Genomic DNA, 57,671 nt, shown 5'->3' with positions numbered 1-57,671 from the left:
GGCGGGTCTGACGCAGTTGCGTGCGCCCGTGATGCTGCAAGAACCGCCGGCCGCGAAAGGCCAGGGTGCGTTTCGCGAAATCTGGAGTATGGCCTACCGGCGCCGCACGATCATGGTGTGGACGCTATGGTTCTTCGCGTTGCTCGGTTTCTACGGGCTGACGTCGTGGCTCGGCGCATTGATGCAGCAGGCCGGCTTCGCCGTGACGAAATCGGTGCTGTACACGGTACTGATTTCTCTCGGCGGCATTCCTGGTTTTCTGTGCGCCGCGTGGCTGGTCGAACGTTGGGGCCGTAAGCCGACGTGTATCGCGTCGCTCGCCGGCAGCGCGGTCATGGCCTATGTCTACGGGCAGACCGCGCTGCACGCGCAAACGCCTACGCTGCTGATCTGCGCGGGATTGGCCATGCAGTTCTTTTTGTTCGCGATGTGGGCCGTGCTGTACACCTACACGCCGGAGCTTTACGGCACCGGTGCACGGGCGACTGGGTCGGGGTTCGCGTCGGCGATCGGCCGCGTGGGATCGCTGATCGGCCCTTATGTGGTGGGTGTCGTGCTGCCGATGTTCGGCCAGGGCGGTGTGTTCTCGCTGGGCGCGATGTGTTTCGCGATCGCTGCGGCGGCGGTGTGGATACTCGGCATCGAGACGCGCGGGTTGGCGCTCGAGACGCTGGTGTCAGAAGCGGTCGAAGCGGATGCGCATGGCGTATTGAGTCCGGTTCGGGATTGAATTGTGGCCGGGCAAAGGTGTGAAAAAGGCCGCGAAAAACTCGCGGCCTCTGACTACTAACGAACCCCACGCTCAACGCCGTAGACTTTGTAGGGTACCCGCACGCCGGGTTCGTCCGCAGGAAAGTCCTTTGTGTTGCGTGAAACCAGCAGCAGGGAGTTCACCTGTGCTGACGCCCAGACAATCGCGTCAGGCAGGCGAATCCGTTTCTGCTTACGTATTTGGACCGCGCGATTCGCAATGGCACTGTCGAGTGGAATTACGTCAAACGAGCCAAGCCATCCACGAATCGCAGGCTCGTCCTCTGCCGTTGCTCCAACAAGAACTTCCATCCACGTGATCGTGCTGATCGCTCGATATTCATAGCGCGCCAGTTCTTTCTTCGCTGCGCCGACGCCGCTGAGATAGTCGATCAGAATGTTTGTGTCGAAGAGCGCCTTTACCATTCCGAGCGCAGTTCCTGCTGATATTCGAGGCCATCGACTTTCTTGCTCTTCCACAGCCCGAAAACATCGGTCCCAAGTGCCTGCTTGTGCTGCGAGATATACGCCTCGATCGCGTCACGGATAACTGCGGCGCGAGGGCGTTGTTCCGCCTCCACAAGCACGGCCAACTCTGCAACCTGCGAGTCGGGCAGGTCAACCAGTATTCGACTCATCACTGCCTCCGTTGCGTGATATGCATATCGTATATCAACGGTCGTGATTCCGCAAGAAAACTTGTGTTCTGCAAGCTTCTTATCAACCCAGCGGGGAGGCGTGCTTTAGTACCTCGGCGCGGACTAAACCACAGCCGCCGCCCGCTTCCTCGCAGGCGCCCCATTCGCGACGAAGTAGGGCGTATCCACCCGCGCCAGCGCTTCCCGTCCGCGAATCCGATCGGCGATCTTCTCGGCCAGCATAATGGTCGGCGCATTCAGATTGCCGGTCGTGATCTGCGGCATGATCGACGCATCGACGACGCGCAGCGCTTCGAGCCCATGCACGCGGCCCTCGTTGTCGACGACGGCCATCTCGTCATAGCCCATCTTGCACGAGCACGACGGATGAAACGCCGTCTCCGCCCGCATGCGCACGAAGGCGTCGAGCTGCTCGTCGCTCGTCAACCCTGCGCCGGGATTCAGCTCGCGGCCCCGATAACGGTCGAGCGCCGGCTGGCGCACGATCTCGCGCGTGACACGGATCGCGTCGCGGAATTCGCGCCAGTCGAGCGGATCGGACATGTAGTTGAACAGGATGCCCGGATGCGCGCCCGGATCGCGCGACTTGAGTTTCACACGGCCGCGGCTCGGCGAGCGCATCGACCCGACGTGCGCCTGGAAGCCGTGCATCCGGATCGCGTTCGAACCGTTGTAATTGATCGCGACCGGCAGGAAGTGATACTGGATGTTCGGCCACAGATCGTCGTCGCGAGTGCGGATGAAGCCGCCCGCTTCGAACTGGTTGCTCGCGCCGATACCGGTTCCTTTCAGCATCCACTCGAGTCCGATCGCAGGTTGATTCCACCACTGCAACGCGGGATAGAGCGACACCGGCTCCTTGCATTCGTACTGGATGTACATCTCCAGATGGTCCTGGAGGTTCTCGCCGACGCCGGGCAGATCGTGCACCAGCGGAATGTCGAGCTCGCGCAGCCATGTCGAGCGGCCCACGCCCGAGCGTTGCAGCAGTTGCGGCGACGCGATCGCGCCGCTGCACACCAGTACTTCGCGGCGCGCCTGCGCGGTGACTGTGTTGCCATGGCGCAGATACGCGACGCCGGTCGCCCGCTTGCCCGAGAACAGCACGCGGTCGGTCACGGCGTGCGTGACGATGCTCAGATTCGCCCGCGTTTTCGCGCGATCCAGATAGCCGCGCGCCGTGCTTGAGCGCCGGCCGTTCGCGGTGACCGTGCGATCCATCGGGCCGAAGCCTTCCTGCTGATAGCCGTTCAGATCCTCGGTGCGCGGAAAGCCTGCCTGCACGCCGGCTTCGACCATCGCGGCGAAGAGCGGATTGTTGCCGGGCTTGCTCGTCGTCACGTGCACCGGCCCGTCGCCGCCGTGATAGGCGTTCGCACCCACGTCGCGCGTTTCGGCCTTGCGGAAGTACGGCAGGCAATCCAGATAGGTCCAGTTTTCCAGACCCTGGCGCTCGGCCCATCCGTCGTAGTCGAGCGCATTGCCGCGGATGTAGCACATGCCATTGATCAGCGACGAACCGCCGAGCCCCTTGCCGCGGCCGCATTCCATGCGCCGGTTGTTCATGTGCGGTTCGGGGTCTGTTTCGTACGCCCAGTTGTAGCGGCGTCCTTGCAGCGGATACGCGAGCGCCGCGGGCATCTGCGTGCGAAAGTCGAAGCGGTAGTCGGGGCCGCCGGCTTCGAGCAGCAGCACGGTCACGTCCGCGTCTTCGGTCAGGCGCGCAGCGAGCACGTTGCCCGCTGAACCCGCGCCCACGATGATGTAGTCGTATTCGTTCGAGGCCATCGCCGCGACTCCTTAGAACACCGGTTGATACGGGCCGAGTTCGACCTGCACGGACTTGATGCGCGTGTAGTGTTCGAGCGTCGTGATGCCGTTTTCGCGGCCGACGCCCGATTGCTTGTAGCCGCCCACCGGCATTTCCGCGGGCGATTCGCCCCACGTGTTGATCCAGCAAATGCCGGCTTCGAGCTGATGAATCACGCGATGCGCTCGCGCCAGGCTCTCGGTCACGACACCGGCGGCGAGACCGTAGGCCGTGCGATTGGCGCGTTCGATCGCTTCGTCTTCGTCGTCGAACACGAGGATGCTCATGACCGGACCGAAGATTTCTTCGCGCACGATGCGCATGTCGTCATGACAGCCGGTGAAAACCGTCGGTTCGACGTATTGGCCGTTGCCGAAGTGGCCTTCGACGATACGCTTGCCGCCCGCAACCAGCCGCGCGCCTTCCTGTACGCCGCTTTCGATGTAGCCGAGCACCTTCTGCAATTGCGCGGCGCTCGCGAGCGGGCCGAAGTTGGTGTCCGCGTCGGTGGGCGCGCCTACGCGAATCCGCTTCACACGTTCCAGCACCAGCGCTTCGAATCGCGCCAGCACGCTGCGCTGCACGAACACGCGCGTGCCGTTGGTGCAGACCTGGCCGGAGCTGAAGAAGTTGGCGCTCATCGCGATGTCGGCGGCGCGTTCGAGGTTGGCGTCGTCGAACACCAGCAATGGCGACTTGCCGCCCAGTTCCATCGTCACTTCCTTCAGCGACGACGCGCCCGCGAGCGACATCACTTTCTTGCCCGTTTCGACACCGCCGGTAAACGAAATCTTCTCGATGTCCGGATGCGCGGCGAGCATCGCGCCGACGCGCCCGTCGCCCTGGACGACGTTGAACACACCCGCCGGCACGCCGGCTTCGGTATAAATCTCCGCGAGTTTCAGCGCGGACAGCGGCGTGATTTCGCTCGGCTTGAAGATCATCGCGTTGCCGGCCGCCAGCGCGGGCGCCGATTTCCAGCAGGCGATCTGGATCGGGTAATTCCATGCGCCGATGCCTGCGCATACGCCGAGCGGTTCGCGCCGCGTATAAACAAACGACGACGGCCGCAACGGAATCTGCTGCCCTTCGATAGCGGTGGCGAGCCCCGCGTAGTACTCGATCACGTCCGCACCGGTGACGATATCGACCGCTTGGGTTTCGCCGATCGGCTTACCGGTGTCGCGCGTTTCGAGCGCGGCGAGTTCGTCGTTGCGCTCGCGCAGCAACTCCACGGCGCGGCGCAGGATGCGCGAACGCTGCATCGCGGTCAACGCGGCCCATATGCGCTGACCGTCGCGCGCCGATTGCACCGCGCGATCGATGTCGGCCGCCGAAGCCTGCTGCACCGTCGCGAGCGTTTCGCCGGTGGCGGGGTCGAGCGTGTCGAAGGTTTCGCCGCCTGTCGCGTCGACGTAGGCGCCGCCTATATAGAGACGTTGCATTGCGAATACCGGCATGGCGTGCTCCTTCCGATAAGAAAAATTCAGTGGTGTGCTGAGAGAACCAGGTCGATGTAGTCGTTGGCCACGCGCAGCGCTGCTTTGGTGTCGAACGGCTCGCCGGACAGCGCGCCGCGCAGCCACAGTCCGTCGATCAGCGCCGCCAGACCGCTGGCCGCGCGACGCGCCGCGGGGCGCGGCAGCGCTTTCGAAAAATCCGCGCACAGGTTCGAGTTCAGACGGCGCGTGTTGACGTGTTGCAGGCGGCGCAGTCGCGGCTTGTGCATGCTCTCGGACCAGAACGCGAGCCACGTTTTCATCACCGGGCCGTTGGTCTGCTCCGCATCGAAATTAGCAGCGACGACGGCGCGCAGTTTCGAGCGCGGGTCCGCCTTCGCCGTGCGGCGCCGGCGCGACGTGGCCTGCCACAGATCGCGCAGCACGTGGCGCATGGTGGCTTCGAGCAAGCCGTCCTTGTCGCCGAAATAGTGGCTGACGATGCCGGTGGAAATGCTCGCGCGCCGCGCGACCGAGGCGAGCGTCGCGCCGGCGAGACCCGCCTGATCGATGGTCAGCAGTGTTGCGTCGATCAGCTGCGCGCGGCGGATTTCGCGCATTCCGAGTTTGGGCATGGCTCGATCGGTTATAGACGGGGCAATGGGTCGGACAGAGGGCGATGGCGCATGTTAGGTTTTTTATATTGAACGGTCAATCAATAAAAAACGGGTTGCATCAGCGTGCGCGAGGGTCGCGCCTCGTATGTCGGTTCCGGCCAAACCGGTGTCGCGTTCAATATATGTGGTTTGCCGCAGCGGGCGCTACGCTCGTTGAACGGTGCGCGGGAACGGATCAGGCGCGCCGCTCACAAGACATGGAGACAGACAAATGAGCAGCAATCGCGGCGTCGTGTATCTGGGGCAGGGCAAAGTGGAGGTTCAGTCGATCGACTATCCGAAGATGGTCGATCCGCGTGGCCGGGCAATCGGCCACGGCGTGATCCTGAAGGTGGTGAGCACGAATATCTGCGGCTCCGACCAGCATATGGTGCGCGGCCGCACTACTGCCGAAGTCGGCCTCGTGCTTGGCCACGAGATTACCGGCGAGGTGATCGAGATCGGCCGCGACGTCGAAACGCTGAAGATCGGCGACCTGGTGTCGGTGCCGTTCAACGTCGCCTGCGGGCGCTGCCCGACCTGCAAGGCGCAGCATACCGGCGTGTGTCTGAACGTGAATCCGGCGCGGGCGGGCGGTGCGTATGGCTATGTCGACATGGGCGGCTGGATCGGCGGCCAGGCCGAGTACGTAATGGTGCCGTACGCCGATTTCAATCTGCTGAAGTTTCCCGACCGCGAGCAGGCGATGGCCAGGATCCGCGATCTCACGTGCCTGTCCGACATTCTGCCAACCGGTTATCACGGCGCCGTGATGGCGGGCGTCAAACCCGGCGCCACGGTGTACATTGCGGGCGCCGGGCCGGTGGGGATGGCCGCTGCCGCGTCGGCGCGGCTGCTCGGCGCGGCGTGCACGATCGTCGGCGACATGAACGAGGCGCGTCTCGCGCATGCTCGCAAGATGGGTTTCCAGACCATCGACCTGTCGAAGGACGCCACGCTGGGCGAGCAGATCGAACAGATCCTGGGCAAGCCCGAGGTGGATTGCGCGGTGGACTGCGTCGGCTTCGAAGCACATGGCCACGGCAGCAGCGGCCAGCACGAGGAAGCGCCGGCCACGGTCCTCAATTCGCTGATGGAAATCACGCGGGCTGCCGGTGCGATCGGCATTCCGGGCCTCTACGTGACGGATGACCCGGGTTCCACCGATGCCGCCGCGCGCAAGGGCAGCCTGAGCATCCGCTTCGGGCTCGGCTGGGCCAAGTCACACTCGTTCCATACCGGACAGACGCCGGTGATGAAGTACAACCACAGCCTGATGCAGGCCATTTTGTGGGACCGTTTGCCGATTGCGGACATCGTGAACGTGACCGTCGTGTCGCTCGACGAAGCGCCCGAAGGTTACCGGCAGTTCGACGGCGGCGCACCGAGGAAGTTTGTTCTCGATCCGCATGGGCTGTTGAAGGCGGCCTGACGCAGCATCACTGTGCATGCGTTGAGTGGAATCGAGTCGGGTGCTTTACTGCTCGGCGCATGCACGGCGCGACTGCAACACGAAGCAGGCCGCGCCCAGCGGCCTGAATTCACGCCGCCATGACCGGCGGCGAAGCGAGGGAAGGCGCCTGCTTGCGGCGCTCGCGCGTCGGCGCGGTGCCGAACGTGTCGCGATAGCTCTTCGAGAAGTGGCAGGCCGACTGAAAGCCGCAGGCCATCGTAATGTGCATGATCGACATGTCGGTCTGCAACAGCAATTCGCGGGCGCGCCGCAGCCGCAAGGTCAGGTAGTAATGCGTCGGCGTCATGCCGAGATGCTCGCGGAAGAGGCGCTGCAATTGCCGCTGCGACATGCCCGCCAGCCGCGCGAGTTCTTCGCGTGAAAGCGGCTCCTCGATATTGTTCTCCATCAGCGAGATCACTTCGAAGAGCGACTTGTTGGCCGAGCCGAGCCGCGCCACCAGCGGCATTTTCTGTTGCGCGCTGGTATCGCGCACATGTTCGACGATGAACTGCTCCGCGATCTGCGTGACGCGCGCCGTGCCCACGCGCGGGGCGATCAGATTCAGCATCATGTCGAGCGGCGCAACGCCGCCGGTGCAGGTGACGCGATCGCGATCGATCACGAACAGTTCCTTGAGAAAGCGCGTGTCGGGAAACTCCTCCTTCAGCGCCGACATGTTCTCCCAGTGAATCGCACACGCGTAGCCGGCCAGCAACCCGGCGCGCGCGAGCGCATAAGTGCCGGTGCACAGGCTGCCGAGCACGCTGCCCATGCGGGCGAAGCGGCGCAACGCGGAAAGATGGGCGGGCGTGGTGGCGCGCTGCACGTCGATGCCGCCGACCACGAACACGATATCGGGCTGTCCGACGCATTCGACCGGGCCGGTGTCGACCGCCAGGCCGTTGCTCGCTGTCACCGGCCCGCCTTCGGGACTCACGATCGACCAGCGATAGAGCGTCTGTCCCGAGAGGTAGTTCGCCATGCGCAGCACTTCGATCGCATTGATGAACGCGATCATCGTGAAGTTCGGAACGGGCATGAACGCGAAGTGCGACAGCGACGCAGTGCGATCGGTGGGCATGGGGGAAATGATTCCTTCGAATCTGTAATGTCGCGTCGCCGTGGGGAGCGGCGAACGTTGTGATTTTGAGGACTAGCGCAACTACCGTGCCATCAGGCTAAACCCTCGGTAACCACCAGTAAGGTTGGATAGCTACACACAACCGGCACCAGAACGGAGCCGCGACGGCCCGCAGACGCACCCGAACAGCGCACCAAGTTCAGCTGCAGTGCAGCAATCTCTTCGGCGCCCTGGACGCGAACCGCCTACTTGTGGAAAAAGGTCGCGCATGGCGGAAAAGGCAAAGAACGCGTCTGAATTCATAAATTGACGCGCGGGGCGAGCGTCAAGAATAGACGCAATGCAGACCGGTACTGGCGGGCCTTCAGGGCCGCTTCCGGCACTCCGTCAACGCTCGTTTCCTGAAACCACGGACCTTCCATGCCGAACTCGAATCCTTTCTTTGAAGAATCGCTGGCCGCGCGCGACGCGTCGGTGCGCGGCGCTATTTTGAAAGAGCTGGAGCGCCAGCAGTCGCAAGTCGAATTGATCGCGTCGGAAAACATCGTGTCGCGCGCGGTGCTCGAAGCGCAGGGCTCGGTGCTGACCAACAAATACGCGGAAGGGTATCCGGGCAAACGCTATTACGGCGGCTGCGAATACGTCGACGTAGTCGAGTCGCTGGCGCTCGACCGGATCAAGCAGCTGTTCAACGCGAAGTTCGCCAACGTCCAGCCGCATTCGGGCGCGCAGGCGAACGGCGCGGTGATGCTCGCACTGGTCAAGCCCGGCGATACGGTGCTCGGCATGTCGCTCGACGCCGGCGGCCATCTGACCCACGGCGCGAAGCCGGCGCTGTCGGGCAAATGGTTCAACGCGGTGCAGTACGGCGTCAATCGCGACACGCTGCTGATCGATTACGAGCAAATCGAGGAACTCGCGCAGCAGCACAAACCGGCGCTGCTGATCGCGGGCTTTTCCGCCTATCCGCGCGCGCTGGATTTCGCACGGCTGCGCGCGATCGCCGACGGCGTAGGCGCAAAGCTGATGGTGGACATGGCGCACATCGCCGGCGTGATCGCGGCGGGGCGTCATCAGAATCCGGTCGAGCACGCGCACGTCGTCACGTCCACCACGCACAAGACGCTGCGCGGTCCGCGCGGCGGCTTTGTTCTGACGAATGACGAAGAGATCGCGAAGAAGATCAACTCGGCGGTGTTCCCCGGCTTGCAGGGCGGCCCGCTGATGCATGTGATCGCCGGCAAGGCGGTTGCGTTCGGCGAGGCGTTGCAGCCGGGTTTCAAGGCCTACATCGACAGCGTGCTTGCCAACGCGCAGGCGCTCGGTGAAGTGCTGAAGGCCGGCGGCGTCGATCTCGTGACGGGCGGTACCGACAACCATCTGCTGCTGGTCGATCTGCGCCCGAAGGGGCTGAAGGGCAATCAGGTCGAGCAGGCGCTGGAACGCGCGGGCATCACCTGCAACAAGAACGGCATTCCGTTCGACACCGAAAAGCCCACCGTCACGTCCGGCATTCGCCTCGGCACGCCGGCCGGCACCACGCGCGGCTTCGGCGTCGCCGAGTTCCGCGAAGTGGGACGCCTGATCGTCGAAGTGCTCGACGCGCTGCGCGACCATCCGGAAGGCCACGCCGCCACCGAACAACGCGTGCGCCGCGAGATTTTCGCGCTGTGCGAACGCTTCCCCATCTACTGATAACGCCCTGGAGCAAACGATGAGCAACCTGCACGATAACAGCATCATCATCGACGGTCTGAATATTTCGAAGTTCGAGCGCTCGGTGTTCGAAGACATGCGCAAGGGCGGCGTGACCGCGGTGAACTGCACGGTGTCGGTCTGGGAAAGCTTCCAGAAGACCGTCGACAACATCGCAGAGATGAAGCAGCAGATTCGCGAGTACGGCGAGATGCTCACGCTCGTGCGCACCACCGACGACATCTTCCGCGCGAAGAAAGAGAACAAGACCGGCATCATCTTCGGCTTCCAGAACGCGCACGCGTTCGAAGACAACCTCGGCTATATCGAAGCCTTCAAGGACCTCGGCGTGAACGTGGTCCAGCTTTGCTACAACACGCAGAATCTGGTCGGCACCGGCTGTTATGAACGCGACGGCGGGCTTTCGGGTTACGGGCGCGAGGTGATCCAGGAGATGAACCGCGTCGGCATCATGGTCGACCTCTCGCACGTGGGCGGCAAGACCTCGTCGGAAGCGATCGCCGCTTCGAAGAAGCCGGTGTGTTACTCGCATTGCTGCCCGTCGGGTCTGAAAGAGCATCCGCGCAACAAGACCGATGAACAACTGAAAGAGATCGCCGATGCGGGCGGTTTCGTCGGCGTGACGATGTTCGCACCGTTCCTGAAGCGCGGCCCGGACGCGACCGTCGAGGACTATCTCGAGGCGATCGAATACGTGGTCGATCTGATCGGCGAAGACCAGGTCGGCATCGGCACGGACTTCACGCAAGGCTATAGCACCGAATTTTTCGACTGGATCACGCACGACAAAGGCCGTTATCGCCAGCTGACGAACTTCGGCAAGGTTGTGAATCCGGAAGGCATCCGCACGATCGGCGAGTTTCCGAACCTGACGGCCGCGATGGAGCGTGCCGGCTGGAGCGAGACGCGCATCAGGAAGATCATGGGCGAGAACTGGGTTCGAGTGTTCGGTGAAGTGTGGAAGGTGTGACCTTCACGCGTTCGCCGAAACCACCCACCTAAAAAACGGAGTCTCCACATGCAACCCCAACTGCCTATCGACGTCGATCCGAACACCGGCGTCTGGACCACCGACGCGCTGCCGATGCTCTACGTGCCGCGTCATTTCTTCACGAACAATCACACCGCGGTCGAAGAAGCGCTTGGCCGCGAGACGTACGCCGAGATCCTCTACAAGGCCGGCTACAAGTCTGCGTATTTCTGGTGCGACAAGGAAGCGAAACAGCACGGCATTGCCGGCATGGCGGTGTTCGAGCATTACCTGAACCGCCTGTCGCAACGCGGCTGGGGTCTCTTCAGAATCACGGAAGCGGACCCGTCCAGCGCGCGGGCGCGCATCGAATTGCATCACTCGTCGTTCGTGCTCGCGCAGCCGGGCAAGGAGGGCAAGCTGTGCTACATGTTCGCCGGCTGGTTCGCGGGCGCGATGGACTGGGTCAACGACACCGCGCCGGATTCGGTGAAGAAGGGGCCGCTGTCGTATTCCACGGAAACGCAATGCGCGGCTGAAGGCCACGAGCATTGCGTGTTCGAAGTGTCGCCGCTCGCGTCGTAACCGCACACTGCAACGCAAACAGCCTATCCATTCCGAGCATTCCGAGGTCGATCGCGATGCGTTACCCGAACCTTTTCAAGCCTCTCACGCTGAACCAGTTGACCTTGCGCAACCGCATCGTCAGCACCGCGCACGCCGAGGTGTATGCGGAGCCCGGCGGTCTGCCGGGCGACCGTTATATCCGTTACTACGAGGAGAAGGCGAAGGGCGGTGTCGGCCTTGCCGTGTGCGGCGGGTCGAGCCCGGTTTCGATCGACAGCCCGCAAGGCTGGTGGAAGTCGGTGAATCTCTCGACCGACAGGATCATCGATCCGCTCGCGCGCCTCGCCGAAGCGATGCATCGGCACGGCGCGAAGATCATGATCCAGGCCACCCACATGGGGCGCCGTTCGGCATTTCACGGCGAGCATTGGCCGCATCTGATGTCGCCGTCCGGCGTGCGTGAGCCGGTGCACCGCGGCAACGCCAAGATCATCGAAGTGGAAGAGATCCGGCGCATCATCGGCGACTTTGCTGCGGCCGCGAAGCGCGTGAAGGATGCGGGCATGGACGGCATCGAAATCTCGGCGGCGCACCAGCATCTGATCGACCAGTTCTGGAGCCCACGCACGAATTTCCGTACCGACGAATGGGGCGGTTCGCTCGAAAACCGTCTGCGTTTCGGCACCGAGGTTCTGAAGGCAGTGCGCGAAGCGGTGGGCGCGGATTTCTGCGTCGGCTTGCGCATGTGCGGCGACGAATTCCATGAAGACGGCCTCGATCATGAACAACTGAAAGAGATCGCCCAAGCGATGTCGGAGACTGGGCTGATCGACTATCTCGGCGTGATCGGTTCGGGCGCGGATACGCACAACACGCTCGCCAACTGCATGCCGCCGATGGCGCTGCCGCCCGAGCCGTTCGTGCATCTCGCCGCCGGCATCAAGTCGGTGGTGAAGCTGCCGGTGATGCACGCGCAAAGCATCCGCGACGCTGGCCAGGCGGAACGGCTGCTGGCGAGCGGCATGGTCGATCTGGTCGGTATGACGCGCGCGCAGATCGCCGATCCGCATATGGTCATCAAGATCCGCGACGGGCGTGAAGACGAGATCAAGCAGTGCGTCGGCGCGAATTACTGTATCGACCGGCAGTACAACGGCCTCGACGTGCTGTGCGTGCAGAACGCGGCGACTTCGCGCGAAGCAACCATGCCGCACGTGATCGCGAAGACGCGCGGGCCGAAGCGCAAGGTGGTCGTGGTCGGTGCGGGTCCGGCCGGACTCGAAGCGGCGCGCGTGGCGAAATCGCGCGGTCACGATGTGGTGCTGTTCGAGAAGAACGACTACGTCGGCGGCCAGATCATGCTGGCTGCGAAGGCGCCGCAGCGCGAGCAGATGGCCGGCATCGTGCGCTGGTTCGACATGGAGACGAAGCGGCTTGGCGTCGATCGCCGTCTGGGCGTCGCGGCCGATGAAAAAACCATCATGGCCGAGCAGCCGGACATCGTCGTGCTGGCGACGGGCGGTTCGTCGTTCACGTCGCAAGTGGCCGCGTGGGGCGTCGAGGAAGGGCTCGCGGTGAGTTCGTGGGATGTGCTCTCGGGCAAGGTCGAGCCGGGCAAGAACGTGCTCGTCTATGACGGCGTCAGCACGCACGCCGGCGCGGGCGTCGCGGATTTCATGTCGAGCCGCGGCTCCAATGTCGAGATCGTGACGCCGGACGTGAAGGTGGCCGACGATGTCGGCGGCACTACGTTCCCGATCTTCTATCGCCGCCTTTATGCGCAGGGTGTGATCCACACCCCGAACTACTGGCTCGACAAGGTGTACGAGGAAGACGGCAAGAAGATTGCCGTGATCCGCAACGAGTACACAGAGGAGCAGGAAGAGCGCGCGGTCGATCAGGTGGTGATCGAGAACGGCAGCACGCCCAATGACGCGTTGTACTGGAAGCTCAAACCCGAATCCGTGAATCGCGGCCAGGTCGATGTGCACAAGCTCTTCGCGTCCGAGCCGCAGCCTTCCTTGAGCGAAGAACTCGGCAACGGGCGCTTCCTGCTGTTCCGCGTCGGCGATTGCATTTCAATGCACAACATTCACGGCGCAATTTACGACGCGCTGCGCCTTTGCAAGGATTTCTGACGATGAGCCCCGTGTTTGTCATCACCGTCCTGCTGTGGGTGTCAGTGGCCGGTCTGGCGTTCGCGCTCGCCAAACGCGCGGCTTACTGGCGCGAGGGCCGCGCCACGGCGGCGGGCGCGTACGGCTGGACCAACCTGCTGGCGATCCCCAAGCGCTATTTCGTCGATCTGCATCATGTGGTCGCGCGTGATCCGTACATTGCGAAGACGCACGTCGCGACCGCAGGCGGCGCGATTCTCGCGATGGCGCTGGTGTTCGTCAACTATGGCCTCGCGATCTACTCGCCGTGGCTCGATAAGCTGATCTTTCTGGCGGCGCTCGTGATGCTGGTCGGCGCGGTGTTCGTCTGGCGTCGCCGGCATGGCGCGAAGGCGGTGCCGGCGCGGCTCTCGCGCGGGCCGTGGGATCATCTGCCGCTGTTGCTGGGTTCGTTCGCACTGGGCCTGGCGCTGTTCATCGCGTTACCCGCGGCGGCGATGTCGGGTGCGCTCGCGATCATCGTCGCGTTGCTGATTGCGGCGGGTGCTTTCACGATGACGTTCGGTGCGGCCCGCGGCGGTCCGATGAAGCACGCGCTCGCCGGGCTCTTGCATCTCGCGTTTCACCCGCGTCAGGAGCGCTTCGCCGAGCGCAACGACAACGACGTCGTGCCGCCGACCGCGCTGAAGGCGCCGCTGCTCGACGCGAAGGAATACGGCGTCGGCAAGCCAGTGGAGTTCCGCTGGAACCAGTTGCTGAGCTTCGACGCCTGCGTGCAATGCGGCAAGTGCGAGGCGGCGTGTCCCGCGTTTGCCGCAGGCCAGCCGCTCAATCCGAAGAAGCTGATTCAGGATCTCGTCACCGGGATGGTGGGTGGCACCGATGCCGCTTATGCCGGCAGCCCGACGCCCGGCATTCCGGTCGGCCAGCACAGCGGTGCGCCAGGCAAGCCGCTGATCTCGACCTTGATCGAAGCGGATACGCTGTGGTCTTGCACGACTTGCCGCGCCTGCGTGCAGGAATGCCCGATGCTGATCGAGCACGTCGATGCGATCGTCGACATGCGGCGTAATCAGACGCTCGTCGAAGGCAGCGTGCCGGGCAAGGGACCGATCACGCTCGCGAATCTGCGCGAGACCGGCAGCGCGAACGGCTACGACATCGGCGCGCGTTACGACTGGGCCGTCGATCTGCAAGTTCAGGTGGCACAGCCGGGGCGGCCGGTGGACGTGCTGCTGATCGCGGGCGAAGGCGCGTTCGACATGCGTTATCAGCGCACGCTGCGCGCGCTGGTGAAGGTGCTGAACCGCGCGGGCATCGACTACGCGGTGCTCGGCGGCGTCGAGACCGATACCGGCGACACGGCGCGGCGTCTGGGCGACGAAGCGACTTTCCAGCAGCTCGCGCAAAAACTGATCGGCACGCTCTCGCAATACTCGTTCGGCAAGATCGTCACCGCCGATCCGCACGTGCTGCACAGTCTGCGCAACGAATATCGCGCGCTCGGCGGTTTCTACGAAGTGCAGCATCACACCGCGTTGATCGAAGAGCTGGTCGCGAGCGGCAAACTGTCGCCACGCGCGGTGGCCGCGTTCGCGGACCGCAAGATCACCTATCACGACCCGTGCTATCTGGGCCGCTATAACGGTGAGACGGAAGCGCCGCGCCGCCTGTTGAAAACCATCGGCATCAAGGTGGTGGAAATGGAGCGCAACGGCATGCGCGGGCGTTGCTGCGGTGGCGGCGGCGGTGCGCCGTTGACCGACATCCCCGGCAAGAAGCGCATTCCGGACATCCGCATCGACGATGCGCGCGCGGTCGGCGCCGAGATCGTCGCGGTGGGTTGCCCGAACTGCACGGCGATGCTCGAAGGTGTGGTCGGCCCGCGTCCGGAAGTGCTCGACGTCGCCGAACTGGTTGCAGCGGCGCTGGAGTAACGCGATGAACAATCTCAAACGAATCGATCCGCGCCGGCCGTTCACGATTACGGCAGAGGGACTCAAACGGATCACGCTCGGCATGATCGGTGCGGCGGGCTCGATGGAATTCGCGGCGCTTGGCGCGTCGCATCGCGAGCAGGCCAGGCCGCGCCGCACGACGGCCGTGCCGCTCCGTTCGCTGCTGGTCGCCGCGCACGCGGACCGTGGCGCACTGGACGACCACGCGCGCCAGACTCTGACCGCCGCCGCGCTAATCGCCGATGCCCAAACCGAAGTCGTGCTGCTCGTGTTCGGCGAGTTCAACGGCGATGCTGCCGCGTTCGGCGCAGACAAGCTGATCGAGTTGCCGATGTTCGACCGCCGCACCTTTGCGCCTCTGGACGAACTCAACGCGTTGGCCGCTTGCGTGGCCGCCTATGCGCCCGCGCACATCTTCATGCCCGACAACGCAACCGGCGACGGCGACCTCGGCCGCCGTTACGCCGCTACCGCGAACGCGAGCGTCGCGACGCATGTCGTCGAGATCGACGCGGCGCACGTCGCGACTTATATCCAGGCCAATACAGCGTTTGCCGCGCGCGCGCTACCCGAGGTCGTGCTGCTCGCACCGAATGCAGTCGATCCAAAACTGCCGTTTGTCGGCGCGGGTGAGCGGGTCGTGTGGCGTTTCGACGGCGCGACTGCTTCGCCCAAAGGCGCCGTTCGCGACCTCGGTATCGAGGAAATCGACGCCGCCCAACTCGCGCTCGAAGAAGCGGATTTCATCGTATCGGCGGGTAACGGCGTGAGCGACGTCGCCGCGTTCGAGCGTCTGGCGGCCACCTTGGGCGCCGCGATCGGCGCGAGCCGCGTCGCCGTGGACGACGGCAAGTTCACCCGCGACAAGCAGATCGGCGCGACCGGCAAGACTGTCGAAGCGAGTGTCTATATCGCGTTCGGCATCTCCGGCGCGGTCCAGCATTTGCAAGGCATCAAGGATTGCCGGCATGTGATCGCCGTGAACCTCGACGCGAGCGCGCCGATTGCCAGGCGCGCCAATCTGACCGTGATTGCTGACGCGCAGGAAACCATCGCGGCGCTGACCGAAGCCGCGGCCGCTGCGCGCAGCGCACGCGGCACCGGCGCGGCGCTGCAGAATTCCGCGGCCGTCGCGGAAGGAGCCATCGCATGAAAATCGCCGTACTGGTTTCCGTGGGCCGCCATCCGGTCAGCGGCACCGCGCGCTACAGCCGCAACGATGCCGCCGCGCTCACCATCGCGCTCTCGCTCGCAAAGACGCATGGCGCAACGCTCGATGTGCTGCATGCAGGCGATCCGGCCAATCCCGCCTTAAAGGAATATCTCGCGCTCGGGGCGCGCTGTGTCGAGGTGCTCGACGTGCCCTCGGCGCCTGAGTTGCAGGGCGATACAGCAGCGCCGCTTGCCGCGCGCCTGCAAGGCTACGACCTCGTGCTGACCGGCACCCGCGCGGAAGGCGCGTTCGATAGCGGCATGCTGCCGTATCGCGTCGCGAATGCGCTGGAGCTTCCGCTGGTGGGCGCGGCAGTCGATCTGACGATCCGCGACGGCTGCGCGGAAGTCCGGCAATTCATGCCGAAGGGCTTGCGCCGGCGCGTCGAAGTCAAGCTGCCGGCGCTGGTCGCCGTGCATCCGCTCGCCAACGCCGCGCCCAGCTACGCGTACGCACGGCTGCGCGAAGGCATGATCCGCCCGGTCGCGACGCAGGCCAGCGGCCCGGACACCGGAAGCGCGGATGCTGGAAGCCCGGACGCCGGGAGCCTGGCCGCCGGCCACGCCGAACACCTCGCCTGGACGACCCGCGCGGCGAGCGCCAAACCGGTGCGCCTCGCCGCCGCCGAAAAGCGTTCCGGGCATGCCCGCATGCTGTCGGCGACAACGACCGAAAGCCGCGGCGGCAGCGTCGTAATTGAAGGGAGTTCCGTCGAAAAAGCACAAGTGATTCTCGCGTATTTGCGCGAGCATCAACTCGTGGATTACTGATTTCCGGTTCGGGCCAGCATGCGACCAGGAGGGCCTGGCGCAGCGCCAGACGTGACATGCAACGGAGCACACAATGAAAATTTCGGCAGACGTTCGCGCAATGATCGAACGCCGCAAAAAGAGCTACACGCTGGAAGCGCCGTTCTACACGAGCGAGGAGATTTTCGCGCTCGACATGGACGCGATTTTCCGGCGACACTGGATTCAGGTCGCCGTCGAACCGGATGTGCCGGAACCCGGCGACTACATCACAGTGGAAATCGGCACCGACTCGATCCTGATCGTGCGCGACGACGACATGCAGGTGAGGGCGTTCCACAACGTCTGCCGCCACCGCGGATCGCGGCTGTGCAATACGGATAAAGGCTCAATCGGCAATATCGTCTGCCCGTATCACAGCTGGACCTACAACCTGAACGGCGACCTGATGTTCGCCGAGCACATGGGTGACCAGTTCGACCGCTGCAAACATAGCCTGAAGGCGGTCCACCTCGAGAGTCTGGCAGGCCTCATTTTTATCTGTCTGGCGGACACGCCGCCCGCGGACTTCGCCGTGGTGCGCGCCGCGATGGAGCCGTATCTGCTGCCGCACGATCTGGCCGGCTGCAAGGTCGCGGCTTCGATCGACATCATCGAGGAAGGCAACTGGAAGCTCACGATGGAGAACAACCGCGAGTGCTATCACTGCGTCGCGAACCATCCTGAACTGACGATTTCCCTCTATGAATACGGTTTCGGCTATCAACGCACGCCGGATAACGAAGAAGGCATGGCCGCGTTCGAAGCGACCGTCGCGCGCCGGGCTGCGCAATGGGAGGCGATGAAACTGCCGTCGGCGGAAATCGAACGGCTTGCCGATCTCGTCACTGGTTTCCGTACGCAACGCTTGCCGCTCGATCGGGACGGCGAATCGCAGACACTGGACGCACGCGTCGCGTCGAAGAAACTGCTCGGCGGATTCGAGCAGGCCGACCTCGGCGGCTTGTCGTTCTGGACGCAGCCGAATTCGTGGCATCACTTCATGAGCGACCACATCGTGAGCTTCTCGGTGATTCCGCTCTCCGCGGGCAAAACCCTGGTGCGCACCAAGTGGCTCGTGCACAAGGACGCGCGCGAAGGCATCGATTACGACGTGAACAATCTCACGGCGGTGTGGCGCGCGACGAACGATCAGGACCGTGCGCTCGTCGAGTACTCGCAACGCGGCGCGACGAGCAGCGCCTATGAGCCGGGTCCGTATTCGCCGTTCACCGAAGGGCTCGTCGAAAAGTTCTGCGAGTGGTACATCGGCCGCATGGCGGATTACAGCAATGAACCCCAAACAGAAGATGCCGGCGGTACTGCGCCGGTTGCGCACGGCGAGAAAGTCGTGTCCTTCATGCGCTGAGCGCGACGCCGCAACCAGGAGCGGGAGAAATCAATGATGCGCGATCAGGCGACGTTTCAACTCAGCCCGGAGCCGGCAGCAAACCGCGTCACCCAACCGCGGTTCTGGGAGACGCTGCCCGCGCGCTGGGACAGCGACACCGACGATACGCTGGTGTGCTGCCAGGTCCGCCAGGAAACGCACGACGTCAAGAGCTTTTTCTTCCGCGCGCCATCCGAACGGGCGTTCGTGTTCGAGCCGGGACAGTTCATTACGCTGGAACTCGATATCGACGGCGAGGCGGTGAATCGCTGCTACACGATCTCGTCGCCGCCGACGCGCCCGCACACCATCTCGATCACCGTCAAGCGTGTGCCGGGCGGCAAGGTGTCGAACTGGCTGCACGACAATCTGCACGCCGGCATGCAGGTTCGCGTGCTCGGGCCAGCCGGCGAATTCACCTGCGCGCGGCACCCGGCGCGCAAGTTCCTGTTCCTCTCGGCGGGCTCGGGCATCACGCCGCTCATGTCGATGAGCCGCGCGCATCACGAACTCGGCGAGGACAGCGATATCGTGTTCGTGCACAGCGCGCGCACGCCGGACGACATCATCTTCGCGCGCGAGCTGGATCTGATCGCGTCGAATCAGGCCAATTTCCGCACGGCGTTCGTTTGCGAACGGCTGGGTGCCCGCACCAACTGGCCGGGTGTCACGGGTTTTCTGACCTTGCCGCTCCTGAAGCTCATTGCACCGGATTTTCTCGATCGCGAGATTTTCACCTGCGGTCCCGCGCCCTATATGCAGGCGGTGCGCAACCTGCTGGACGAGGGCGGCTTCGATCGCCGCCGTTATCACGAGGAAAGCTTTTCGTTCGAGACGCTTGGTGAGGTTGCTGAGCAGTCTGAGCAGTCGACGACCGCTCGCGTCGCGGATGCGTTGCCCACTGCGGAGAGTTTCGCGGATGCAGGTGAACAGGCGCTGGGTGTCGCGCTGGCTCCCGTCGAGACGGAAATAAAATTCAAGGTGAGCTTCGCGAAGAGCCATCGCGAGATCGAATGCGGCAGCGGCCAGCACGTGCTCGACGCCGCCAAAAAAGCCGGCGTGCGGCTCCCGGCGTCGTGCACGCAAGGTATGTGCGGCACCTGCAAGGTGAAGCTGGTGTCGGGCGAGGTGGAGATGAAACACGCGGGCGGAATTCGTCAGCGCGAGATCGATCAGGGGATGGTGCTGCTGTGTTGTAGCAAGCCGCTGAGCGATCTTGTCGTGGATAAGTAAGAAGAATAAAACGAGGGAAGGGAAGTCGCGTCCTGACAAATGGATGTCGGAAATGAACGTTACCCAGCAATTCTGGCTGGCGATTCTAAATGCTCAATGGGTAGTTTGGACGGAGAACGGGAGAACGGCGATGAGACTGATCAGAAAGGTATTGGTATTGAGCGCGTTGGGCACGGCGCTGGCTGCCGCGAGCGTGGGTGTATCGGCCGATGCGAAGCCGACCATCAAGATCGGCTACGTGGAAGGCTGGGATGACAGCGTCGCGACCTCGAATGTGGCCGCGCGCGTGATCGAGAAGCGGCTCGGTTATCAGGTGCAGCTCGTGCCGGTCGCAGCCGGTGTGATGTGGCAGGGCGTGGCGCGCGGCGACCTCGACGCGACATTGTCCGCATGGCTGCCGGTGACTCATGGCGCGTACTGGAATAACTTCAAGGAGAAGGTGGTCGACCTCGGCCCGAACTTCAACGATGCGAAGATCGGCCTGATCGTGCCCGAGAATGCGGACGTGACTACCGTCGGCGATCTGGAAGCGAAGAAGGCTGAATTCGGCTCGCGCATTGTCGGTATCGATGCCGGCGCGGGCGTGATGCAGAAGACCAGCGAAGCGATCAAGGCCTACAACCTCAATTATCAGCTGATGCCGAGTTCGGGCAGCGCGATGACCGCGGAACTGGCACGCTCGGAAGCGGCGAGCAAGCCGATCATCGTGACCGGTTGGAAGCCGCACTGGATGTTCGCGAAGTACAAGCTCAAATTCCTCGACGATCCGAAGAAAGTGTTTGGCGATGCAGAGCATGTGGATAGCGTCGTGAACCCGGATCTCGAGAAGAAGGCGCCGCCGGTGGTTGCGTTCCTCAAGAAGTTTCAGTGGAAACCGGGCGAGATCGACAGCGTGATGCTGGCCACGCAAAACGGCGAGAAGCCGACGGCTGCTGCCGACGCGTGGATCGGTGCGCATGCGGATCGTGTGGATAGCTGGGTGAAGTGACCTGATGTGACCTGATTGACTGCCGCTGCGACGGTAACCCCGAAGACGCACAAAGAGGACAGCAAAGAGGCGCGATTGCTCGCGCCTCTTTTATTCGCCCTGCCTGTTACAACAAGAAGCGCCATCTATTGCACACCGCTGCCATTGCGGAGTGATCCCCAGCGGTCTCACAGAACCAAGGGCCGCGTCTGTATAGGTCTGCACGTCGCTGGCCGCGATTGACATATGCATGAAGTCGATGTCAGCGCGTACAGGCCCGGCGGCCTCAGCTGCCACATCTTGAATGTTCATCACGTAGCCCGCGCTGCGGGCCATCCACGTTTTATTGCAGCACCACCGTCCGGTCGCCGTTGATGAACACCCGCCGCTCGATGAACGCCTTCACGGCCCGCGCAAGCGTGATGCACTCCACGTCGCGTCCCGTCGCGAGCAACCGCTCCGGGCTGTATGAGTGATCGACGCGTTCCACGACCTGCTCGATGATCGGGCCTTCGTCGAGATCGTCGGTGACGAAATGCGCGGTCGCGCCGATCAGCTTCACGCCGCGCGCGTGCGCCTGATGATAAGGTTTCGCGCCCTTGAAGCCGGGCAGAAACGAATGATGGATATTGATCGCGCGCGCCGCGAGCGCGCGGCTCGTCTCGCCGGACAGAATCTGCATGTAGCGTGCGAGGATCATCAATTCGGCGCCCGACGTCTCGAACAGATCGAGCAGACGGGCCTCCTGTTGCGGCTTGGTGCCGGCGCTGATCGGCAGATGATGGAACGGCAAACCGTGCTGTTGCGCGAGCGCTTCGAGGTCCCGGTGATTCGAGCCGATGCCGACGATATCCATTTTCAGCTCGCCCATGCGCCAGCGGAACAGCAGATCGGCGAGGCAGTGCTCCAGCTTCGACACCATGATCAGCACCTTCGGCCGTGTGCCGACGTCGTGCATCGCCCACGTCATCTGAAAACGCTCGGCGATCGGTTCGAATTCGCTCCGTAACGCGCCCGCGTGCAGCGTCTCGTTGCGCTCGACGCCATGAAACACGCACCGCACGAAGAAGCGCTCGCTGAGATCGTCGTCGAACACGGTCAGTTCGTCGATATAGCAATGATGCCGGTCGAGAAAGCCGACGACGGCGGCGACCTGGCCCGCTGCGCTCGGACACGCGACGGTGAGAACCAGTTGATCGGGACGGGAATCGGCGGACATGCGGTCTCCACTTAGGCGATGGGGTTGCGCCGCGGGACGCGGCATGCATCGTCGAAGTAGAGCAAATCAGCGGTTCACGCGGATAGAAGCTAACCGCCGTCGCGCTGGAATGGGAGCGTCAGCGGCTATTTGGCGTCGAGCCCGCATTGGCCGGGCAGAGACGCCATCACGGTCATCAAATGCCGCTTGCCGAAAGCTGTTTGTTTGCAAGGCAACGACGTTGGCCGTACGCCCCGATGGGCATGTCGCATTTGCTCAAGGAAGCGTCGCAAACGGGCAGCATGCGGATTTTTAGCGAGACAAATATGTCATCACGGGTGCCGCTTCCCGCTTCCCGATTTCTGCTTCCCCGTTTCTCCGCTTGTCTGTCCGATGGTCCGTTGACGCCGCTTACTGTGCGCTGTGAAGCGTGGCGTCGTAGGGTAAAAAATATTCGCAGCTGTCTGGAAGGAGATTAACAATGAAGGTTCGTCAAGCAGTCATTGCCCTCGCCACACTGGGCTTCATTTCCACCGCTGCGTGGCCGCTGACGCCGGACGACGTAGCCAAGCTTGGCCAGGATCTGACGCCGACCGGCGCGGAGAAAGCCGGCAGCAAGGACGGTGCGATTCCCGCATTCTCGGGTGACGCCAAACCCGCAGCCGGTTGGGCCTATGGCAAGCTGCGTGAAGACTACTGGAAGTACAAAAGCGAGAAGCCCGTCGTCGTGATCGACGCGTCAAACGTAGACAAGTATGCGGACAAACTGACCCCCGGCCAGGTCCAGATGCTCAAGCAGGTCAAGGGATACACGATGCCGGTGTATCCGACGCATCGCGAATGCGGACTGCCGGACTTCGTCGCCGACAACACCCGCAACGGTGCACTGAAGTCGTCGATTGCGAAGGACGGCTGGTCCCTGGAGAACGCGACGCTGCCGAGCGTGCCATTCCCGATTCCGCAGACCGGGATTCAAGTCATGTGGAACTGGCTAATGCGCTACCAGGGTGTGGCCGCGGAGTGGCCGGACGGGTACACGGTTGTTTCGCCGCGTCCGGGCACAAGTCAATCGATCGTCACACGCTGGAACCAGCTGGTCTACTATCCGTGGGCGAAGAAGGGGCAGCACTCGCCGCAAGACGAGCAAGGTCTGCAGAATGGCTTCTATTACCTTTACACCGAACCGGCGGCGTTGGCGGGCCAAGGTACGATGCAGCGGTATTACTTCAGCAAGGATACGGACACCTACTACTATTTCACCGGCCAGCGCCGCGTGCGCCGCCTGCCGGCCTACGCATACGATGCGCCGCTAATCGGATACGAGAACCAGTATCCAGCGGACATCTCGTTCGTGTTCTATGGCAACCCGGACCGTTTCGACTGGAAGCTCATCGGCAAGAAGGAAGTTTATGTGCCGTATGACGGTTTCGCAATGCAGCGCTTCGGCACGAAACTGACTGCCGCAATGGGTCAGAGCTTTGTCAATGCGGACATGCGCCGCTACGAACTGCACCGCGTGTGGGAAATCGAAGGCACGGTCAAAGCGGGCGTTCGCCATTCGACGCCGAAGAAGACGCTCTACGTCGACGAGGACAGCTGGCTCGTGGCGGTGGGCGACGACTACGATGCGCAGGGCAAGATCTGGAAGGCGAAAGAGAACTACATCACGCCGGAATGGGAGATCGGTGCCTGCGCGTCGTCCGCGTCCGTCTATAACGACTTGATCAGCGGACGCTACGTGTTCGACGAAACCATCGTCGGCACAGGCAAGGATCTGAAATTCTATTCGCCTGGCGCTAGCGACCCTCGTCTGACCAACCAATACTTCACCGGCGAAAATCTAAGCGCAATCAGCGATCGCTGAGCGAAAATCGGCCGTCAAAACGATTTGCATCACGCTTAACGACTATGGCGTGATGCACCTCGAGTTTTCAATAATATAAGCATATCTAATCAACGCCAGCAGGGGCATCTGAGATGAAAAATAGGCTAAGCCGTTTATTCTGGCCCACCGTGTGCGGAGCATTGGTTTCCGGACCAGCTGGCGCATATACGTTCGACACAGGCATTGGTGACATGCAGGCGTCGTGGGTATCGAACCTCACAGGTGGCATGGCCACCCGTACCAAGAACCCGAGCTGTTCGCTAACGGGCGATCCGAATGCGAACGGCTGCGGCGCTGCGGCGAACACGGCGCAATGGGCAAACGGCGACGACGGCGACCTCAACTATCGCAAGGGCCGTCCGTACAGCACGTATCTAAGCGCGACGAGCGAACTGCTGTTGACGATGCCAAGCGAAGGCTACAAGTTCCTGATTCGCGGCACCGCAATGTACGACTTCGCTGCGGCGCACACCGAACGCACCGAACTGTCGCCGGGGGCCTACAACCAGGTCGTGCGGGATGCCCAGTTGCTCGACCTGTGGCTGCAAAAGGACTTCAGCATTGGCGATCAGCGTGCTCATGTCCGCGTCGGTAATCAGGTGATCAACTGGGGTGAGAGCTATTTTGCGTCAGGCGGGATCAATGCGACGAACTCACTCGATATCCAGAAGCTTTACATTCCGGGCACCCAGTTAAAGCAAGCGCTGTTGCCCGCGCCGATGATCAGCTTTGTGAGCGGATTGCCCGCCGGCTTTTCGACTGAAGCGTATTTGCAAGCCCAATGGAACGGCAACCGCTATCCACCTGTCGGCAGCTACTGGTCGGCGTCCGACGTATTTGGCCGAGGCTCACAGCCAGGCTCGTTCAATTCGAACAACTTCAACGTCGGCGCAATCGATGCGGGCACGATTGCCGGCGCGAACAGCAAGAACAACGGGTTGCTCAATACGACCAATCAGAACCTCGTGAACGGCGCGTACACCGGCTTGCCAACGAGTCCGATTGGTGTGCCGTATAGCACGGTGCTGCCCGGCAACCGGCCGCAGTACGGTGTAAAGATCGGCTACAAGCCGTCGGGCGCCGACATCAACTTCGGCTTCTACTACGAGAACTACACCGACAAGGCGCCTGTGCTGTCGTACCTCGCCAATGGCACATCGCGCTGGTCCTATCTGAAGAACCGTCAGTTGTTCGGCGTCAGCACGAATTTCCCGTTGGGCGATTGGGCGATCGGCGCGGAACTGTCATACCGCCCACACGATGCGGTCGCGATGTCCGCGTGCTTTGCACCGGGCGGTCCGACCGATGCGCAGACGAATGCGGTGGCCGGCATCGATTGTCCCGCGTACAAGGATATGAAAAAGTTTCAGCTCGATGCGAACGCGCAGTTGAACTTGACGCAGACAACCTATCCGTTCCTGAAGCTCATCGGCGCGGACCTGGCGGTGTTCACGGCCGAGTTGACCCTGATCGACTATCCGGGCGTCAGCGCAAATTCGCAATACTTCAGCTCGATCGGCGGGAAGAGCGTATATCAGGTAGCCGACGCCGGCTACGGTGCATGGCTTAACAACAATGCGTCGCTCGGCTATCAGATCGCGGCGGCGCAGGGATCGTCGCGATCGGTCGGCTTGACGGTCGACTTCAACTGGACGTATGACGGAACGGTGATTCCGGGGTGGCAATTGACGCCGGGCGTCACCTTCTACGATGCGGTATCGGGCTATACGCCGACCTTCTCGGCCAACTATGAGAAGGGTGCGAAGTCGGTCAACCTCTACTTGCTGTTCAACCAGAACCCGCAGGTGTGGCAAGCCGGTCTCAACTACACGATGTACTTCGGCGGCAACGCGATATCGCAGCCGTTTGCCGATCGTAACTTCGTCGGACTGTTCGTGACGCGCAACTTTTAATCAGACGGCATCAGGTGAATCATGTCAGGTCACCTGATGCCTGCGGGACGTGCGCACAACGTCCCCGCTTGCGGTAATCAGGAGACTGCACGTGTTAACTAACAGCATCAGACACCTGGAAGAGTGGTTGTTCTCCCGTCGGCTCTTCGTATTGGGCGCGTTCGTGGCGTTCACGGCGGTGATGGCTTTCTTCGCGGTGCAATTGCGCATGGACGCAGGCTTCGAGAAGCAGATCCCGATCGGCCATGAATACGTACAGACGTTTAACAAATATCGTGCCGATCTGTTCGGTGCGAACCGCCTGACCGTCGTGGTCAAGGCGAAGCACGGCACGATCTGGACCAAGGACGGTCTGGCGAGACTTGCCGCGGTGACCCAGGCGGTCACCTACTTGCCGAACGTCGATCGGCTCGGTGTTCAATCGCTTTGGACGCCAAACAGTTTCGTCAATGAAATCACAGAAGAAGGTTTTCGCTCGCAGCCGATCATTCCCGGCACGGTGACGGCGAATAGTTTGACGCCTGACGTCATCGCGCAGATTCAGCGTTCGACTGTCGAGGGCAACTTCATCGGCTCGCTCGTGTCGCGCGACGAAACCGCCGCGATGATCACGGCGGAAATCGGCGAAGTCGGCACGGACGGCAAGAAGATCGATTACGTCCAGTACAACCATCTGCTGGAACAGAAGCTTCGTGAGCCATACGAAGACGCGAACTACGACGTTCAGATCATCGGCTTCGCAAAGCAGATCGGCGATATCGCGGACGGTGCGAAAGCGGTACTCGTCTTCTGTGCGATCGCATTGCTTCTGACCGCACTTGCTGTGTACTGGTACTGCCATTCGATCCGCTTCACCGTCCTGCCGATCGTGTGTTCTCTGACGTCGCTGGTGTGGCAGTTCGGCACGCTGCGCCTGCTCGGCTTCGGTCTCGATCCGCTAGGTGTGCTGGTGCCGTTCCTCGTATTCGCGATCGGCGTATCGCACGGCGTGCAGCAGATCAACTTCATTACTCGCGAACTCGCCCACGGCAAGTCGTCGGTGCAAGCTGCTCGTCACAGCTTCACGGGCTTGCTGATTCCCGGGACGCTGGCGCTTGTGACGGCACTGGTCTCGTTCGTTACGTTGCTGATGATTCCGATTCCCATGATTCGTGAGCTTGCGATCACCGCGTCGCTGGGGGTCGGCTACAAGATCGCGACGAACCTCGTGATGCTTCCGGTCGCCGCATCGTGCTTCAATTTCACCAAGGCATATGCCGACAAGGCGATGAAGAAGCGCGAGCAGCGCGCCGCGTGGCTGCGCAAACTCGCGCGCGTGGCCGAGCCGCGTAATGCGGTGATCGTTCTGCTGGTGGTGGCCGGCGTGTTTGCGACGGCTGTGTGGCAAAGCCGCGATCGGGTCGTCGGCACGCTGCAGCCCGGTGCGCCGGAATTGCGACCCGAAGCGCGCTTCAACCGGGATGCGGTTGCGATTGCAAGCAGCTTCGATGTCGGACTCGACTGGCTGTCGGTGGTGATTGAGGCACCGCCCGAATCATGCGTGAGTCCCGCAGTCGGAACGTTCGACGACAAGTTGACGTATGCGCTAAAGGATGTTCCAGGCGTCGTATCGATCAGCTCGTACCCGGACATGTTGCGTACCTATAACGAGGGCTACAACGAAGGCAACCCGAAGATGAACGTCGTGCCGATCGACTCGGGTAACTACGCAGGCTTGAGTACCGAGATCGGACGCGTGCGCGGCTACCTGAACAAGGACTGCAGCATGACCGCCGTCCACTTGTATCTGTCCGACCATAAGGCAAGTACGATCAACGGCGTGATCGCCGCGGTGAAGAAGTTCCGCGACAGCCACCCGACACCCGGTGTCCAGATTCGGCTAGCAGCTGGCAATGCGGGTGTGCTTGCAGCGATCAACGACGAGGTCGCGAAGAGCGAAGTACCGATGATGCTGTATGTCTATGCGGCCATCGTGCTGCTGGTGTTCGTCGTATATCGCGATTTGCGTGCGGTACTCGCGTGCTGCCTGCCGCTGACGGTGGGCACCTTCATCGGCTACTGGTTCATGAAGGCGTTCGACATCGGGCTGACTGTCGCGACCTTACCGGTGATGGTGCTCGCGGTTGGCATTGGTGTCGACTATGCGTTCTATATCTACAACCGGCTGCAGGGCCATCTCGCCGCGGGTGAGCCGATCGTCAAGGCTCTCGAACATTCGATGCTCGAAGTTGGCATGGCGACGATCTTTACGGCGATTACGCTCGCGATCGGTGTCGCGACATGGAGTTTCTCCGCGCTGAAGTTCCAGGCCGACATGGGCAAGCTACTCGCATTCATGTTCATCGTGAACCTGGTGATGGCGATGACTGCGCTGCCGGCGCTGGCCGTCGTACTCGAGCGGGTATTTCCGCGCCGCAAGCCGGTCCGTGCGCCTGGCGTGTTCAGTCATTAAGGAAGGCACGATCATGAACGGAATCTTTCGACGGAATATGTGTGCGGGCCTGTTGGCGGTTTGCGGCGCGATGCCGTTCGATTACGCTGCGGCGCAGGCACCGGTCGATAAGCCGCAGTTGCAGCTTCATGCGGCAGAAAAGGCCAGCGCGGCGACCGAAGTGCAATTGCTCGGAGCGACCCGCGCCGGCAAGAGACTGGTTGCGGTCGGCGATCACGGCGTCGTGCTGCTGTCCGACGACGATGGCAAGAGCTTCAGACAGGCGAGTTCGGTGGCGGCAGACGTGACGCTGAACTCCGTATCGTTTGCCGATTCCCGCAATGGCTGGGCGGTCGGACATTGGGGCGTGATCCTGCGAACGAAGGACGGCGGCGAAACGTGGACGCTGCAACGCAGCGACATCGAGGTCGACCAGCCGCTGTTTTCCGTCTACTTCAAGGACTCGCACGAAGGATGGACGGTGGGCCTGTGGTCGCTGATGCTGCATACCACCGACGGCGGTACGACGTGGACGGCGGTCAAGCTGCCGCCCCCGCCGGGCTCGAAGAAAGCGGATCGGAACCTCTATGCGATCTTCTCCGATACCAAAGGTGCGCTATACGTCGCGTGCGAACAAGGGCGCGTGATGCGTTCGACGGATGCCGGGGCCAGCTGGACGTATGCGGAAACGGGTTATGCCGGCTCGTTCTGGACCGGCGTCGCGTTGCAGGACGGCACGCTTCTCGTCGGCGGACTTCGGGGCACGATATACCGCAGCGCGGACAGCGGCGCGACCTGGCAGGCGGCGAAGACGCCGTTCAAGAGTTCGATCACCGACCTGATGCAATCAGAAGATAAGAACATCGTCGCGTCATCGCTCGACGGCATCACATTGACGAGTAACGATGGCGGCATGAACTTTACCGGCGCGCAGCGCGCGGATCGTACCGCGCTGACCGCGATTGTCGACACGCCGGCGGGACGGCCGATATTCTTCTCGACCAACGGTGTCGCCAAACCATAAAGGCTTTGCGCCAATTCGTACCGCTTTTCAACTATCGGTCAGGGAATTCGTGTGGAGCGGCAGCATGAGCGAACCCATGACAACGGGATCTGCGCAGCATACAAAAGGCAAGCGGAACTACACGATCGGTGACATGCGTCGGATGGCCGCTGCGCACGGCGGCCGCTGCCTGTCGGATGAATACCGCAACCAGCGGATGCCGCTGACCTGGGTTTGTGCGCTCGGTCATGTGTGGAAGTCCACTGCAAACAACATTCTGCGACGATCGTGGTGTCCAGAATGCCACCGCGCCCACCTGAATTGCCGGACAATCTTGATCGTATTTGCCGAGGGCGGACACCGACGCGGCGCTGGCCGCCGAGATCGAGCGCCTGAAGGTGGCGTTTCCGAAGACCCGCGAGCTGTATCGCGAGGTGTGCGCGCTGATGTTTTTCCGGCACGGCATCACGCCAACCGCGAACCGGCTCTATCAGCTTGTCAGGTGCGGCAGCATGGGCACGCCGACCGCCGTGCTCGGCGAGTTCTGGACGGACCTGCGCGAGAAGAGCCGCGTGCGCATCGAGCATCCCGACCTGCCCGCCGATCTCGGTGCCGCCGCCGGCGAACTGGTCGCCACCCTGTGGATGCGCGCCACCGCGTCAGCCGGGACCGCGCTCGACGCGCTGCGCTGCGAAGTCGAGGCGCAGCGAGCCGAGGCGCAACAGTCGGTCGTCGCCGCCCGGGGTGAACTGGGTCGCGTCGAGGCCGCGCTCGAGCAGTGCACCGCCGCGCTGCTGGCCGCGCAGATCGAGGTGCGGGATCTGGAAAAGGCCGAGGCCGAAGGTCACGCGCAGCGACAGGCGCTGGCGGCAGAACTTGAGCGGATCGGCGCGGCGCTGGCTGCGCGCGATCGCGAGCTCGTGGAGGCAAGGGAAGGGTTTTCGCGCGATCTGACGAAGCAGCGGGAAGCCGCCGAGCGCGCGGAAGAGCGGCTCCGCGCCTCCGAGAAGCGCGCCCTGCTCGAGATCGACCGCGAGCGCAGTACCGCGACGAAGCTGCAGAGGGAGCTGGACGAAGCCACGCGTCGCGCGGACCGGAAGGACGCCGACCATCGCCGTGCAATTGAAGCCATACAGGTGCAACTGGGCGACGCGCGTCATCAGGCGGGTGTGCTGCAGGGGCGCCTTGATGCTGTTCAGGCGGAGAACATGCGACTGCAGACAGAGATGATGACGCTGCGCGAAGCGGAAACGCGTGCACGGGAAACCCGGGCGTCGTCCGCCTCGGCCGGAGTCCGGAAGGCACCACGGCCGACCCGTTCCTCTCGCACTGCGCCGACCGCCAAAGTAGCAACGCGGCGCAAAAAAGCGGTATAAACGCAGGGTGATTCGCCACGGAAATGGGCTGCATGGCTGATATTTACCTGCTCGCCGGACTGACGCTTCCATAGGGCGTCGCGCATGAGTCCCTGCCCGGGACAGTGACACTGTTCATCTCGGATTGCTGGCACGGCATGAGTCGCATGCAGATGATTGCCCGCGCGAAACGGCGGGGGCTACGCCTGTCGTTCTGCGCAACGGCGCCGTGTCTATCTGGCGAAACCGGCGTGTTCGAGTTGCGCTTCTACGATGGGGTAGTGGAATGCCTGATGCTGGCACGGCTACAGCGGGTCGGAGACAGGAGCGGTAAACGCCGGCAAACCAGCCGGACTGACGTATCCCGCCCCCCGCCACGCGATCCCCGACAGACCAGGTTGTTCTGACACGACGGTCGCGGTTGCCGCGCAGCGCGCGGCTCGATATGCTCGCAGCCTTCAACGGATCGGGGGTGATGAAGTGCGGCGCGTGACGGTCAGGAAATCATCGGTGCATGGGCGAGGCGTCTTCGCGTTACAGGCGATTCCAGCCGGCCAGCGGATCTTCGAATATCGCGGTGAGGTCACATCGTGGCGGCGGGCCTCTGCCCGGTACCGGCGATCCGGAATGCCCGGCCACACGTTCATTTTCGGACTGGCTGACGGGCGCGTGATCGATGGCAGCGTCGGGGGCAACAGCGCCCGCTGGCTGAACCACTCGTGCCAGCCGAACTGCGAGGCGATCGAGGACGGGCGGGGGCGGGTTTTCATCGAGACACTCAGGGACGTGATACCGGGCGACGAGCTTTTTATCGCCTATGGACTCACTATCGATGAGGCGATTACGCCCGAATTGGCCGCCGACTTTGCCTGTCGCTGTGGGAAGATGCGGTGCACCGGTTCGATGCTGGCATCGGCAAGCGGTTAACAAGCGTCGACCCGTCGACCGCAGCCGGGCGCTGGTCGCAATGCCGGTCCTGCTACATATGCATCGGAGGGTGTTCTTGCTGGTGGCGGGCGGTTGCGTGACCGTCTTCCGGGGGGCGAGCGAGCTCTCCGCCTCGCTGCTGGCGATGCCTGGCGACGTATACCTGAAACGTGTCGCCGCAGTTGCGCAGGAAAAGGGTCGGGAGGTTGGCAACGTCGCGCTAAGGGCCCGAGACGATTTCGAGCCGATTGCTTGCCAACATGGATTTTCATCGATGGACTAAGTGCAGACAGCGCAACACCATGGTAGCCAATGTCCACGTGGACTCGTTAACGCTGAAACTACCTACTGACAGTATCAATGACTGATATCGCATTAAGCAGCGCCGAATACAGCGGCATACACGGCGACATCGTGGCTCTTCTGGAACACGGTCGTCGTGCTGCGGCCCGAAGTGTCAACGCACTGATGACGGCTACCTACTGGGAGATTGGTCGCCGTATTGTCGAATTCAGTCAGGGCGGGGAGGGACGTGCGGCCTACGGTCAGGCCGCTTTTAGAGCGGTTGTCGGTCGACCTGACAGCCCGCTTCGGGCGCGGGTTTGGGGTTGATAACCTGGAGTTGATGAGGATGTTCTACCAGACCTACCCGGCAGCCGCGATTTCCGAATCACTGATTCGGAAATCTACGCCCACAGACCATCCGGGAAATTCCGAACCGGCGATTCGGAATTTCGATCTCGATCAACGCGCGACCAGATTTCAGCTGTCGTGGACGCACTACATCCACCTCATGCGGCGAACCCGGTCAATTGAAGAAAGAGCGTTTTACGAAGCTGAAGCGCTTCGTGGCGGATGGAGCGTGCGACAACTGGATCGGCAGATTAGCAGCCAGTTTCACACTCGTGCGATGCTGTCGAAAAACAGGCCCGCCATGCTACAGAAGTCGGGCAAGGCGCAACCGGGCGACCTTGTGACCGCAGAGGAGGCAATCAAGGATCCTTATGTCCTTGAGTTCCTGGATCTCAAGGACGAATATTCAGAAAGTCAACTGGAGGAGACATTGGTCCATCGCCTCGAAGACTTTCTTCTTGAGCTGGGTGGCGATTTTACGTTCGTGGGCCGCCAGCGTCGCCTTCGGATTGGTGAAAGCTGGTTCCGGGTAGATCTTCTGTTTTTTCATCGGCGTCTGCGATGCCTTGTTATCGTCGATCTCAAGCTCACCGAGCTCAATCACGCCGACGTGGGTCAGATGCACATGTACTGTAATTACGCACGTGAGCACTGGACGCTGCCAGGAGACAACCCACCCGTTGGCCTGATGCTGTGTGCGCGAACGAATGCCGCGGTGGCGCGTTATGCATTGGAAGGGTTGCCAAACAAAGTGCTGGCGGCTGAGTACCATATGGTCCTGCCGGATGAAAAACTCCTCGCCGAAGAACTGGCCAGAACCCGCCGTGCCTGGGAGGCCCAACATTGGCCGGAAGAGGGCGCTGACGGTCAACTGTCGTGACAGGGGCACCATCATGATTGCGTCATGCTCGGCGAATCATCAACAACCTTTTAGGGACTGACTGCCTGTTACCATTGCAATCTGTGTGCGGAAATACATCTCATCAGCGGGTCGGCGCGCCGTACAAGATGGGAACCAGAGCACTACACGGTGCGTCTGGTCGCCGACGCGAGCGGTCGGCGCGCAATCATCGAGTCAGTCGATGAGCACCGCAGGAAATTGAGAAGCACGGTCAAATGGATTAATCTCGTCAGCCTGACTGAATAACTGTTCTGGATCCGACGGATGCAGCTCGACATTTTCAACGACAGCCGCGACGTGATGCCGCGCAATGACGTCCTGTCCGCGTTGCAGCAGTACGATGCGGCGGGCGCGCGGCGCGCGCTGCAGGCGCTTGCGAACGAGTATCCGGACGACGTCGCCCTGGTGTATTTCGGGTCGATCGTCAATGCCCTCGAGGGTCGATCGACGGTACCATTTGACCGTCACGAAGCCGCCCTGCAGGCTCGCCAGGCGCTATCTCACGAAGTCCAGCCCGCAGTCGCGCGTGCGTTCCCGAGGCAGAGCGGGGCGACCTGGCTCGCACCGCTCTGGGCAGAACTGGCCGGGCGCGCCGCTGTGCTGCCTTTCCGTGCGGACCACGCGGATGCACACGCGGCGGCGCTCTTCCTGCTTGCGGGCAGTTGGGCCGAAGCGTGTGAGGCGGTATCGCGCATCGCCTCGTGGCGACGGATTCCAGTGCCGCTCTGCTGGATGGCAGAGGCGCGCTACCGGATCGATCGACTGGACGTGGCCTGGCCGCTACTGGTGGAACTGGCGTGGCTTTCGCCGTCTCTCTTTGACCGGCTGTCGGGCCAACTTGGCGACGCATCCATCAATGCCTTGCGGCGCGGCTTCGATACCTCGTTCGACGGCGCGGGCGATACTGGCGATCTGGCATGGTTTCCGGCGTGGGTCCTCACAGAAAAAGCCGGACTTGCCCCCCTGTTCAGGCAGGCGGAGCCTTCCCGACGGCACGCGCCCGAACGGGCGACGAGGCTGATGCTCGGACTGCTGAGCCTGGAGCGGCAGGGCCGGCATCACGAACTGCTGCAAGCCCGGCGCGAACTGCAGACACTCAATGGGGCGGTGTACGCCGCCTATATGAAGACGCGCTGAGCAGGTGGCCCGGGATATGACACGAACGCCATCTCACAAGTGGGTCTTTGCCGCGCGGTTCCGGCGGGGCGCCTTCGGCTGGAAATCCGCGTTGCCGATCCAGCGTCTGAAAGAAGCCCTGGCGGAGATCCGGCAGATCGCCCGTGCCGATCCCGTTCTCGCCGCGGATGGCGCGGTCGCTTTGCTCGAAAAGCTTTCGCCGGCGCTCGAGCACGTAGACAGTTCGTCCGGCGCAATGGGCACCGCCGTGAATCGCGCCATCGATGCACTTGTGCCGGTCATCGCCGGGGTGGACGTGCCTGCTCCGGTGCGGACGCGTTGGCTGGAACGCCTGTTTGACGCGCTCCAGGACGACCCGATGCCGTATATCGAACAGCTGGGCGATCGCTGGGGTGACCTGTGTACGTCGCTCGCCATCGCGTCCGCATGGGCAGACCGGTTGTTGCCGGTTACAGCGCGCGTGATGGGCGCTGAAGGTCTGGGCGAGCATTTCGCGGGTACCACCGCCTGCCTGAGTGCGCTGAATGCCGCCCAGCGCCATGAGGAACTGCTCGCTCTGGTGAACGGCGCGCGCCTGAACTGGTGGGGGTATCGTCAGTACGGGGTAGACGCACTGATCGCACTGGGTCGTTCCGCTGAAGCACTGCGTTACGCGGAAGCGTCCAGGGGGCTGAATGCGCCCGCTGCCGCAATCGCCCGCAAAGGCGAAGCTATCCTCCTGTCGTCGGGCATGATGGACGAAGCCTATCGGCGCTACGCGATCGAGGCCAATCAGGGCGCCACGCATCTCGCGACGTTCCGTGCCATCGCGAAAAAGTATCCGGACAGGAGCCCGGACAGCATCCTCCACGATCTGGTCACGAGCAGTCCCGGCGCCGAGGGGAAATGGTTCGCCGCCGCGAAGGACGCCGGCCTGCTCGATCTGGCGGCGTCTCTCGCGATGCGCGGCCCCACCGATCCGCGAACCCTGACGCGGGCCGCACGCGATTTCGCGCAGCGCAAGCCTGAATTCGCGGTGGCCTGTGGCACGGCAGCGCTGCACTGGATGGCGGCAGGCTTCGGTTACGAAATCACGGGGAGCGATGTGCTGGATGCCTACGGTGCGCTGGCGGACGCGGCCCTTGCCACCGGCATGGAACGTGACCAGCTCAACAGGCGTCTGCGGGACCAGTTTGCGGCCACTCCGGGGCATTCGTTCGTCGCCACGGTGCTGGCGCATCATTGGGCGGCATGACGTCGCGATGCATCCAGGTCACGGGATTGACGGTTCCCGCACGACCCGTGGCCCGGCGGGTTGTCGTCGACGAGTTGCTCCCGGTCGTGTGGGACGGGCGCCCGTTATGCCGCCGATGACGGAACTGAAGCGCAACGCGGCTGTAGAGGGTAGTTTTACGATAGGCAGAAGTCAGTACAGGACTTGGATCATGGAAGAGTACAACCCCGAGTGCGCGCCCGAACCTGAATCATGGCTTGAACTTGACGAACAGGAGCGAATTGGTCTCGTCGAAACGTATCACCGCGTCGCCCGTAGCAAACTTCCCAACGTCACGGCACACGCCGCGCTACACGCGATCGTCGAAAACCAGATTGCCCTGAACATTGAGCCCGTGGTCCGGGCGATGCATCGTCTCAGGAAAGAAGGCCTTACGCGACACGATGCTGTTCACGCGATCGGCTCAGTCATCGCAGAGCATCTGTTTGAGATTTTGAAGACGAATCAGAACGACGATGCTGCAGCTTCGCAGGCGCGTTACTACGCGGCGGTGGAGCGATTGACTGCAGTGAGTTGGCGCAGAGGTGAGCACTGATGCCGACACCCCCGAAGCTTCAGCCCTGGTTTGAAGCGCGGCAGCGTTTCAGGTTGAGCCATATTCATATCCAGATGGCTCGCGAACTGGGATTGAATCCCCGAAAATTCGGAACGCTGGCTAACGACCAGCAGGAGCCGTGGAAGCGCCCCCTCGCCGAATTTATCGCGCACTGTTATAGCAAACGCTTTGGTCGTTCGACCCCCGAACACGTGCAATCGCTGGAAGAAGTCGTGAAGCGTGCGGAACAGCGACGCAGCGAGCGGCGGGAGAGAAAAGCCAACAAAGCGGTTCTGCCAACAGGGCTTCAACGTACCGATAGCGGATCAAACGGAAAGCTGCCAGACCTGCACGAACCTGGCAGTGAATAGGTACGAAGGGAGCGGACACGACGACCGTCTGGGTGGCGATGTAGAGCATTTTCGCAAAGGTTGCTTCTATTTTTATTTCCGAAATGTTTCTACTTTCGCTTCATTGGTGCGACACGTGTCGCCGTCAGCCGGACGTAAATCGGCAAACGCGGTAGCCGGCAAAGCCCATTCCTGTCTTGTCACATTCAACGACTGGAACATTGGAAATTGAATCCGTGACCTGCTGTGCGACCAGCAGTTGCCTACCCGAACGTGCGCGATTGGTAACGATCGGGTGCGAAGCTTCGGGGACAACGAACCTGCCTGAAGGGCGATCCACCTTGGTGACAAGGAAGGGGTCGACACTGCCAGCAGCCGTGCGGTGTGGGGGCAAGGCAATTTCCGCATGCACAACGTAGGTGAACTGTCGCATAACCCTCGTGACGAAAAATGAGCCAAAGCTGCTGACAGGCTCTGACCAAAAGGTGGGTAGCCAGTTGTTCCTCTCGATGATAGGGACACGTCGCCACAAGCGCTGCCGGGGGAGAGACAGGTGCTAAACGGATAGACACGCTGAAATTCATGCGCGTCGGCAAGAATGGGAACGTGGTAAACCCGATTCTTCGCCACCCGTCGTGAACCTCTGATCCGTGCGCATGATGTTCTCCTTTGAACAGGACTCGACACGCTGATTTTACGTATCAGTTCGCCGACGACCCGCCTGCACATAGGATCTCTCACGGCCTTCGACGATCTTCGTGCGATCCCTGCACGTTGGCACGAAACGCGTCTGCGCTGCAAGCCGCAGGGATTATTGATAGCGGAGAAGCGAAGCGGCCGACGGATTCGTCAGCCACTTCCGGTGTCAGGATTGCAACAGAACGCAGGTCACGACGTCGCCGGCCGCAAGGCGCTTCTGGCCGCCTGGCTTTGCCGGCCGAGTAGCGCCACGCTGACAATCGCGATCAGCAACGGCGCCGCGAAGGCGTAGTACAGATTCCCGGTAGCCCAGCCCGCGTCAACCAGTGTCCCCGCTGCCAGCGGCGCCAGCACTGCGCCCACACGACCGATACCGATCGACCAGCCCATCCCGGTCACACGGGTTTCGGCCGGATAAAGAATGGGGGCGAACGCGTACAGGCCAGCCATGCATGCGAAGATCCCCGCGCCGATCAGCAGGGCGATGACGAACGCGACGGTGAGCGTCGAGGCAAACATGCCAAAGCACAGCATCAGGGCCGACGTCAGCGTCAGGCTGGTCCACAGCAGCGGCTTAAGGCCGATGCGTGACGAGATGAAACCGAACAGCGCTCCGCCCACTACGCCGCCAACGTTCAGCAGCACTCCGCCTGTGATCCCTTGTTGCGCCGACATGCCTGCCGCGACAAGCAGCTTCGGTGTCCAGCTCAGCACGAAGTAGAAGCACAGCATCACGAGGAAGAATGATGCCCAGATCATCAGCGTCTGCAGTGCAAGTGAACCGACGAACAAGCTGCGAAATTTACTCTGCGTCTCGACTCCAGGTGCCGGGTTGAGCTGCTGTGGAAGCTCGGTGATCGTTTCATGGCCCAATTTTACGAGCAGTGCATTAAGCTTTGTCAGTGCACCGGCCCCGCGCCTTGCGATCAGGAAGTCGAGCGACTCCGGCAGGCGCACGAGGACGAACGGAATCATCGCAGCGGTAACCAGTGCCCCGAACACGAAGACGCTGCGCCAGCCGTAATGCATCAACAAAACGCCGGCGATCGATCCCCCGATCGTCGCGCCGATCGGATAGCCGGTTACCTGCAGACTGATGGCGGCACTGCGCCACCTGTTTGACGAGTACTCGGAGGTGATCACGTTCAGGCTCGCGAGCATCCCGCCGATACCGATGCCGGTGATCGCGCGCAGCGCTGCAAGTGCAATGATGCCGGGTGCCCAGGCGGACAACAGCATCCCGCCCGAAATCATCCCGAGACAAAGCAGGATGACCGGTCGGCGTCCGACACGATCGGCCCACGGCGCGAGGAAGAGTGAGCCGGCTGCCATGCCGAACAAGCCGGCGCTCAGCAGCAAGCCGAGCTGCTTTCCATTCAAATGCCACTCGGCCGATATCGAGGACGCCGTGAACGCCATCGCCAGCACGTCAAATCCGTCGAGCATGTTGAGCACGATACAGATCGTGATCGCCGCAACCTGAAAGCGGCTCATCGCCCCCTGATTGATCGTCTCCCTGATGTCCAGCTTCATCGTCTCCTCCAGTCCTTTAATTAATCGAGTACCCATGCGGCGACTTCGTGCGGTGGTGGGGCGGCGCGCGCCGTCGCCCGCTCGCGCCCCGCTCCTGCCGTGTCAGAAGAGGTGACGGATTCCCGCCATCAGGCCGGCTTGTCCGACGCCGGCCGCGGGCGTCGTGCCGCCGCCAGAACTCACGCTGTAACGCGCTTTTGCACTGTTTGCGAGATACGCACCTTGCAGGTAAACCGCAGCGGCTTTTGACAGGAAGTACGTTCCGCGCAGCGTGCCCATCGTGGCGCGCGCATCCTGCTCACGTGTGATGATCCGATACGCCTCGCCGTCCAGCGAGAACGCTGGCGTCACCTGATATGAGGCGCCGACGAAAAATAGATTCGAGCGTACCGCGGGGATCGCTGGCGAAACTGTCTCCACATCCCGGCCGACCCAGCCGGCACCGACCTTGACGCCGCCGAGCTTCGCATGGCCGTTTGCCTGCATCCGGCTGTCTTTGTCTGCCTCGCCGGTCAGCGCAAACGGCGCGGCGCCATCGAAGAAACTGGCGGCCGCGCCCGCGCCCCCGCGCTGCTCCTCATACGTTGCTGCAACGCCAAACATGTTCGCGTCGTACTTCAGCATCGCGCTCCATAGCCGGCATTCGGTCGAATGCCCCAGCCACCTGCCCCGCGCAGGTACCCTGGCCCGGCGAGTTGCCGGTGCCGGCGGAGTCGCGGCCGAACGAGTACGTTGCGCCGACAGTCAAACTGCTGAAGGTGCCCTTGTAGGCGACGGTGTTGTCGCTGCGAGCGTTCGGGATGTAGGCATCGAGCGAACCGATACCGTAGATGTCCGGCCCGATGATGTCCGAGTCGGACAGTCCCCTGTACGTCATCGTGTACTGTCGCCCGAACGACAAGGTGCCCCACGGCCCCTGCAGGCCGACCCACGCCTGCCGACCAAACAGCCGGCCGCCCTGGCCGGAATCGCCGCCGCGCAGATTGAATCCGCTCTCGAGCTGAAATACCGTCTTCAGGCCGCCACCGAGATCCTCGCTGCCGCGCAGCCCCCAGCGTGATGGCAGTTCACCAGTAATCCCAGGCATCCGGATGACCCGGTCACCGGCTGCGTTTGCATGGGAAACGTATTCGACGCCCGTGTCGAGTACGCCGTATAGCGTCACGCTGCTTTGTGCGAAAGCCGAGGCACCGATCAGTTCCAGTCCCCCCACCATCAATTTCGACAGCTTCATTGATCTCCGCTCCTGATGTGGAATTATTTGTTCGCAATACGAATAGGTCCGACGCTTTAAAAAGTGTACTTATCATGTGTATACTTATGAAAAGTGTGCCGAAGAAATGCGGTATCCTCTATTTGTGTTTACCCTGTCCTGCGCACCGCCATGACCACCAATCGATCTGTTGACTTATCCCTTGACGAGCTGCCCGGCCACTACATCCGCCGCCTTCAGCAGATGGCGGTTGCGATCTTTCTGGACGAGACCTCGGCGTACGGGATTACTCCCGTCCAATATGCAGCGATGCAAGCCGTGCACGACCGTCCTGAACTCGACCAGCGCTCGCTCTCACGCGCCATTGGTTTCGATACCTCGACCACCGGCGGGGTCATCGACCGGCTGGAGAAGAGGGGGCTGATGCGGCGCAACGCTTCGGCAGAAGACCGGCGCGTGCGGTTGCTGACGCTAACGGCCGAGGGTGAAGCGCTGCTCGACGAAGTACGGCCTGCCATGTTGCGGGCGCAGGTGCGCATGCTCGAACCGTTGCCCGCGTCTGAGCGTCAGAATTTCATGGCGATGCTGAAGGTTCTGGTGGCACGGTCTGACCATGAGTTCGGCGCTGCGCCGGACGAGGCGAATGACGGGTCCGCCTGACAGGTGGCCGCTCCTGACTCCCTGGCCGTCCAGTACGGCGCGGCATCAGGATGCGGACATTAAAGCCCGATAGCCGCCTCTGTACATTCAGCAAAATCCGATCGCTTCTACTTGCCGCCGACGGCCCGTCGAGCGGCGCATCACGCGTGACGTCGCGTCTCTCTGGGCAGCAAAGTTTCGGGGTCCACAAACCCATGATTTGCTCCGGCCCCTGAAGCGCTGCCTTGCCGCAGTACCGTCTGCCCGATATCGGCGCATGGAGCAGATCTGTCAGATGCGCAACCCGGAAATCCGGCGTATCGCATGTGCCGGGGAGCCCGAGACAGCCAATCCCGAGATATCGCCATCCCGAATCGCCTCGTCATAAGTCGCCCCCCGCCAGCCACCTGGCAGGTAGCAAATTACCTGGGGCAACAACCGGACATCCTGCTTGACGCTTATCCAGGCAACCGATGCCTCACGGGTTCGGGCCTCTTTGCGCGCTTTGCTCATCCGTTAGCGCACTGTGCCGACTTGCGGCCGAACACGTTGGTAAGAGCGCGCCTGTTGGGAAATTGAGGGTTACCCCTTATTTGGGGGCGGACGGTGTGCGCTCGGTAGTTCGCGCAAAGTACGTTGGCGATCCGCCGCGCGTCTCGGGCCACGTCGTTTATCGGGCGGTGGTCGACAGGAAGGACTTCCCGGCTGACCTGCAATGGAACGCGGCGAGTATCTGGGTCGGTCCGAACTGTCACCTGGTGCATTATCCGCTGCGCGGCGGCGAGCAATACAACGTCGTCGTGACTTTCCATAGCCGCAACAAGGAAGAGTGGGGCGTTACGGACGGCAGCCCCGAGGAAGTCCAGAGCTACTTCCAGGGCATCTGCCCGCGTGCCCGCCAACTGATCGAGCTGCCCAAGAGCTGGAAGCGGTGGGCGACCGCCGACCGTGAACCGATCGGCCAATGGACCTTCGGTCGCACGACGCTGCTTGGTGATGCCGCGCACCCGACGCTGCAATATCTGGCGCAGGGTGCCTGCATGGCGCTTGAAGACGCGGTGACGCTCGGCGAGGCGCTGCGCGTTAACAACAACGATTTTGAAAAAGCGTTCGACCTGTATCAGCGTTCGCGGGTCGCCCGTACCGCACGGATTGTGCTGTCGGCGCGCGAGATGGGCCGCATCTTCCACGCCCAGGGCGTCGAACGCCTGGTGCGCAACGAGCTGTGGAAGGGTCGCTCGGCCGAGCGCTTCTATGACGCGATGGATGCGTTCGAAGCGATGTTGGCGGCTGACAGGAAGCGCGGTGATTTCTGCTTTGGCAACACCCCGACGCTGGCCGATGTCTACCTGATTCCGCAGGTGGAAAGCGCGAGACGGTTCAACGTGGATCTTGGTCCCTGGCCCAATATCCGCGCGGTCGATGCCGCCTGCAGCCAGCTTGATGCGTTCCGTTTGGCTGCGCCTGCGTTGCAGCCTGACGCAGGCTGAAAACGCCTGGCATGGCCAATCGTCACGGCCCGCTCGATTCACCCGGGCCGCGGTCTGACTTCGATTCAGGAGCATTTTTCACTATATGCACGGTGCAGGGCAAGGTGGTCATCGATGATGACGCCCTCGTCATGCAGACGTCGCGCGACCATGGTGCGGGAATCAGGACAACACACCAGCGCAAACAGCCGTATTGACAACCCGCTCAGCCACCCAACATATTGAAGTGACATGTTCTATATAAGAATCATTGTTCGTTATGCGAACAAATACCCGTGAGGTGACGGGACGGCATTTGTTGACCGGACGCGGACACCTTCTTGATGAGATTTGCGCATCGCGAAACGTTGCGCCGAAATTTTCCGTTATGGTCTGACCAATTTCGACCTGGTAAGGTTTGTCTGCAAGACGACAGAGGTGTGTTTGCGTCAGTCCGCCGCCGCAGGCCAATAGCGGCTGCTTCCGCGTACTCCGCCGTTCCAGATGGCTCGGCAGATTGGCGCCGCGCATGAGCGTCTGCATCGGCAATACGTGCACGCCTGGAAGAGGTCGGAACTTTTCAAATCGCTTGGCAAAAAACGGACCGCTCGGGAGACAAGTGTTTACCCTAATAAACAGAAATCTCAAATTGTTAAGTAGCTGTATTAGAATTTCCGTCAGGAAATACTGATTTTTCTGTAGGGAAAGCCTTAGCGTCATCATGGTGCGCCTCTCGAGTTCGCACGCGTGTCGCCCACTAACGGTGCAGTGCACAATGGCCTGGCTCCCACCCGTCCATTAAATCCCTGATTCGCAACAACCCAACCTACGGGCCAGTCAGATCCGCTTTTCGTACTACTAACGGAGCAGCATCAATGAGCATTTTCGTGCCCGCAGAACTTGTGTCCAGTTACAAGACCAGCGTCACTGCGCTGTTCGCGCTGGCAAATCCGGTATTCCAGGGTGTTCAGGCGGTGATTGAACTCAACCTGCAGGCGGTAAAGGCTGCCTTGGCGGAAGGCGAAGACAACCTGGGCGACGCATTCTCGGGCAAAAACCCGGCGGAACTCCTCGCTCGCCAGCTCAACGTTACTCAGCAGTTCGCCGGGAAGACGGCATCGTACAGTCGTCACCTGTTCGAGATTGTCTCGGGCAGCCAGGCGGAACTGGGGAAGGTTGCGCAAGCGCAATATGAAGAACATGGCAGCAAGGTACAAACGCTTGCAGACCATCTCGCGAAGAGCGGGCCAGTCGGCTCGGAGGCCGCGATCGCCGTGATGAAATCGGCGTTTTCAACCGCCAGCACCGCGGCCGAGACGGTACGCGCGGCGGCCAGACAAGCCATCGAGGCGGCACAAGGCAACTTTGCCGCTACGACTGCCCCTGCTTCGAAGGCTGGCCAGCAGGTCGCCGCGCAGGGGTCGCGCGCTGCGAAGCAGTAACGGCAGAACCCTGAACCGCTGCGCGTTGCCTGTCACGGCTCTGCGCAGTACAACCGTCTTTTGCACCTTGACCGGCTGCTCCAGAACGCCGGGCATCGCGCGCTTCGCGCAGTCAGCAGGCAGCGCTGGAACTTCCCCGTTAATTCCCGGCACGGTTTCGCGGAGATCTTTGGCTGACCGGTATGACCATGTCTGAACAATCCTTCACTTCCTCACCAACGGACCGGACGACCGCCTTGCAGGATCCGCTGGGCGACTGGCTACACGCGTGGCGTGCACTGATCAGTCCAGCTGGATGGTTTGCTACAACATCGGGCGAGGCTGCCGAGGCTCCGCCGCACGGGTTTATGTCCTTTGGGTCCCAGATGGCGAGTTTCACGCCGTGGGTGGCTCGGAGTCTGTTTTCCGCCCCGACCGCGGCGCCGCTCAGCGCCAGAGTTGTCCCCGAGCGCCTGCTGGATGCATGCGCTGCCTACGCGCGCGAATGCCTTGGACTATGGCAGCAGGCAACTGCACAAAACACGGGTGCTCCCGACCTGTCCGATCGCCGCTTCAAGTCCGATGCGTGGAAAACCAACCCGTTGCTGGGGTTCATCGCCGCCGGGTATCTGGCGGGCGCACGGCATCTGGATGAACTCGTGAATGCCGTTGACGCTGACGCGAAAACACGCGGGCGCATTCGTTTTGTCGTTCAGCAATGGTTGGCGGCGGTAGCGCCATCCAATTTCCTGCTCCTGAATCCGGACGCGCAGAAATCTCTGCTCGATAGCAATGGCGAGAGTCTGCGGCGGGGGGGGACGAACCTGCTCACTGACATCACGCGCGGCAAGCTGTCGCAGACCGATGAATCACGCTTTGTTGTCGGCGAGAACCTCGCGAACACCGAAGGCTCGGTCGTGTTCGAAAACGACCTGATCCAGCTGATTCAGTACACGCCGCGCGCGGCTACCGTTTATGAGCGGCCACTCCTGATTGTGCCGCCTTGCATCAACAAGTTTTACATCCTCGATCTTCAGCCAGAAAGTTCGCTTGTCCGTCATGCGCTGGACGAGGGGCATCAGGTATACGCCATTTCGTGGCGTAACCCCGATGCGTCGCTCGCGCACAAAACGTGGGACGACTACGTGGAAGAGGGGATTTTGCAAACGATCAACGCTGTCAGGAAGATTTCCGGCAGCAAGCAGGTCAACGCACTGGGCTTTTGCGTTGGCGGCACGTTGCTCGCAACAGCACTCGCCGTGCTCGCCGCGCGCGGCGAACGTCCTGTGGCATCGCTGACGTTGCTGACTGCAATGCTCGATTTTTCAGACACGGGCGTGCTCGACATTTTTGTCGACGAGGCTCAGGTCCAGAGTCAGGAACTTGCTATCGGCGGCAAGAACGGCGCACTTCCGGGTGTCATTCGCGGTGCCGACCTGGCAGCCACATTCTCGTTCCTGCGGCCAAACGAGCTGGTGTGGAACTACGTCGTCGACAACTATCTGAAGGGTCAAACGCCGCCGCCGTTTGACCTGCTGTACTGGAACAGCGATTCGACCAATTTGCCCGGGCCGATGTACGCGTGGTACCTGCGCCATACGTATCTTGAGAACAGGCTGCGTGAACCCGGCGCGCTCACGGTGTGCGGCGCGCCGGTTGATCTTGGCCGGATCGACGTGCCGGCTTTCATTTACGGGTCACGGGAAGATCATATCGTGCCGTGGCAGACGGCCTATGCGTCGGTGTCGTTGCTGAAGGGGCCGCTGAGGTTTGTGCTCGGGGCTTCGGGGCACATCGCGGGTGTGATCAATCCGCCGTCGAAAAACAAACGCAGCTACTGGGCAATGGGCGGCGATAGTAAGCCATTACCCGCTTCCGCTGACGAATGGCTCGCGGTCGCGGCGGAGCATCCAGGCAGTTGGTGGCCCGCATGGACCGGCTGGCTTGCGCAGCACGGTGGCGAGCGCGTGGGGAAGAGTCCTGGCGAAGGCTCGAACGCGTATCCGGTCATCGAGCCGGCGCCGGGGCGTTACGTGAAGCAGTGTGCGTAAGGGGCCTGACTGTAGCGCAATGACTTGCCACGGCAAGTGCAGCAGCGTGGTTGGAGCGATTGAAGGTTATTTGTTTTCATATCAGGAGTTGGAATGACTGAAGTTGTGATCGTATCGGCGGCACGTACTGCTGTCGGCAAATTCGGCGGGTCGCTGGCGAAGATCGCTGCGCCCGAACTCGGCGCGACGGTGATCCGCGCCGTTCTGGAACGCGCGGGCCTGAAGCCTGACCAAATCAGCGAAGTCATTCTGGGTCAGGTGCTGACGGCTGGCTCCGGCCAGAATCCGGCCCGCCAGTCGCTGATCAAGGCAGGGTTGCCCTCTGCCGTGCCGGGCATGACGATCAACAAGGTCTGCGGCTCGGGCCTGAGAGCCGTGATGCTCGCTGCCAACGCGATCATCGCGGGCGATGCGGACATCGTCATCGCCGGTGGCCAGGAAAATATGAGCGCCGCGCCGCACGTGCTGCCGGGCTCGCGCGATGGCTTCCGCATGGGCGACGCGAAGCTGATCGACAGCATGATCGTCGACGGCCTGTGGGACGTGTACAACCAGTACCACATGGGCGTGACCGCTGAGAACGTCGCGAAGGAATACGGCATTACGCGCGAACAGCAGGATGCGTTCGCGGCTTTGTCACAGAACAAGGCGGAAGCCGCACAGAAGGCGAGCCGTTTCGATGATGAAATCGTGCCGGTCGAGATTCTCCAGCGCAAGGGCGACCCGCTGCGCTTCGTGACCGACGAGTTCGTGCGCCACGGTGTCACGGCCGAATCGCTCGCGGGCCTGAAGCCGGCCTTTTCGAAGGAAGGCACGGTCACGGCGGCGAATGCTTCAGGGCTGAACGACGGTGCGGCGGCAGTGGTCGTGATGTCGGCAAAGAAGGCCGAAGCGCTCGGCCTCACGCCGCTCGCACGCATCAAGGCTTACGCGAATGCGGGCGTCGATCCGAAGGTGATGGGCATGGGCCCGGTGCCAGCATCGCGTCGCTGTCTGGAGCGCGCGGGCTGGAGCCCGGCGGATCTCGACCTGATGGAAATCAACGAGGCGTTTGCAGCGCAGGCGCTCGCCGTGCACAAGCAGATGGGCTGGGACACGTCGAAGGTCAACGTAAACGGCGGCGCCATCGCGATCGGCCATCCGATCGGCGCGTCCGGTTGCCGCATCCTCGTCACGCTGCTGCACGAAATGCAGAGGCGCGATGCGAAGAAGGGTCTGGCGTCGCTGTGTATCGGCGGCGGCATGGGTGTGGCGCTCGCAGTCGAGCGTGGCTAACCATTCAACGCATATGAAGCGGTGTGTTTGCGACGCGTGTTGTCGCCCGCAGACGAACCGCACTTTATTCGCGCGATATCAGCAGCTAAAAAACCGCGTGATTTGAGCAATGCTGAGTCCGTTACCTTTGGTCCCGCCGGAGACGGCGACGCATTGCGGCAAGGCCGGTGGCAGCAGGTGCAGCGCTGCCATTGGAAATTCACGACTCTCGCAGACACTAATATCACGGATGGATAGGATGACGAAACGAATCGCGGTAGTGACAGGCGGTATGGGTGGCCTTGGAGAAGCGATCAGCATGAAACTGCATGACGCGGACTATGCAGTGGTAGTTACGTACTCACCGAACAACACCGGTGCGGATGAGTGGCTCGCAAGAATGGAATCTCAAGGGTACAAGTTTCGCGCCTACCCCGTGGACGTGGCCGACTATGACTCGTGCCAGCACTGTGCGGCGAAGATTCGGGCTGAGGTTGGTCTGGTCGACATTCTCGTGAACAACGCGGGTGTCACGCGAGACATGACGCTTAAGAAGCTGGATAAGGTCAACTGGGACGCGGTCATCCGAACCAATCTGGATTCGGTCTTCAACATGACCAAGCCGCTGTGCGAAGAGATGGTTGCGCGTGGCTGGGGTCGGGTCATCAATATTTCGTCCGTCAACGGTTCGAAGGGCTCCATCGGCCAGACCAACTACGCAGCGGCCAAGGCTGGCATGCACGGCTTCACCAAATCGCTGGCGCTGGAAGTGGCGCGCAAGGGCGTAACCGTCAACACCATTTCGCCGGGTTATCTCGCCACCAAAATGGTGACGGCGATTCCGCAGGAAATCCTGGATACGAAGATCCTGCCGCAGATTCCGGCCGGTCGTCTCGGCAAGCCGGAGGAGGTGGCATCGCTGGTCGTCTACCTGTGCTCCGACGACGCCGGCTTTGTGACGGGGTCCAATATCGCAATCAACGGCGGCCAGCATATGCAGTGAGGCGGCGCAACGCATCAACGCTCACGTCACATTGACCATTCCGCGCGAGGTCTGCTGCATCGTACGCAGAGACCCGCCGGAATACGAAGTTGCCACGCCGTCAGGTCGGATTTACCGGACGGCGGCATGGCGTAGCGACAGTGTGGCTGGCCCCACGGCCTTGGAGTCGTTGGGGGATTGATGCGATACCACTGTTCTTCCAGGAGGAACCCGGCATGAGCGAGACATGGGTGGGGCTGGTGATCGGATGCTCGGCGCTCGCTATCGCGCTGCCACTGGTGATGGCTCACTATCGCCGTGAACGACATCGGGCACGACTGCTTCGACACCTGGATCATCATGACTGGTGGTATCACACGCGTTGGCGATAGTGACCGCTCCACTCGCGTATTCAGAAATACAGATCACATGGGGGATCCAATGACGACTGCTGCCCGTCACAAAAACGATCCGTTGTATCTGGAAGAAATGGTGATCCGGCTTGATCAGCTATCGTGCGCACCAATCTTATGTGGGAAAATCAACGTGATGAAGAAGACGAGAATTTCGATCATTCTGTTCGTGCTGGCCGTGCTCAGCCCGCTGGCGCATGCGAGCCTGGCTACAGGTGCTCACGAGTTCAAGAACGATGTCAAGACGGCAGGAAAGAAGAGCGGACATGCTGTGCGCGATGCCGCGCACGCGGTCGGCCACGGTACGAAGAAGGCCGGCCATGCCGTTGCCGATGCAACAAGGCACGGCTATCACGCGACGAAAAAGTTCGTGACAGGGCACGGCTAAGGGTCGCTTCGCGGCAACTGAGGCGGCGACTGCGGAGCCGGCCACAACCGCCCGACCGCCAGCTTTCGTGGCATTAGGGGCCCAGCTGCTACGTCACGTGGGGTTGGACGCCCGGCAGTTTGCGTGTGGCGTCATCGGGCAGAAGCCGGCCAGGAGCGGTCCTCCACGCATGAGCCACAAAGCAGCCGTTCGGCGGTGGACTTGGAGCACACCCAGCGGGCAGGCTGGCTCGAAGTAGCCGTCGCACTCATTTGCGCCATCGCGCAATGACATCACCAAACGTCACGTCGCGCCATTGCTCCTTCCACTCGTTGTGAACTTCGACACTCTGGGAGTGTGGCTCGGGGCTTGGAAGCGGCATTTTGGTGACTGCCGGTAGCAATACAGCATCACCCACAACGACGCATTCGCCAGGCGCAAGGTTTGGCAAGCTTTCGGTAATGAGTTTTTCCTTGTTTAATAAGTTGTTGTGTGCGTAAGTACCGAGCCCCTTACGAAAAGTTACGTTAGCAAAGAAAAATGCTGTCCCCGTGTGATGAGCCGTCATTAGACGGCGGTGTTTTCGCGAGTGGAACAGCTCGAATAGCTCGTCCGAACACGAAAGCGTGTCGCCCGGCGATACACATTTTCGCGTCACGCCGCCCACCTTATGCAAAACGGATATATGCGCGGGTTCGCTGCGGGAGCAAAGCTTTCGTCGGCGCACGCCGACCGACTCACTGCTGACCCATATGCTGGCGCCCGACTGACCGGCCCGTCCGCCCATTGTTCGCGAGACGACCCGTCGGCATGCCACTTCGTCTACTGCGACAGCGGAGGTCACTATGTCTTCATCCTGTTCGACGTCACTGCCGAGCGCGCCTCACCCGTCCGTCGAGGTTCCGTCTCCACAGGGCCTTACCGCGGCCCAATCGGCTGCCGGTGCAGCGGTGCGCGGCACCACGAAATCTCGCGGCGGCCATGCGACGCTCGATGCACTGCGCGCGCTCGGCAAGCAAACCCAAAAGGCGCTCAAGGCGACCGGCAAGACCGTCGCGACGCCGTTCTACAGCACCACGTGGGTAGAGCCGCGCCGCGCCCGGCCGAAGCCCAAGCTCGACCGCCTGCTCACGCCGGACGCCGACGCGGGCCGACCGCGCTCGCTCGGTCGCAAGCACGAGCGCAACATTGCTTCGCTCCCGCTGAACGCCAGCGCCGAAAGCAAGGCGAAGCCCGCGCACGAAAACATACAGGCCGGTCTGCCTGCGAATCTGCTGACCGCGCACGGAATGCCCGAGTACGTGAAGCGGCAGTGGAAAGAAATCGAAACCGCCGGACGTTTTATCGAAGCGGATGTCGACGCGCTCGTCGCAGCGCTGCAGCAACTGGCGTCCGCCCGCGTCGCCGCCGGCGTCGACCCAGCCGACGCATTTGCGAAGGCGGTGATGGTGTCGCACGCATTGGCACAAGCGAGCGACAGCGACCCCGCGCGCGCGCGGCATGCACTGCAAGCGCTGCGCGGCGACGGTGCCGCAGCGGACCCTGCGGTGCAGGCCGACGCGCTGCGTTTGCAGATCGTGCTGGGCAAGAGCGGCGTCGGCCTCGACACGCTGCTGCAGATCGCGCCGCACCTGATCGGCCCGCGCGTCGCCGAGGCCGGCTCGGAAGCTGCGGAAATCCAGCGCGACGCGTTCCGGCATGCGTTGCGCGCGGCCGGCCATCTGCTGCAAAGGCAGCCGCTGCCCGGACTGACCAGCCTCGAGCAGCTGGCCGATCTCGCGGACACGAATCTGCCCGCCGCACAACGCACGCGCACGGTCGAACCGAACCCGGCCGGGTCCGCACGCGACGGCACGCATTGGAGGATCGATCCGCGCGACACGCTCACCGCGAAAGCGCTGGTGGCCGCGCTGACGCTGAAGGCGGATCCGCACGCGGAGCTGCCGCCGCACCTGGCCGACGCGTATCTGGCATGGCGCAACGGCTTCAGCAAGGAAGGCCCCGGCACCGAGCTGGAGCGCACGCGCGAGCGTTCGTTCAAGCTGTTCAAGTACGTCGAACGCGCCGCGTCTTACGGCAAGCTGGGCCGGGTGCTGTCCGGACTGGCAGGCAAGAAGAAGTCGCCGCTCATTGCGTTGCAGGCCTTCGGCACCCGCGGCGCGCTGTTCGGTCACCCGGACGATCAGTTCGCGGCGTTCACTACAGCGCTCGGCTCGGTGAAGCAGCGTTTGCGCGATGCGCTGCTCGGCAACACGCTGCCGCAGCGCGAGCGAGCGCTGTGCGCCGCGAGGCTCGCGGCGCTCGATCACTGGGAGCAGCGCATGGCCGCGAGCGGCCTGCGCGAGCACACCCGGCTCGGCCGCGCGGAGCGCGACACGATCGCCGTGCGCGCGCGGGCGCTGATGTCCAGCGGGCCAGTCATCGGTGTCGCCGGCGAAGCGGTCGACGATGCCGATCGGCAGCCCAGCCGCGCACGCAATGTAGCGCTGATACGCGAACAGGTGGACGGGTTGAAGCGTCTGACGCCCGCGCACCTCGAGAGCTGGGCGCGCGAAGCATGGGCGCTGGCGGATGCCCCCGTACCGACCGAGGTCGAGCAACACCTCGGCCGCTTCCGCCAGTGGTTCGACCGGGACGTGCGCACGCATGGCGACGGCACCGACGCGCAATTTACCGCGCTCGAAGAACTGATCAGGACCATGCCGGACACGTACGACATGCGCTTTACCGGCGGCGGCAGCTACGGCGTGGCGAGCGTGCCCGCCGAGTCGCTGGCGGCGCTATCGAGCAAAGCCGCCATACCGGCGCTCGTGGCGCTGCCGGACGGCGGCTACCTGAAGGGCCGCCACGCGGTGATGGACATTGGCTCGAGCGAGCATTTCGGACACCTGTTCATCGGCTCCGACGCGCGCACATCGCGCTATGGCGGGATCGGCGCGTTCGCCGGCTGGACCGTCGGCGGCAAGAAGCACGACGTCGCGACGATCGGCGTGTCCGGCGGCGTGCGCTTCGGCCGTACGTCGGGCGGCGCGCGCGGCGTGTCGATCCGCGTGCGCCGCTCCGAATCGGAACGCATCGGCGGGCCGCCGGACGCGTGGCGCAGCAGACTGGTCGACGTGCTCGCGACCGCACGCACCTGCGGCCCGGCAGGCGGTCCGCCCCGCAACGCCGACGAGCTGTGGAGCGGTCTGGCGCGCAAGTTCGCGAAAGACCCGGCGGTGTCGATCAACTGGACCGAAAACCGCAACGAGACCGGGTACGTGAGCGGTTCGGCCAGTGCAACCGCGCGCTTCGGCACGCCGCGCACGCGGGTGGGGCCGGCGTTTTCGGCTGCGCTGACCAGCTCGGCTACACGCAATCGCATCGACGACAAGACCGGCAGCCTCGCGGTAAACGCGGCAACCAACAGTCGCGGACTGTCCGCGACGGTCAGCGCGACGCTGGTCGAGACCCTGCCGGGCGCCGAGCTGCCGCATGGCGGGGTGCCTGCGCACGAGCGCGGCCGCGTTGCCGCGCTGGGTTTCCCGACGGTGCCCTACGTGGGCATCGGCACGACGCTCGTCGTCAACAACACCGCTGCGGCACTGCGCGTGGGTCGCGACGGCGATCGTGTCGCCGCCAGGCTCTCGTTCAAAGACACCGAGTTCGGCACCTTCGAGGAGTTCAAGCAGTACGTCGATCACTACCGCCCGCGATTCGTCAGCGGGCAAGGCGGCGGCGAAGAAGCCCAGCGCAAGCTCGACGAGATGCTGACGCTCGTCGGACACGGCCACGCCGGCAACGTGATAACAGGTGAGCGTCGTTATATGGCCGACCACGCGGGCAAGCGGCTCGACTTCCTCTACAAGTTGCGCGGGCACCACGAGACGCAGCCCGCATCGTCGGCGCGCGCGGCCGAGTTGGCAAAGATCGACGCCGAGATCGCCCAGACGCTCGGCGACGACAGCAGTTGGCGGCGACCGACGCTGTATGTACTGGAGGCGCTCGCCGCACAGCGCACGGCCGGCCTGTCGTTCATGCTCAATGCGCAGAGCACGCAGTCGGTGTCGGGCGTGCGTGAGCTGTCGGTACTGGTGCCTACGTCGTCCTGATCGCCGCGGTCAATGCGGCGATATCCACGGGTGCAGGTGCGTGATACGCGCGCCGTGCCCCGGCACTCAGCCGATCAGAACCCTTCAACGATGCGACGATTCAACGATGCCGTTCTCATGACCCCGACCCCGGTCGTTGCATGTGCCTTCCGGCCATGCCTTCAGTTGGGCCCACAACGACTCGTTGAGCTTTCCACGGTGGACACTGGCATCCAGGTTGCCGAGTTTCCGCTGGATTTGTTGAGGTCCGTTAATTCCGCTAAGGAAACTACAAGGGCTTCCCCGTTAAGCGCAAGCTCAAGCGTGGTTCTTTGTTAATGTGCTGCAATGCCATTCGGGTGCGTGTGAGAAGGTGAAGGACTGCGGTACTACAACCGGTCGTGTTGGGCCTTTGGCCCGGACCCTGATGAAAAACGCGCGCGAGGGCCTCGTTCGCTGACCGGGAATGAAATCCCTGTAGCCTTATCAGGTACGCCCCACGCGGGTCCAACCCGCTTCACATCACCGCTGGCAGTGCAAAGTGATCGTCTATTCGCTCATGATGTCCGTCGCGCTGGCAGGTTAGGGTCGATGGATCCGCACGGTGGTCATGCTGCAACGGTTTCGTACCTGAAGTCGCCGTCGTATTTCAGGATCGCCCAGGCCATTCGCGCATTCTTGGCCGCAATGGCGACGGCCGCACGCCAATATCCGCGCCGCTCGACCAGGTTTCGTACCCAGCGGCTGATGCGGTCCTGCTTCTCGCCGAGATTCGCAATGACGGCGCGAGCTCCGAGCACCAGCAGACTGCGCAGATAAGGGTCGCCTGCCTTCGTGATACTGCCCAGCCGTGCCTTGCCACCGCTGCTGTGCTGGCCCGGCGTCAGACCGAGCCATGCGGCCACCTGGCGTCCATTCCAGAAGTCATGTCCGGCACCCAGGCTCGCAAGCAAGGCACTGGCCGTCGTCGGTCCGATGCCACGCAATTGCATGAGTCGCCGACTGCGCGCATCCTCACGCGCGATTTCGCTGATTGCGCGATCGTATTCGACCAGCCGGTCCTCGATGTTGCCGGCATGCTCAAGCAGATCGCTGATGGACCGCCTGGCCCAGCCCGGCAGAGCATCCAGATGTGCGACGATTTCTCTTCGCAAACGCTCGGGGCTCTGTGGCAACACCACGCTGCCATGATGAAAGCCTGCCTTGTCGCCTTGCTGATCATGGTGATAGCCAGCTGCGCCGCCTTCGAACCGGCCGTCGCGATCGCGCAGGCGCCGCTGGGTCAGCGGGCTTTACCGCCTCTCGCAGCCGACGCGGGTGATCCGGCCAAGCAGCCCGCGATCGATAACCTGCTCAACGTGATCGACGCGCAACAGCGTGTCAGTGCGATCGCCAATAGTGCGCGCACGCAGGCGCAGCAAATGGTGCCGTCGATCCTGTCGGAAGCGTTGCGCGCGAACACGACGCTGTCGGAGCAGGAAAAGCAGGCGGCCGTACCGACGCTGCAGAAAGACGCCGTGCCGAAGATCGTCGGCTCGGCCGGCGAGGTATTCACGACCAGTCCGTTCAGGCAGGCCGCAATGCAACTGGAAGCCGACGCGTACAGCCGGTACTACACGGCGCAGGAAATCGACGATCTGACCATGTTCTACGAGAGCCCGGCTGGGCGCAGGTTCCTCGCAGTGCAGGACCAGTTCGGGCGTGAGGTGGTGAACAGCCTGATGGCCAAGTAGAGGTCCTGTTGGCGGCGGTGCAAATCCGACACTAAACGGCGGCGCAAGGTTAAGTAAAAGCGTCAACAACCGTGGCCAGTCGTTGGCGCCCATGGTCGAGCGTGCCGGTCGTTAGTCAGAATGGATCGGCCTCGTTGTCACGAGGAGGGTGAGGGTTTCCAGGAGGAGGGTGAGGGTTTCCAGGAGGCGAGCGCTGTTCGCGCAGCAGTTCATTGAGCGCAATCTGATAGTGCCGGACGCTTGCGGCTCAGTTTTTTGCGGAACACGGCCTTTCCTTTTGCGTCCTGCCCATGCAGATGAAAGCTGTGTTTGCCCAGATCGATACCAACGAGCGTTACGTCGTCCATGATGGTCTCCAGTTCGGTATGAACACTGCCAGCCTAACCTGTCCGGCGGGGCGGGGCGGACCATCACATTAGTTGGGGAGGCTCCCAGGACGGCCGCTCGAGCATCTGGGCGCGGCGCAGAGTTTCGCAAAGCCAAACGCGCCGTGCCCAACACCCGTTGGTCGCAATGCCGATCGGGCCTCCCCCAGTAAAGAGCTCCCGGGATCAAGAGCGGCCACGACTTTGCGCACAAGCCCGTAGATGCAGGGCGTCCCCTCAATGGCGGAAAGGACGCCAAGTGTGAACGCCAGGTCCTGCTCTTTACCACCGGCGATCAACGTCTCCTGCCGAGCCTCAAGCCCGCCAGACAGGTCCGGAAACACCGAGGCGAGCAGCCTTGCTCCGTCATAAGTGAGCAACTGTTGCGCGGTGTCAAACCAAGTCCGAGCGCCTTCGAGCACGATGTCGAGAGCGGCCGCAAGCGGAGATTTATAAGTTCGTGCACGGCGTATGGAATCGCGTCATACCCTGTCGCTGTTGCCGGGTAAGTATGGAGACTGTCTATGAAGCGTCCAGGCCGTTCGCTTTGACCGTCTTGCGCTGATAACCTCCAGTAGCGAGCAGCAGGCTGCGCGTGTAATCGTCCTCAACCTGCTGCGCGCGGATCGCATCGATACCGAGTTCTTCGACGATCTCGCCGTTGCGCATCACGGCCACGCGCGAACAGAGAAAGCCAATCACCGCGAGGTTGTGGCTCACCAGGATCATCGTCAGATTGCGTTCGCGGTGGAGCCGTCGCAGGAGATTGAGGATTTCGGCCTGCACGGACACATCGAGCGCAGATGTCGGTTCGTCGAGCAGCAGCACGCGCGGCTCGACGATCAGCGCCCGCGCGATCGCGACGCGCTGCCGCTGGCCGCCCGACAGCTGATGCGGATAGCGGAACCGGAACGCCGGACCCAGCCCGACCTCGCGCAGCGCGTCGGCGATCCGCTCGTCCTGCCGGTCGATGCCATTGATCGTCAACGGTTCGCGCAAGGTCTGATCGACCGTGAAGCGCGGGTGTAACGATCCGTACGGATCCTGAAACACCATCTGCACGTCCCGGCGGGACGAGCGATCGATCTTTTCTCCGGGGACATGCGAGCCGATTTTCATCTGGCCGCCAGCGGCGGGCGCGAGGCCCGTCAGCGCGCGCAGGATGGTCGACTTGCCAGAACCGGATTCGCCGACGAGTCCAAACGCTGCACCTTCACCCACGTGAAAGCTCGCGTTGCGGACCGCATCGAAGTAACCGGTCTTCGTTTTGAACCGAACCGTCAGGGCCTTGACATCGATCATGCGGAGACTCCCGTCGATTGAGTGAGCCACGCCGGGTCGCGCTTCAACACAGGCAGTTCATCAAGCGGATTGACGAGCGGCGGATTCGCCGCGAGCAGCCCGCGCGTATAAGGATGCTGCGCATGCACGAGATCGCGCGCAGCGCACGTTTCCACCACGCGTCCCGCGTACATCACGACGACGCGGTCGCAGAACGACATCACAAGCGGCAGGTCGTGGCTGATGAAAATGAGCCCCATGTCGTGCTTTTCGATCATCTCGTCGAGAATGCCGAGCACCTGCATCGACACGAGCACGTCGAGTGCGCTGGTGGGTTCGTCGGCGATCAGAAGGCGCGGGCCGGACGACACCATCATCGCGATCATCACGCGCTGGCCCATGCCGCCGGACAACTCGTGCGGATACGCATCGGCGACGCGCTCCGGATTGCGGATATGCACGGCAGCGAGCGCCGCGACGATCTTCTCGCGCATCTCACGGCGACTGAGTCTCGGGCCATGCAGTGCGAACGCCTCTTGTATCTGCTGCGCGACCGTCATCACCGGATTCAGCGAATATTTCGGGTCTTGCAGGATCATGCCCATCTGCTGACCGCAAAGCAGCCGGCGCCTGTGCGGGGACATCGCCAGCAGGTCTTGGCCGTCGAACTTCATGGTCTTCGCGAAGTATTGCGCGGCTGGCGGCAGCAGGCCGAGCAGCGCGCGCCCGGTCAGCGATTTGCCCGAACCGGATTCGCCGACGATGCCCAGGCGCTCGCCCCGGTTGAGCGTCAGCGACAGGCCGCGCACGGCTTCTGTCAACTCGCCGTCGTGACCGCGAAAGCCGATGCGCAGATCGTCGATGTCGCACAGCGGCTGCGTTGTATTGGGCTGCATGTCAGCCGCCATGACGCGGATCGAAGACGTCGCGCAGACCGTCACCGAGCAGATTGAAGGCGAGACTCACCAGAAGGATCGCAAAGCCTGGGATGGTGGCAACCCACCAAGAGTCGAGCAGCACGTTACGGCCGGATGCGACCATGAAACCCCACTCGGGACTCGGCGGTTGTGCGCCAAGCCCCAGAAACCCGAGACCCGCGACAGTGAGAATGATGCCTGCCATGTCGAGCGTCGCGCGCACGATGACCGACGACGAGCACAACGGCACGATATAGCGCAGCAGGATGCGCAGCCGCGATGCACCCTGCAGGCGCGCGACGTGAATGAAATCGGCCTGGACGAGCCGCAACGTCTCGGCGCGCGCGAGACGCGCATACGCCGGCCACGCGGTAATCGAAATCGCGATCACCGCATTGATGACGCCGGGGCCGAGCGCGGCAGCGAACGCCAGCGCGAGAACGATTTTCGGGAACGCGAGCGCCACGTCGGTGATCCGCATCAGCACGTTGTCGACCCAGCCGCCGAAGAAGCCGGCGGTGGTGCCAATCAGCAGGCCCACGGGAACGACGATCACCACCACGAGAATCGCAATCGAAAGCGTGAGCCGCGAGCCGTATATCAGGCGCGAGAGAATGTCGCGTCCAAGCTGGTCGGTGCCCAGCCAGTGAGACGCGGAGCCGGGCGGCGTAAGGCGGTCGGACAGCACCTGCTGCAACGGATCATGCGGCGCGATCAGCGGTCCGATTGCCGCGACGACGATCAGCAGTGCAAGAATCACAAAACCGAAGACGGACAGGGGATTGCCTGCGAAACGCTGCCAGCGGCGATAGGCAAGACCGAGCGCGGCCTGTTTGCGGGACGCGGGCGTGTCGCTCAGCAGCCAGTCTTTCCAGTGTCGGGGCGCGGCATTCATCGGCCAGTCCTGCGTTTGCGCAGATTCATCGGAAGGGGGGAGCACGAAAGAGACCTCC

At 62.5% G+C, this 57,671-nt stretch carries 42 protein-coding genes and 5 pseudogenes (1 of these 47 running past the window's edge); 32 read left to right on the top strand and 15 right to left on the bottom strand.

The window, feature by feature from the left end; all coding sequences use genetic code 11:
• Positions 1-730, top strand: partial view of an MFS transporter gene (locus AC3WLT_RS24110; RefSeq protein ID WP_492594191.1) — the 3' portion only. Its footprint begins 689 nt before the window's first position; only the last 730 of its 1,419 coding nucleotides appear in the window; its start codon lies off the left edge, out of view; the stop codon is at positions 728-730.
• Positions 731-786: 56 nt separating this feature from the next.
• Here AC3WLT_RS24110 and AC3WLT_RS24105 read toward each other — a convergent pair whose 3' ends face one another.
• The 5 genes from AC3WLT_RS24105 to betI all read right to left on the bottom strand — a co-directional run bounded on the left by AC3WLT_RS24105 (position 787) and on the right by betI (position 5,293).
• Positions 787-1,176: a type II toxin-antitoxin system VapC family toxin gene (locus tag AC3WLT_RS24105; RefSeq protein WP_492594190.1), complete on the bottom strand. Its 390-nt coding sequence runs from the start codon at positions 1,174-1,176 to the stop codon at positions 787-789.
• On the bottom strand, positions 1,170-1,388 hold the full coding sequence (locus AC3WLT_RS24100) for a ribbon-helix-helix protein, CopG family (RefSeq protein ID WP_492594189.1): 219 nt from the start codon (positions 1,386-1,388) through the stop codon (positions 1,170-1,172). Before AC3WLT_RS24100 ends, AC3WLT_RS24105 begins: the two co-directional genes overlap by 7 nt.
• A 123-nt stretch (positions 1,389-1,511) precedes the next feature.
• Positions 1,512-3,197: a choline dehydrogenase gene (betA, locus tag AC3WLT_RS24095; protein ID WP_492594188.1), complete on the bottom strand. Its 1,686-nt coding sequence runs from the start codon at positions 3,195-3,197 to the stop codon at positions 1,512-1,514.
• A gap of 12 nt (positions 3,198-3,209) precedes the next feature.
• The gene (gene betB / locus AC3WLT_RS24090) at positions 3,210-4,679 is read right to left on the bottom strand and encodes a betaine-aldehyde dehydrogenase (protein WP_492594187.1); all 1,470 of its coding nucleotides are present in this window, start codon (positions 4,677-4,679) and stop codon (positions 3,210-3,212) included.
• A 26-nt stretch (positions 4,680-4,705) separates the two neighbouring features.
• Positions 4,706-5,293: a transcriptional regulator BetI gene (gene betI / locus AC3WLT_RS24085; RefSeq protein ID WP_492594186.1), complete on the bottom strand. Its 588-nt coding sequence runs from the start codon at positions 5,291-5,293 to the stop codon at positions 4,706-4,708.
• A 253-nt stretch (positions 5,294-5,546) separates the two neighbouring features.
• Here betI and fdhA point away from each other — a divergent pair, with 253 nt between their 5' ends.
• Positions 5,547-6,746: a formaldehyde dehydrogenase, glutathione-independent gene (fdhA, locus tag AC3WLT_RS24080; RefSeq protein WP_492594185.1), complete on the top strand. Its 1,200-nt coding sequence runs from the start codon at positions 5,547-5,549 to the stop codon at positions 6,744-6,746.
• A gap of 109 nt (positions 6,747-6,855) precedes the next feature.
• Here fdhA and AC3WLT_RS24075 read toward each other — a convergent pair whose 3' ends face one another.
• Positions 6,856-7,851: a GlxA family transcriptional regulator gene (locus tag AC3WLT_RS24075; RefSeq protein WP_492594184.1), complete on the bottom strand. Its 996-nt coding sequence runs from the start codon at positions 7,849-7,851 to the stop codon at positions 6,856-6,858.
• A gap of 420 nt (positions 7,852-8,271) precedes the next feature.
• Between AC3WLT_RS24075 and AC3WLT_RS24070 the strand changes: the two genes are divergently transcribed.
• The 10 genes from AC3WLT_RS24070 (at position 8,272) to AC3WLT_RS24025 (ending at position 20,791) form a co-directional block, all read left to right on the top strand.
• Positions 8,272-9,546 carry a serine hydroxymethyltransferase gene (locus tag AC3WLT_RS24070; protein ID WP_492594183.1) on the top strand — a complete coding sequence of 425 codons (1,275 nt, stop codon included), beginning with the start codon at positions 8,272-8,274 and terminating at the stop codon, positions 9,544-9,546.
• Between the two features lie 19 nt (positions 9,547-9,565).
• Positions 9,566-10,537, top strand: a complete 972-nt coding sequence (locus AC3WLT_RS24065; protein ID WP_492594182.1) for a dipeptidase — start codon at positions 9,566-9,568, stop codon at positions 10,535-10,537.
• A 48-nt stretch (positions 10,538-10,585) separates the two neighbouring features.
• On the top strand, positions 10,586-11,122 hold the full coding sequence (locus AC3WLT_RS24060) for a DUF5943 domain-containing protein (RefSeq protein ID WP_492594181.1): 537 nt from the start codon (positions 10,586-10,588) through the stop codon (positions 11,120-11,122).
• Between the two features lie 56 nt (positions 11,123-11,178).
• Positions 11,179-13,242 carry an oxidoreductase gene (locus AC3WLT_RS24055; RefSeq protein WP_492594180.1) on the top strand — a complete coding sequence of 688 codons (2,064 nt, stop codon included), beginning with the start codon at positions 11,179-11,181 and terminating at the stop codon, positions 13,240-13,242.
• 2 nt (positions 13,243-13,244) lie between these two features.
• Positions 13,245-15,158, top strand: coding sequence for a (Fe-S)-binding protein (locus AC3WLT_RS24050; protein WP_492594179.1), 1,914 nt, complete (start codon positions 13,245-13,247; stop codon positions 15,156-15,158).
• Positions 15,159-15,162: 4 nt separating this feature from the next.
• Positions 15,163-16,332, top strand: coding sequence for an electron transfer flavoprotein subunit alpha/FixB family protein (locus AC3WLT_RS24045; protein ID WP_492594178.1), 1,170 nt, complete (start codon positions 15,163-15,165; stop codon positions 16,330-16,332).
• Positions 16,329-17,162, top strand: coding sequence for an adenine nucleotide alpha hydrolase family protein (locus AC3WLT_RS24040; protein WP_492594177.1), 834 nt, complete (start codon positions 16,329-16,331; stop codon positions 17,160-17,162). Before AC3WLT_RS24045 ends, AC3WLT_RS24040 begins: the two co-directional genes overlap by 4 nt.
• Positions 17,163-17,235: 73 nt before the next feature.
• A complete protein-coding gene (locus AC3WLT_RS24035) occupies positions 17,236-18,549 on the top strand; it encodes an aromatic ring-hydroxylating oxygenase subunit alpha (RefSeq protein WP_492594176.1) in 1,314 nt (437 codons plus the stop codon).
• Positions 18,550-18,582: 33 nt separating this feature from the next.
• Positions 18,583-19,803 (top strand): FAD-binding oxidoreductase, encoded by a 1,221-nt coding sequence (locus AC3WLT_RS24030; RefSeq protein ID WP_492594175.1) that lies wholly within the window; start codon positions 18,583-18,585, stop codon positions 19,801-19,803.
• 130 nt (positions 19,804-19,933) lie between these two features.
• Positions 19,934-20,791 (top strand): glycine betaine ABC transporter substrate-binding protein, encoded by an 858-nt coding sequence (locus AC3WLT_RS24025; RefSeq protein WP_492594174.1) that lies wholly within the window; start codon positions 19,934-19,936, stop codon positions 20,789-20,791.
• A gap of 322 nt (positions 20,792-21,113) precedes the next feature.
• Here the strand turns inward: AC3WLT_RS24025 and purU are convergent, their stop codons facing one another.
• On the bottom strand, positions 21,114-21,989 hold the full coding sequence (gene purU, locus AC3WLT_RS24020; RefSeq protein ID WP_492594173.1) for a formyltetrahydrofolate deformylase: 876 nt from the start codon (positions 21,987-21,989) through the stop codon (positions 21,114-21,116).
• Between the two features lie 460 nt (positions 21,990-22,449).
• Here purU and AC3WLT_RS24015 point away from each other — a divergent pair, with 460 nt between their 5' ends.
• From AC3WLT_RS24015 to AC3WLT_RS23965, 11 genes and pseudogenes are all read left to right on the top strand, one after another.
• On the top strand, positions 22,450-23,832 hold the full coding sequence (locus AC3WLT_RS24015; RefSeq protein ID WP_492594172.1) for a DUF1329 domain-containing protein: 1,383 nt from the start codon (positions 22,450-22,452) through the stop codon (positions 23,830-23,832).
• A gap of 113 nt (positions 23,833-23,945) precedes the next feature.
• Positions 23,946-25,766 (top strand): DUF1302 domain-containing protein, encoded by a 1,821-nt coding sequence (locus AC3WLT_RS24010; RefSeq protein WP_492594171.1) that lies wholly within the window; start codon positions 23,946-23,948, stop codon positions 25,764-25,766.
• A 91-nt stretch (positions 25,767-25,857) separates the two neighbouring features.
• A complete protein-coding gene (locus AC3WLT_RS24005) occupies positions 25,858-28,218 on the top strand; it encodes an efflux RND transporter permease subunit (protein WP_492594170.1) in 2,361 nt (786 codons plus the stop codon).
• A 13-nt stretch (positions 28,219-28,231) separates the two neighbouring features.
• Positions 28,232-29,221, top strand: coding sequence for a WD40/YVTN/BNR-like repeat-containing protein (locus AC3WLT_RS24000; RefSeq protein WP_492594169.1), 990 nt, complete (start codon positions 28,232-28,234; stop codon positions 29,219-29,221).
• Positions 29,222-29,544: 323 nt separating this feature from the next.
• Complete coding sequence (locus AC3WLT_RS23995; protein ID WP_492594168.1) at positions 29,545-30,576, top strand: DNA-binding protein; 1,032 nt, start codon at positions 29,545-29,547, stop codon at positions 30,574-30,576.
• Between the two features lie 459 nt (positions 30,577-31,035).
• Positions 31,036-31,482, top strand: coding sequence for an SET domain-containing protein (locus tag AC3WLT_RS23990; RefSeq protein WP_492594167.1), 447 nt, complete (start codon positions 31,036-31,038; stop codon positions 31,480-31,482).
• Between the two features lie 360 nt (positions 31,483-31,842).
• A pseudogene (locus AC3WLT_RS23985) lies at positions 31,843-32,995 on the top strand (PDDEXK nuclease domain-containing protein).
• Positions 32,996-33,280: 285 nt separating this feature from the next.
• Complete coding sequence (locus tag AC3WLT_RS23980) at positions 33,281-34,153, top strand: hypothetical protein (RefSeq protein ID WP_492594166.1); 873 nt, start codon at positions 33,281-33,283, stop codon at positions 34,151-34,153.
• Positions 34,154-34,169: 16 nt separating this feature from the next.
• Positions 34,170-35,387 carry a hypothetical protein gene (locus AC3WLT_RS23975; RefSeq protein WP_492594165.1) on the top strand — a complete coding sequence of 406 codons (1,218 nt, stop codon included), beginning with the start codon at positions 34,170-34,172 and terminating at the stop codon, positions 35,385-35,387.
• Between the two features lie 190 nt (positions 35,388-35,577).
• Positions 35,578-35,961, top strand: a complete 384-nt coding sequence (locus AC3WLT_RS23970) for a hypothetical protein (RefSeq protein ID WP_492594164.1) — start codon at positions 35,578-35,580, stop codon at positions 35,959-35,961.
• On the top strand, positions 35,961-36,332 hold the full coding sequence (locus AC3WLT_RS23965) for a hypothetical protein (protein ID WP_492594163.1): 372 nt from the start codon (positions 35,961-35,963) through the stop codon (positions 36,330-36,332). The genes AC3WLT_RS23970 and AC3WLT_RS23965 overlap by 1 nt, the downstream gene beginning before the upstream one ends.
• A gap of 867 nt (positions 36,333-37,199) precedes the next feature.
• Here AC3WLT_RS23965 and AC3WLT_RS23960 read toward each other — a convergent pair.
• Both AC3WLT_RS23960 and AC3WLT_RS23955 read right to left on the bottom strand, forming a co-directional pair.
• Positions 37,200-38,543 carry an MFS transporter gene (locus tag AC3WLT_RS23960; protein ID WP_492594162.1) on the bottom strand — a complete coding sequence of 448 codons (1,344 nt, stop codon included), beginning with the start codon at positions 38,541-38,543 and terminating at the stop codon, positions 37,200-37,202.
• A gap of 102 nt (positions 38,544-38,645) precedes the next feature.
• Positions 38,646-39,777, bottom strand: a pseudogene (locus tag AC3WLT_RS23955) (porin).
• A 150-nt stretch (positions 39,778-39,927) separates the two neighbouring features.
• Between AC3WLT_RS23955 and AC3WLT_RS23950 the strand changes: the two are divergent.
• From AC3WLT_RS23950 to AC3WLT_RS23920, 7 genes and pseudogenes are all read left to right on the top strand, one after another.
• Positions 39,928-40,416 (top strand): MarR family winged helix-turn-helix transcriptional regulator, encoded by a 489-nt coding sequence (locus tag AC3WLT_RS23950; RefSeq protein WP_492594161.1) that lies wholly within the window; start codon positions 39,928-39,930, stop codon positions 40,414-40,416.
• A gap of 572 nt (positions 40,417-40,988) precedes the next feature.
• Positions 40,989-41,768, top strand: a pseudogene (locus AC3WLT_RS23945) (FAD-dependent monooxygenase); the annotation flags it as partial.
• A 971-nt stretch (positions 41,769-42,739) separates the two neighbouring features.
• Positions 42,740-43,306, top strand: coding sequence for a TIGR01841 family phasin (gene phaP, locus AC3WLT_RS23940; RefSeq protein ID WP_492594160.1), 567 nt, complete (start codon positions 42,740-42,742; stop codon positions 43,304-43,306).
• A gap of 365 nt (positions 43,307-43,671) precedes the next feature.
• The gene (gene phaC, locus AC3WLT_RS23935; protein ID WP_492594159.1) at positions 43,672-45,336 is read left to right on the top strand and encodes a class I poly(R)-hydroxyalkanoic acid synthase; all 1,665 of its coding nucleotides are present in this window, start codon (positions 43,672-43,674) and stop codon (positions 45,334-45,336) included.
• Between the two features lie 93 nt (positions 45,337-45,429).
• On the top strand, positions 45,430-46,611 hold the full coding sequence (locus AC3WLT_RS23930) for an acetyl-CoA C-acetyltransferase (protein ID WP_492594158.1): 1,182 nt from the start codon (positions 45,430-45,432) through the stop codon (positions 46,609-46,611).
• Between the two features lie 238 nt (positions 46,612-46,849).
• A complete protein-coding gene (phbB, locus tag AC3WLT_RS23925; protein ID WP_492594157.1) occupies positions 46,850-47,593 on the top strand; it encodes an acetoacetyl-CoA reductase in 744 nt (247 codons plus the stop codon).
• A gap of 528 nt (positions 47,594-48,121) precedes the next feature.
• Complete coding sequence (locus AC3WLT_RS23920) at positions 48,122-48,373, top strand: hypothetical protein (protein ID WP_492594211.1); 252 nt, start codon at positions 48,122-48,124, stop codon at positions 48,371-48,373.
• A gap of 247 nt (positions 48,374-48,620) precedes the next feature.
• On the opposite strand, the gene AC3WLT_RS23915 is transcribed toward AC3WLT_RS23920, so the two are convergent.
• The gene (locus AC3WLT_RS23915) at positions 48,621-49,196 is read right to left on the bottom strand and encodes a hypothetical protein (RefSeq protein WP_492594156.1); all 576 of its coding nucleotides are present in this window, start codon (positions 49,194-49,196) and stop codon (positions 48,621-48,623) included.
• 1 nt (position 49,197) lies between these two features.
• Here AC3WLT_RS23915 and AC3WLT_RS23910 point away from each other — a divergent pair, with 1 nt between their 5' ends.
• On the top strand, positions 49,198-52,443 hold the full coding sequence (locus AC3WLT_RS23910; protein WP_492594155.1) for a hypothetical protein: 3,246 nt from the start codon (positions 49,198-49,200) through the stop codon (positions 52,441-52,443).
• 587 nt (positions 52,444-53,030) lie between these two features.
• Here AC3WLT_RS23910 and AC3WLT_RS23905 read toward each other — a convergent pair.
• Positions 53,031-53,603: pseudogene (locus tag AC3WLT_RS23905) on the bottom strand (IS110 family RNA-guided transposase); the annotation flags it as partial.
• Positions 53,604-53,609: 6 nt separating this feature from the next.
• On the opposite strand from AC3WLT_RS23905, the gene AC3WLT_RS23900 reads away from it, so the two are divergent.
• Positions 53,610-54,155 (top strand): DUF2059 domain-containing protein, encoded by a 546-nt coding sequence (locus tag AC3WLT_RS23900; protein ID WP_492594154.1) that lies wholly within the window; start codon positions 53,610-53,612, stop codon positions 54,153-54,155.
• Between the two features lie 236 nt (positions 54,156-54,391).
• On the opposite strand, the pseudogene AC3WLT_RS23895 reads toward AC3WLT_RS23900, so the two are convergent.
• The 4 genes and pseudogenes from AC3WLT_RS23895 to nikC all read right to left on the bottom strand — a co-directional run.
• A pseudogene (locus tag AC3WLT_RS23895) lies at positions 54,392-54,502 on the bottom strand (IS110 family transposase); the annotation flags it as partial.
• 540 nt (positions 54,503-55,042) lie between these two features.
• Entirely contained in the window at positions 55,043-55,822 is a 780-nt protein-coding gene (locus AC3WLT_RS23890; RefSeq protein WP_492594153.1) for an ABC transporter ATP-binding protein, read from the bottom strand.
• The gene (locus AC3WLT_RS23885) at positions 55,819-56,697 is read right to left on the bottom strand and encodes an ABC transporter ATP-binding protein (RefSeq protein WP_492594152.1); all 879 of its coding nucleotides are present in this window, start codon (positions 56,695-56,697) and stop codon (positions 55,819-55,821) included. Before AC3WLT_RS23885 ends, AC3WLT_RS23890 begins: the two co-directional genes overlap by 4 nt.
• Position 56,698: 1 nt before the next feature.
• On the bottom strand, positions 56,699-57,613 hold the full coding sequence (gene nikC / locus AC3WLT_RS23880) for a nickel transporter permease (protein ID WP_492594210.1): 915 nt from the start codon (positions 57,611-57,613) through the stop codon (positions 56,699-56,701).
• Positions 57,614-57,671 lie beyond the last annotated feature (58 nt).

It is taken from the genome of Paraburkholderia sp. FW306-2-2C-D06C, assembly GCF_058781505.1.
The sequence above is the reverse complement of the archived record's forward strand: the minus strand, read 5'-3'. Positions and strand labels throughout refer to the sequence as shown.

Excerpts from the sequence above, each read along its gene's own strand:
- AC3WLT_RS23980 (WP_492594166.1), top strand. The coding sequence starts at position 33,281 with ATGCAGCTCGACATTTTCAACGACAGCCGCGACGTGATGCCGCGCAAT.
- betB (WP_492594187.1), bottom strand. The coding sequence starts at position 4,679 with ATGCCGGTATTCGCAATGCAACGTCTCTATATAGGCGGCGCCTACGTC.
- phaC (WP_492594159.1), top strand. The coding sequence starts at position 43,672 with ATGGCGAGTTTCACGCCGTGGGTGGCTCGGAGTCTGTTTTCCGCCCCG.
- AC3WLT_RS23890 (WP_492594153.1), bottom strand. The coding sequence starts at position 55,822 with ATGATCGATGTCAAGGCCCTGACGGTTCGGTTCAAAACGAAGACCGGT.
- AC3WLT_RS23965 (WP_492594163.1), top strand. The coding sequence starts at position 35,961 with ATGCCGACACCCCCGAAGCTTCAGCCCTGGTTTGAAGCGCGGCAGCGT.
- betI (WP_492594186.1), bottom strand. The coding sequence starts at position 5,293 with ATGCCCAAACTCGGAATGCGCGAAATCCGCCGCGCGCAGCTGATCGAC.
- AC3WLT_RS23900 (WP_492594154.1), top strand. The coding sequence starts at position 53,610 with ATGATGAAAGCCTGCCTTGTCGCCTTGCTGATCATGGTGATAGCCAGC.
- AC3WLT_RS23885 (WP_492594152.1), bottom strand. The coding sequence starts at position 56,697 with ATGCAGCCCAATACAACGCAGCCGCTGTGCGACATCGACGATCTGCGC.
- AC3WLT_RS24055 (WP_492594180.1), top strand. The coding sequence starts at position 11,179 with ATGCGTTACCCGAACCTTTTCAAGCCTCTCACGCTGAACCAGTTGACC.
- AC3WLT_RS24060 (WP_492594181.1), top strand. The coding sequence starts at position 10,586 with ATGCAACCCCAACTGCCTATCGACGTCGATCCGAACACCGGCGTCTGG.
- AC3WLT_RS24045 (WP_492594178.1), top strand. The coding sequence starts at position 15,163 with ATGAACAATCTCAAACGAATCGATCCGCGCCGGCCGTTCACGATTACG.
- AC3WLT_RS24015 (WP_492594172.1), top strand. The coding sequence starts at position 22,450 with ATGAAGGTTCGTCAAGCAGTCATTGCCCTCGCCACACTGGGCTTCATT.
- AC3WLT_RS24070 (WP_492594183.1), top strand. The coding sequence starts at position 8,272 with ATGCCGAACTCGAATCCTTTCTTTGAAGAATCGCTGGCCGCGCGCGAC.
- fdhA (WP_492594185.1), top strand. The coding sequence starts at position 5,547 with ATGAGCAGCAATCGCGGCGTCGTGTATCTGGGGCAGGGCAAAGTGGAG.
- AC3WLT_RS24040 (WP_492594177.1), top strand. The coding sequence starts at position 16,329 with ATGAAAATCGCCGTACTGGTTTCCGTGGGCCGCCATCCGGTCAGCGGC.
- AC3WLT_RS24025 (WP_492594174.1), top strand. The coding sequence starts at position 19,934 with ATGAGACTGATCAGAAAGGTATTGGTATTGAGCGCGTTGGGCACGGCG.
- AC3WLT_RS24075 (WP_492594184.1), bottom strand. The coding sequence starts at position 7,851 with ATGCCCACCGATCGCACTGCGTCGCTGTCGCACTTCGCGTTCATGCCC.
- AC3WLT_RS24010 (WP_492594171.1), top strand. The coding sequence starts at position 23,946 with ATGAAAAATAGGCTAAGCCGTTTATTCTGGCCCACCGTGTGCGGAGCA.
- AC3WLT_RS23910 (WP_492594155.1), top strand. The coding sequence starts at position 49,198 with ATGTCTTCATCCTGTTCGACGTCACTGCCGAGCGCGCCTCACCCGTCC.
- AC3WLT_RS24000 (WP_492594169.1), top strand. The coding sequence starts at position 28,232 with ATGAACGGAATCTTTCGACGGAATATGTGTGCGGGCCTGTTGGCGGTT.
- AC3WLT_RS23960 (WP_492594162.1), bottom strand. The coding sequence starts at position 38,543 with ATGAAGCTGGACATCAGGGAGACGATCAATCAGGGGGCGATGAGCCGC.
- nikC (WP_492594210.1), bottom strand. The coding sequence starts at position 57,613 with ATGAATGCCGCGCCCCGACACTGGAAAGACTGGCTGCTGAGCGACACG.
- phbB (WP_492594157.1), top strand. The coding sequence starts at position 46,850 with ATGACGAAACGAATCGCGGTAGTGACAGGCGGTATGGGTGGCCTTGGA.
- AC3WLT_RS24100 (WP_492594189.1), bottom strand. The coding sequence starts at position 1,388 with ATGAGTCGAATACTGGTTGACCTGCCCGACTCGCAGGTTGCAGAGTTG.
- AC3WLT_RS24065 (WP_492594182.1), top strand. The coding sequence starts at position 9,566 with ATGAGCAACCTGCACGATAACAGCATCATCATCGACGGTCTGAATATT.
- AC3WLT_RS24050 (WP_492594179.1), top strand. The coding sequence starts at position 13,245 with ATGAGCCCCGTGTTTGTCATCACCGTCCTGCTGTGGGTGTCAGTGGCC.
- AC3WLT_RS24030 (WP_492594175.1), top strand. The coding sequence starts at position 18,583 with ATGATGCGCGATCAGGCGACGTTTCAACTCAGCCCGGAGCCGGCAGCA.
- AC3WLT_RS23930 (WP_492594158.1), top strand. The coding sequence starts at position 45,430 with ATGACTGAAGTTGTGATCGTATCGGCGGCACGTACTGCTGTCGGCAAA.
- AC3WLT_RS24105 (WP_492594190.1), bottom strand. The coding sequence starts at position 1,176 with ATGGTAAAGGCGCTCTTCGACACAAACATTCTGATCGACTATCTCAGC.
- AC3WLT_RS23920 (WP_492594211.1), top strand. The coding sequence starts at position 48,122 with ATGAAGAAGACGAGAATTTCGATCATTCTGTTCGTGCTGGCCGTGCTC.
- purU (WP_492594173.1), bottom strand. The coding sequence starts at position 21,989 with ATGTCCGCCGATTCCCGTCCCGATCAACTGGTTCTCACCGTCGCGTGT.
- betA (WP_492594188.1), bottom strand. The coding sequence starts at position 3,197 with ATGGCCTCGAACGAATACGACTACATCATCGTGGGCGCGGGTTCAGCG.
- AC3WLT_RS23950 (WP_492594161.1), top strand. The coding sequence starts at position 39,928 with ATGACCACCAATCGATCTGTTGACTTATCCCTTGACGAGCTGCCCGGC.
- AC3WLT_RS24035 (WP_492594176.1), top strand. The coding sequence starts at position 17,236 with ATGAAAATTTCGGCAGACGTTCGCGCAATGATCGAACGCCGCAAAAAG.
- AC3WLT_RS23975 (WP_492594165.1), top strand. The coding sequence starts at position 34,170 with ATGACACGAACGCCATCTCACAAGTGGGTCTTTGCCGCGCGGTTCCGG.
- phaP (WP_492594160.1), top strand. The coding sequence starts at position 42,740 with ATGAGCATTTTCGTGCCCGCAGAACTTGTGTCCAGTTACAAGACCAGC.
- AC3WLT_RS23970 (WP_492594164.1), top strand. The coding sequence starts at position 35,578 with ATGGAAGAGTACAACCCCGAGTGCGCGCCCGAACCTGAATCATGGCTT.